Origin of the sequence: Zobellella endophytica, assembly GCF_003012775.1 — a bacterium.
Lineage (GTDB): Bacteria > Pseudomonadota > Gammaproteobacteria > Enterobacterales > Aeromonadaceae > Oceanimonas > Oceanimonas endophytica.
The window spans coordinates 453,913-510,206 of sequence record NZ_PXYG01000001.1; the positions used below are offsets into that span (position 1 = coordinate 453,913).

The 56,294-nt window shown below is 63.4% G+C and carries 55 protein-coding genes and 1 pseudogene (1 of these 56 running past the window's edge); 51 read left to right on the top strand and 5 right to left on the bottom strand.

What is annotated here, in order from left to right; translation table 11 throughout:
- The 4 genes from hrpA to C7H85_RS02025 form a co-directional block, all read left to right on the top strand.
- A protein-coding gene (gene hrpA, locus C7H85_RS02010) for an ATP-dependent RNA helicase HrpA (protein ID WP_106728599.1) crosses the window boundary here: on the top strand, window positions 1–263 show its 3' end. Its footprint begins 3,613 nt before the window's first position; 263 of the gene's 3,876 nt are visible here — the last part of the coding sequence; the start codon falls outside the window, past its left edge; the stop codon is at window positions 261–263.
- Window positions 264–473: 210 nt separating this feature from the next.
- Complete coding sequence (gene rplY / locus C7H85_RS02015) at window positions 474–761, top strand: 50S ribosomal protein L25 (RefSeq protein ID WP_106728045.1); 288 nt, start codon at window positions 474–476, stop codon at window positions 759–761.
- 272 nt (window positions 762–1,033) lie between these two features.
- The gene (locus C7H85_RS02020) at window positions 1,034–1,345 is read left to right on the top strand and encodes a cupin domain-containing protein (RefSeq protein ID WP_106728046.1); all 312 of its coding nucleotides are present in this window, start codon (window positions 1,034–1,036) and stop codon (window positions 1,343–1,345) included.
- A 157-nt stretch (window positions 1,346–1,502) separates the two neighbouring features.
- A complete protein-coding gene (locus C7H85_RS02025) occupies window positions 1,503–1,877 on the top strand; it encodes an MmcQ/YjbR family DNA-binding protein (RefSeq protein WP_106728047.1) in 375 nt (124 codons plus the stop codon).
- 200 nt (window positions 1,878–2,077) lie between these two features.
- Here the strand turns inward: C7H85_RS02025 and yegD are convergent, their stop codons facing one another.
- The gene (yegD, locus tag C7H85_RS02030) at window positions 2,078–3,436 is read right to left on the bottom strand and encodes a molecular chaperone (protein ID WP_106728600.1); all 1,359 of its coding nucleotides are present in this window, start codon (window positions 3,434–3,436) and stop codon (window positions 2,078–2,080) included.
- Between the two features lie 255 nt (window positions 3,437–3,691).
- Between yegD and C7H85_RS02035 the strand changes: the two genes are divergently transcribed.
- From C7H85_RS02035 to C7H85_RS02090, 12 genes are all read left to right on the top strand, one after another.
- Window positions 3,692–4,804 carry an ISAs1 family transposase gene (locus C7H85_RS02035; protein ID WP_106728048.1) on the top strand — a complete coding sequence of 371 codons (1,113 nt, stop codon included), beginning with the start codon at window positions 3,692–3,694 and terminating at the stop codon, window positions 4,802–4,804.
- A 199-nt stretch (window positions 4,805–5,003) separates the two neighbouring features.
- Window positions 5,004–5,432 (top strand): YybH family protein, encoded by a 429-nt coding sequence (locus C7H85_RS02040; RefSeq protein WP_106728049.1) that lies wholly within the window; start codon window positions 5,004–5,006, stop codon window positions 5,430–5,432.
- A 334-nt stretch (window positions 5,433–5,766) separates the two neighbouring features.
- Window positions 5,767–6,153: a DUF6152 family protein gene (locus C7H85_RS02045; protein ID WP_106728050.1), complete on the top strand. Its 387-nt coding sequence runs from the start codon at window positions 5,767–5,769 to the stop codon at window positions 6,151–6,153.
- Between the two features lie 21 nt (window positions 6,154–6,174).
- Window positions 6,175–6,660 carry a hypothetical protein gene (locus tag C7H85_RS02050; RefSeq protein ID WP_106728051.1) on the top strand — a complete coding sequence of 162 codons (486 nt, stop codon included), beginning with the start codon at window positions 6,175–6,177 and terminating at the stop codon, window positions 6,658–6,660.
- A 145-nt stretch (window positions 6,661–6,805) separates the two neighbouring features.
- The gene (locus tag C7H85_RS02055; protein WP_106728052.1) at window positions 6,806–7,300 is read left to right on the top strand and encodes a GNAT family N-acetyltransferase; all 495 of its coding nucleotides are present in this window, start codon (window positions 6,806–6,808) and stop codon (window positions 7,298–7,300) included.
- A gap of 6 nt (window positions 7,301–7,306) precedes the next feature.
- Window positions 7,307–8,176: a DMT family transporter gene (locus C7H85_RS02060; RefSeq protein ID WP_106728053.1), complete on the top strand. Its 870-nt coding sequence runs from the start codon at window positions 7,307–7,309 to the stop codon at window positions 8,174–8,176.
- A gap of 34 nt (window positions 8,177–8,210) precedes the next feature.
- The gene (locus C7H85_RS02065; RefSeq protein WP_106728054.1) at window positions 8,211–8,783 is read left to right on the top strand and encodes an O-methyltransferase; all 573 of its coding nucleotides are present in this window, start codon (window positions 8,211–8,213) and stop codon (window positions 8,781–8,783) included.
- Window positions 8,784–8,858: 75 nt separating this feature from the next.
- The gene (locus C7H85_RS02070) at window positions 8,859–9,590 is read left to right on the top strand and encodes an SDR family oxidoreductase (RefSeq protein WP_106728055.1); all 732 of its coding nucleotides are present in this window, start codon (window positions 8,859–8,861) and stop codon (window positions 9,588–9,590) included.
- Window positions 9,591–9,747: 157 nt separating this feature from the next.
- The gene (locus C7H85_RS02075; protein ID WP_106728056.1) at window positions 9,748–10,053 is read left to right on the top strand and encodes an NIPSNAP family protein; all 306 of its coding nucleotides are present in this window, start codon (window positions 9,748–9,750) and stop codon (window positions 10,051–10,053) included.
- A gap of 91 nt (window positions 10,054–10,144) precedes the next feature.
- The gene (locus tag C7H85_RS02080; RefSeq protein WP_106728057.1) at window positions 10,145–10,651 is read left to right on the top strand and encodes a DUF3087 domain-containing protein; all 507 of its coding nucleotides are present in this window, start codon (window positions 10,145–10,147) and stop codon (window positions 10,649–10,651) included.
- A 17-nt stretch (window positions 10,652–10,668) separates the two neighbouring features.
- Window positions 10,669–10,899, top strand: a complete 231-nt coding sequence (locus C7H85_RS02085; protein ID WP_106728058.1) for a DUF3565 domain-containing protein — start codon at window positions 10,669–10,671, stop codon at window positions 10,897–10,899.
- Window positions 10,900–11,105: 206 nt separating this feature from the next.
- Complete coding sequence (locus tag C7H85_RS02090) at window positions 11,106–11,657, top strand: GNAT family N-acetyltransferase (RefSeq protein ID WP_106728059.1); 552 nt, start codon at window positions 11,106–11,108, stop codon at window positions 11,655–11,657.
- 119 nt (window positions 11,658–11,776) lie between these two features.
- On the opposite strand, the gene C7H85_RS20290 is transcribed toward C7H85_RS02090, so the two are convergent.
- On the bottom strand, window positions 11,777–12,154 hold the full coding sequence (locus tag C7H85_RS20290) for a tyrosine-type recombinase/integrase (protein WP_158260051.1): 378 nt from the start codon (window positions 12,152–12,154) through the stop codon (window positions 11,777–11,779).
- 221 nt (window positions 12,155–12,375) lie between these two features.
- Window positions 12,376–12,735, bottom strand: a pseudogene (locus tag C7H85_RS20295) (site-specific integrase); the annotation flags it as partial.
- Between the two features lie 168 nt (window positions 12,736–12,903).
- On the opposite strand from C7H85_RS20295, the gene C7H85_RS02100 reads away from it, so the two are divergent.
- The 7 genes from C7H85_RS02100 (at window position 12,904) to C7H85_RS02130 (ending at window position 18,812) form a co-directional block, all read left to right on the top strand.
- Entirely contained in the window at window positions 12,904–13,995 is a 1,092-nt protein-coding gene (locus C7H85_RS02100; RefSeq protein WP_106728060.1) for a hypothetical protein, read from the top strand.
- 89 nt (window positions 13,996–14,084) lie between these two features.
- Complete coding sequence (locus tag C7H85_RS02105) at window positions 14,085–14,684, top strand: hypothetical protein (RefSeq protein ID WP_106728061.1); 600 nt, start codon at window positions 14,085–14,087, stop codon at window positions 14,682–14,684.
- 113 nt (window positions 14,685–14,797) lie between these two features.
- Window positions 14,798–16,153 carry a hypothetical protein gene (locus tag C7H85_RS02110; RefSeq protein ID WP_210433535.1) on the top strand — a complete coding sequence of 452 codons (1,356 nt, stop codon included), beginning with the start codon at window positions 14,798–14,800 and terminating at the stop codon, window positions 16,151–16,153.
- Window positions 16,154–16,272: 119 nt separating this feature from the next.
- Window positions 16,273–16,590: a hypothetical protein gene (locus C7H85_RS02115; protein ID WP_106728063.1), complete on the top strand. Its 318-nt coding sequence runs from the start codon at window positions 16,273–16,275 to the stop codon at window positions 16,588–16,590.
- A gap of 130 nt (window positions 16,591–16,720) precedes the next feature.
- Window positions 16,721–17,398, top strand: a complete 678-nt coding sequence (locus tag C7H85_RS02120; protein WP_106728064.1) for a class I SAM-dependent methyltransferase — start codon at window positions 16,721–16,723, stop codon at window positions 17,396–17,398.
- A 79-nt stretch (window positions 17,399–17,477) separates the two neighbouring features.
- The gene (locus C7H85_RS02125; protein ID WP_106728065.1) at window positions 17,478–18,146 is read left to right on the top strand and encodes a dihydrofolate reductase family protein; all 669 of its coding nucleotides are present in this window, start codon (window positions 17,478–17,480) and stop codon (window positions 18,144–18,146) included.
- 27 nt (window positions 18,147–18,173) lie between these two features.
- A complete protein-coding gene (locus C7H85_RS02130; protein ID WP_106728066.1) occupies window positions 18,174–18,812 on the top strand; it encodes a class I SAM-dependent methyltransferase in 639 nt (212 codons plus the stop codon).
- On the opposite strand, the gene C7H85_RS02135 is transcribed toward C7H85_RS02130, so the two are convergent.
- A complete protein-coding gene (locus C7H85_RS02135) occupies window positions 18,800–19,291 on the bottom strand; it encodes a DUF2938 domain-containing protein (RefSeq protein WP_106728067.1) in 492 nt (163 codons plus the stop codon). The two genes, C7H85_RS02130 and C7H85_RS02135, sit on opposite strands and share 13 nt — an antisense overlap.
- A gap of 76 nt (window positions 19,292–19,367) precedes the next feature.
- On the opposite strand from C7H85_RS02135, the gene C7H85_RS02140 reads away from it, so the two are divergent.
- The 28 genes from C7H85_RS02140 to C7H85_RS02270 all read left to right on the top strand — a co-directional run bounded on the left by C7H85_RS02140 (window position 19,368) and on the right by C7H85_RS02270 (window position 53,599).
- Window positions 19,368–19,814 (top strand): helix-turn-helix domain-containing protein, encoded by a 447-nt coding sequence (locus tag C7H85_RS02140; RefSeq protein ID WP_106728068.1) that lies wholly within the window; start codon window positions 19,368–19,370, stop codon window positions 19,812–19,814.
- Between the two features lie 39 nt (window positions 19,815–19,853).
- Window positions 19,854–20,009 carry a hypothetical protein gene (locus C7H85_RS19690; protein ID WP_158260052.1) on the top strand — a complete coding sequence of 52 codons (156 nt, stop codon included), beginning with the start codon at window positions 19,854–19,856 and terminating at the stop codon, window positions 20,007–20,009.
- 132 nt (window positions 20,010–20,141) lie between these two features.
- Window positions 20,142–21,272, top strand: coding sequence for an ISAs1 family transposase (locus tag C7H85_RS02145; RefSeq protein WP_106728602.1), 1,131 nt, complete (start codon window positions 20,142–20,144; stop codon window positions 21,270–21,272).
- A gap of 19 nt (window positions 21,273–21,291) precedes the next feature.
- On the top strand, window positions 21,292–23,091 hold the full coding sequence (locus C7H85_RS02150; RefSeq protein ID WP_281257553.1) for a cation:proton antiporter domain-containing protein: 1,800 nt from the start codon (window positions 21,292–21,294) through the stop codon (window positions 23,089–23,091).
- A 42-nt stretch (window positions 23,092–23,133) separates the two neighbouring features.
- Window positions 23,134–23,529, top strand: coding sequence for a DoxX family protein (locus C7H85_RS02155; protein WP_106728070.1), 396 nt, complete (start codon window positions 23,134–23,136; stop codon window positions 23,527–23,529).
- A gap of 64 nt (window positions 23,530–23,593) precedes the next feature.
- Window positions 23,594–24,121 carry a GrpB family protein gene (locus C7H85_RS02160; protein WP_106728071.1) on the top strand — a complete coding sequence of 176 codons (528 nt, stop codon included), beginning with the start codon at window positions 23,594–23,596 and terminating at the stop codon, window positions 24,119–24,121.
- 43 nt (window positions 24,122–24,164) lie between these two features.
- Complete coding sequence (locus tag C7H85_RS02165; RefSeq protein WP_106728072.1) at window positions 24,165–24,653, top strand: GNAT family N-acetyltransferase; 489 nt, start codon at window positions 24,165–24,167, stop codon at window positions 24,651–24,653.
- A gap of 115 nt (window positions 24,654–24,768) precedes the next feature.
- The gene (locus tag C7H85_RS02170) at window positions 24,769–25,485 is read left to right on the top strand and encodes a methyl-accepting chemotaxis protein (protein ID WP_106728073.1); all 717 of its coding nucleotides are present in this window, start codon (window positions 24,769–24,771) and stop codon (window positions 25,483–25,485) included.
- A 76-nt stretch (window positions 25,486–25,561) separates the two neighbouring features.
- On the top strand, window positions 25,562–26,350 hold the full coding sequence (locus C7H85_RS02175) for a hypothetical protein (protein ID WP_146140399.1): 789 nt from the start codon (window positions 25,562–25,564) through the stop codon (window positions 26,348–26,350).
- A 74-nt stretch (window positions 26,351–26,424) separates the two neighbouring features.
- On the top strand, window positions 26,425–27,276 hold the full coding sequence (locus C7H85_RS02180; RefSeq protein WP_106728075.1) for a GNAT family N-acetyltransferase: 852 nt from the start codon (window positions 26,425–26,427) through the stop codon (window positions 27,274–27,276).
- A gap of 8 nt (window positions 27,277–27,284) precedes the next feature.
- Window positions 27,285–27,668, top strand: coding sequence for a VOC family protein (locus C7H85_RS02185; protein ID WP_106728076.1), 384 nt, complete (start codon window positions 27,285–27,287; stop codon window positions 27,666–27,668).
- Window positions 27,669–27,869: 201 nt separating this feature from the next.
- Window positions 27,870–29,642 carry a PAS domain-containing methyl-accepting chemotaxis protein gene (locus C7H85_RS20205; RefSeq protein ID WP_106728077.1) on the top strand — a complete coding sequence of 591 codons (1,773 nt, stop codon included), beginning with the start codon at window positions 27,870–27,872 and terminating at the stop codon, window positions 29,640–29,642.
- A 65-nt stretch (window positions 29,643–29,707) separates the two neighbouring features.
- Window positions 29,708–30,124, top strand: coding sequence for a GFA family protein (locus tag C7H85_RS02195; RefSeq protein ID WP_106728078.1), 417 nt, complete (start codon window positions 29,708–29,710; stop codon window positions 30,122–30,124).
- A 61-nt stretch (window positions 30,125–30,185) separates the two neighbouring features.
- Complete coding sequence (locus C7H85_RS02200; RefSeq protein ID WP_106728079.1) at window positions 30,186–31,175, top strand: hypothetical protein; 990 nt, start codon at window positions 30,186–30,188, stop codon at window positions 31,173–31,175.
- Window positions 31,176–31,184: 9 nt separating this feature from the next.
- A complete protein-coding gene (locus C7H85_RS02205) occupies window positions 31,185–32,003 on the top strand; it encodes a mechanosensitive ion channel family protein (protein WP_106728080.1) in 819 nt (272 codons plus the stop codon).
- A gap of 240 nt (window positions 32,004–32,243) precedes the next feature.
- A complete protein-coding gene (locus C7H85_RS02210) occupies window positions 32,244–33,584 on the top strand; it encodes a metal-dependent hydrolase family protein (protein ID WP_106728081.1) in 1,341 nt (446 codons plus the stop codon).
- 370 nt (window positions 33,585–33,954) lie between these two features.
- Window positions 33,955–34,425, top strand: coding sequence for a GNAT family N-acetyltransferase (locus C7H85_RS02215; protein WP_245879535.1), 471 nt, complete (start codon window positions 33,955–33,957; stop codon window positions 34,423–34,425).
- A 144-nt stretch (window positions 34,426–34,569) separates the two neighbouring features.
- Entirely contained in the window at window positions 34,570–35,706 is a 1,137-nt protein-coding gene (locus C7H85_RS02220) for an efflux RND transporter periplasmic adaptor subunit (RefSeq protein ID WP_106728082.1), read from the top strand.
- 10 nt (window positions 35,707–35,716) lie between these two features.
- Window positions 35,717–38,818 carry an efflux RND transporter permease subunit gene (locus C7H85_RS02225; protein ID WP_106728083.1) on the top strand — a complete coding sequence of 1,034 codons (3,102 nt, stop codon included), beginning with the start codon at window positions 35,717–35,719 and terminating at the stop codon, window positions 38,816–38,818.
- Between the two features lie 213 nt (window positions 38,819–39,031).
- A complete protein-coding gene (locus tag C7H85_RS02230) occupies window positions 39,032–39,406 on the top strand; it encodes a VOC family protein (protein WP_106728084.1) in 375 nt (124 codons plus the stop codon).
- 25 nt (window positions 39,407–39,431) lie between these two features.
- A complete protein-coding gene (locus tag C7H85_RS02235) occupies window positions 39,432–39,842 on the top strand; it encodes a VOC family protein (RefSeq protein WP_106728085.1) in 411 nt (136 codons plus the stop codon).
- A 334-nt stretch (window positions 39,843–40,176) separates the two neighbouring features.
- Window positions 40,177–43,590: an exodeoxyribonuclease V subunit gamma gene (gene recC / locus C7H85_RS02240; protein WP_106728086.1), complete on the top strand. Its 3,414-nt coding sequence runs from the start codon at window positions 40,177–40,179 to the stop codon at window positions 43,588–43,590.
- Window positions 43,587–47,222, top strand: a complete 3,636-nt coding sequence (recB, locus tag C7H85_RS02245; RefSeq protein WP_106728087.1) for an exodeoxyribonuclease V subunit beta — start codon at window positions 43,587–43,589, stop codon at window positions 47,220–47,222. Before recC ends, recB begins: the two co-directional genes overlap by 4 nt.
- Entirely contained in the window at window positions 47,219–49,249 is a 2,031-nt protein-coding gene (recD, locus tag C7H85_RS02250) for an exodeoxyribonuclease V subunit alpha (RefSeq protein WP_106728088.1), read from the top strand. The genes recB and recD overlap by 4 nt, the downstream gene beginning before the upstream one ends.
- Window positions 49,250–49,784: 535 nt before the next feature.
- On the top strand, window positions 49,785–51,440 hold the full coding sequence (locus C7H85_RS02255) for a VRR-NUC domain-containing protein (protein WP_106728089.1): 1,656 nt from the start codon (window positions 49,785–49,787) through the stop codon (window positions 51,438–51,440).
- Between the two features lie 269 nt (window positions 51,441–51,709).
- Window positions 51,710–52,240, top strand: a complete 531-nt coding sequence (locus C7H85_RS02260; RefSeq protein ID WP_106728090.1) for a DUF3455 domain-containing protein — start codon at window positions 51,710–51,712, stop codon at window positions 52,238–52,240.
- A 91-nt stretch (window positions 52,241–52,331) separates the two neighbouring features.
- Window positions 52,332–52,898 (top strand): sigma-70 family RNA polymerase sigma factor, encoded by a 567-nt coding sequence (locus tag C7H85_RS02265; protein ID WP_106728091.1) that lies wholly within the window; start codon window positions 52,332–52,334, stop codon window positions 52,896–52,898.
- The gene (locus tag C7H85_RS02270; protein WP_106728092.1) at window positions 52,895–53,599 is read left to right on the top strand and encodes an anti-sigma factor; all 705 of its coding nucleotides are present in this window, start codon (window positions 52,895–52,897) and stop codon (window positions 53,597–53,599) included. The genes C7H85_RS02265 and C7H85_RS02270 overlap by 4 nt, the downstream gene beginning before the upstream one ends.
- Here C7H85_RS02270 and C7H85_RS02275 read toward each other — a convergent pair.
- On the bottom strand, window positions 53,596–56,190 hold the full coding sequence (locus tag C7H85_RS02275; RefSeq protein WP_210433536.1) for an EAL domain-containing protein: 2,595 nt from the start codon (window positions 56,188–56,190) through the stop codon (window positions 53,596–53,598). The two genes, C7H85_RS02270 and C7H85_RS02275, sit on opposite strands and share 4 nt — an antisense overlap.
- Window positions 56,191–56,294 lie beyond the last annotated feature (104 nt).

The following is a 56,294-nucleotide window of genomic DNA, read 5'->3' on the forward strand; positions in this document are numbered from 1 at the left end:
ACCTGGAGGCGCTAAGCCGCCGGCTGGACAAGCTGGGCATAGATCCGCACCGGGACCGGGCCCACCTGCTGAAGATCCAGCAGGTGCAGACCGCCTACCAGGCGCTGCTGAACAAGCAGCCCAAGGGCAAGCCCCTGGCCCCCGAGGTAAAGGAGGTGCGCTGGATGATAGAGGAGCTGCGGGTGTCCTACTTCGCCCAGACCCTGGGCACCCCCTACCCGGTATCGGACAAGCGGGTACTGCAACAAATAGAGGCGTTGTGAGCCGGTGAGGCGTGAAGGGAGAGGCGTGAGGGGAGGGAGGAGTCCATACATCGCGAAGGCGGGGGACCAGGGGCAGGTAACGCGGGAGAGAGCAAGGGAAGCGACAGCCCTGCTTTCCTTGCCCCCACCCCCCGTGCGTGTTACCATCCGCGCGCTTTTTACAGGCGAAGGCCGGTCGCAGCTTTCGCCACTAACCTTAGAGAGAAAATTATGTCATTCGTATTTGAAACCGAAGTTCGTTCAGACCTGGGGAAAGGTGCGAGCCGCCGCCTGCGTCATGAAGACAAAGTTCCCGCCATCGTTTACGGCGGCGACCAGGAGCCGGTAGCCATCGCCCTGGACCACAAAAAAGCCATCATCGCCCAGCAAAACGACGCTTTCTACAGCGACGTGCTGACCCTGGTGATCAACGGTCAGGAAGTAAAAGTGAAGCTGCAAGACGTTCAGCGTCACCCCTACAAGCCCAAGCTGGCTCACCTGGACTTCGTTCGCGTTTAATCGCAACGAGCCCGAAAAAACCGCCGCAAGGCGGTTTTTTTATGCCTGCAATCCAAGTGGTTCAAATAACCGCCGCCTGGCGCGTTTTGCATTCCCATTTCACCTTTTTGCCATTGCCTCCGCTCGCCAGCCCGTCCAGAATGGTTGCATATGGAAACCGTGGTGGCAGGAATGGCGGCCTGTAACGCCCGGGCGGTAGCGTGCCTGCTGCCGATGCGGCCCTTTATTGTGGCTTTATACTGGTATGCACTTATCTCTATTGGAGCGGATTTATGGAAGTAGTAAGAAGTAAAGAGTTTAAGGCTGAGCGCGCCTGGGGTGCGAAGGATATTGCTAATATGAATGGCATAACGACGCGTCTGCATTGGACAGATCAGCCGTACAAGTGGCATGTTAATGATGGCGCAGAAGTGTTCGTTGTTTTGGATGGACAAGTTGAGATGTATTATCGGTTGAGCGGTAAAGAAGAATCGGTTGTATTGAATGCAGGTGATATTTTTTTCGCTGCAATTGGTACCGAGCATGTTGCTCATCCCATAGGGGAAGCAAGGGTGCTGGTGGTGGAATGTGAAGGTAGTGTATAAATTCGATTTACGCTGCGCTTCAAGCTCTCTCTGAATCGGGCGTTATGGTGGTGAGCTGCCAATAAGTCTGCACGTATCCACAAACACTTGCCGTTGCCCAAGGGACAGCCCTGCGACAACACGGATGACAATGCCATGAGAACGGAAGGAGACAAGCTTGAATTATAATGAATTCAACCAGTTTTGTGGCTCTATGCTTGCAACCACCCATGTTGTTCAATGGGGTAACGCTCACGTTTGGAAAGTCGGTGGCAAAGTATTCGCCATCGGTGGTTGGGACAAGCAGGAACAACCGGCATTCACTTTTAAAACATCAGACCTGAATTTTGAATTTCTCAGTGGCCATGAAGGTTATCGACCTGCACCCTATTTCGCCAGCCGTGGCATGAAATGGATACAGCAGACTGACACTTCCGGTGCCTTGGACGAGGAGTTGAAGTACTATTTAGCCGAATCATATCGGATAGTGTCACTCGGCCTCAGCAAGCGAAAGCAACAAGAGCTGGGTATAAACCCGGTGCAAAAAACCTGAGCCGGTCTCGTGACAAGGTGTTCAATAGCAATTTTCAATATCTGGCGGTTTTATTTCACCGTTAAGTTTGGATGGTATTAGAGCGATAACAGTTTACACTTGGCTGTATGGTTTTTTAAGTTTATAAAATTCACGGACTTAAGGCGATTAAAGATTAGGAATGGTAAAGTTTAATCGCTTTGAGATATGGCTGTTTTTTCCTATGAGTAAATAGTTCTGGCCCAACGTGTCAGGCCGGCGGTAACACTGCCGAAATGGTCACCTATGACAATAGGGGTATGCTGAAACTGTTGTTTTAAAAACTGATTTAATACGGGAGATTTAGCTGTGCCTCCGGTAACAAATACCACATCAGGCTGACAGTTGGCCTGAGTAATGGCATCTGCCATTAGTGCGGCTATGGCATTCAGTTCACGCTTGCATGCCTTGGCAAAGCCATCCCTATCCAGGTTGACGGTCAGTCCGTCATCGATGTCGGATAAATCTACTTGCTGTTGCATTTGATCCGTTAAGGCAATTTTGCTCTGCTCTGCGGCGTTGACTACACGGTAGCTCAATTTTTGTTGTTGCACGGTTAACAAGCGTCTTAATAACCGGGGATGTTCCGCATCACGGATCAGCTGCTGTAAAAAACGGCCATTGGCGGCACTATAGAATTCGGTTTGATGAGTAATGTTGTTAATTGCCACAGCTTGCCAGTAGCTGTTGGTTGGCATGGACTTGCCCGTTTTCAACATAGTATCCATGCCAAAACTTGGCATAATACCTTTAAGCGCAAAGGCAATGTCAAAGTCATTACCGCCAATACGCTCGCCACTGTGGCTTAATAGGTCACCGGTTCTATCTTGTGAAGCGGCTTGTTTGGGGCCCATTAACAACATTGAGCAATCCGTGGTGCCGCCGCCAATATCCACTACTAGAACCCTGGTTTCCTTATCCAGGCTGGCTTCATACTCAAAGCCCGCGGCAACTGGCTCAAATTGAAATTCAACATTTTTAAAGCCGATGCGCTTTGCGGCATTGGTCAATATTGTCAGTGCTTGCTGGTTACTTTCTTCACCACGTAAACCTTGAAAGTTAACAGGGCGGCCGATAACCGTTTGGCTAACATTTCTTCCTAGTGCTGTTTCGGTGAGCATTTTTATATTGCTCATCATGGCCGCAACAATGTCTTCAAACAAGTCAATTTGCTGTGGCATTAAACCGCTGGCGCCAAGGAATGATTTTGGTGACTTTATGTAGTAACCTTCATCGGGCTCTTGCAAGTAGTTGTTTAATGCTTGCTGGCCAAACGACAATTCAGTTGGACAGCCATCCAATGTAAGCTCTCTTAAAACGGCTTGCCCTTTTTGCAATAACCTCTGGCGTTGCTGCTGAAAGTTTTTTTGCTCTGCCAATGGCAAGTGTTTGCACAGCCAGTTGACAATGACATCACGACTCGGAGCATACAACGTTGACGATATATATCGACCATGATCACCTAAAGGTAAAATTTTGGGGTTATTTCCTTCCATAACACCGACAGCACAGTTTGATGTACCGTAGTCAAATCCGATCATGTTGATGTCCAAAAGCAAAAAAGGTCGCGTAGAATACAGGGATATTCATCACCAGACAAGGTGTTCGGGAATTCATATAACAAGTGCAACACGCATGATTGAAGGGGTGGCCGAGCAGGTCCGTTGCCTTCCGCCAACCACGCCGGCGCGCCGGCATAACAGGGAAGGATCGCTTTGATGATCAATATCAGCGTGATCCTATGCTGTCTTTTCAACGACAGATGATCGCCATGAACGGAGAACGGACTCGGCCTCTTGCAGCACCTCTCCATCATCAGTGACCCGCGCCAGCAATGGAAAGTGGAGCACCAGCTCCCGGACATCCTCTTTCTCACCATCGTGGCGGTGATTGGCGGTGCCGAAGGATGGGAGGAAATCGAGGATTTCGGCGTCGATCATCTCGACTGGCTGCGCCAGTACGGTGACTTCGAGAACGGGGTGCCGGTGCACGATACCATCGCCCGGGTGATGGGCATGCTCTCGGCCAAACAGCTGCAAAAGAGCTTTGCCGCCTGGATGAAAGACTGCCATGTGGCCACCGAAGGAGAAGTGGTCGCCATCGACGGCAAAACCCTGCGAGGCAGCTACGACAAGGGCCGGCGGCAAGGGGCCATCCACATGGTATCGGCGTTCAGCGCCGCCAATCAGGTGGTGCTGGGCCAGGTCAAAACCGATGATAAATCGAATGAGATCACCGCGATTCCCGAACTGTTGGAGCTGCTGAGCATTCGTGGCTGCCTGGTGACCATCGACGTCATGGGCTGCCAGCGGGCCATCGCCCAGAAGGTGATCAACAAGGGCGCGGACTACCTGCTGGCGGTGAAAGGCAACCAGCCCAAGCAGGAAGAGGCTTTCAATCATTACTTTCGCATGGAGATGTTTCAGCATCCCGATAGTGACAGCTACAGCACGCAGGAAAGTGGCCATGGCCGCCAGGAAACCCGGATGAGCCTGGCGGTGGACGACTTGTCCATCCTGGGGGACCTGGTGTTTGACTGGCCGGAGTTAAAAACCTTAGGCGTAGTGGCGGCGATACGGGAAGTGGGCGGTCAACCGGCCAAGGACATCAAGGTACGCTACTACATCAGCTCGGCCAAGCTGTCGGCCAAGGAGCTGCTGGAAGCCAGCCGCTCCCACTGGTCGATAGAATCCCAGCTGCACTGGCAACTCGATGCAGGCATGCGGGAAGACGACTGTCGCATTCGGCGAGAGCAGGCCGGCGAAAACATGGCCACCATCCGGCATATCGCCTTCAATGCGTTGAAGGAAGACACCAGCTTCAAAGTCGGCATGAAGCGCAAACAAAAGCGGGCAAGCCGAAACAACGCCTACCTGTCGCAAGTCTTGGCAGGACTGGGGGTTTCATAATCTTGCCCTGGGTTCCGACCGGCGGCCCTCGTGGCGGATGGAGTGCAGATAAGCAATGATGCCGGTGTGCTTGTTGCCCCGGTTCGACAACGACGGCGCCGGAGCGGCACCCGGTAGTCATCTCCACGATGGCCTGTCGATCTACACTCTTACTGTTCGACTATGAGATGGTGCTGCCAAATCACCCAGGAGGAACATTATGAGTTCGACAACGGATAGGGCCGAGATCGAATCGGTCCTCCAGCGACTGACGAAAGCACATGCGGACCACGATGCGGACACGATCGCCGACGCCTACGCGCCGGATGCCGTGATCTACGACCTGGCGCCACCGCTGGGGCGTCGGGGAATTGATCGTGACTACATCGACGCCTGGCTCGCGGGGTGGGAGGGGCCAATCCAGCTCGATTCGCGCGACATCGATCTTGCCATCGAGGGCACCCTGGCGTTCGTATCGGCACTCAACAGAATGCAGGGCCGTCAAGGCGGCGCAGAGCAGGACATGTGGTATCGCACGACGTTATGTCTGCGCAAGGCCGACGGGCGATGGCGCATCGTCTGTGATCACACCTCCGTGCCGTTCTACATGGACGGCAGTGACCGGGCCGCAGTCGATCTGAAGCCATGAGGAATGAGAGCGATGACCCCCAGCAGCACATCGCGCGCAGTCGCGGAAGTTCGCCACCTGATCTTCCCGTCGACACTTCAGGGACAACCCGGCGGATAATAACGGCACGCAACGGACGTTATGGCTCATATGACCCAATAGATGTTCAAATGGGCCGCAATCCAAAGTGGAATGTTCAAGGGGCAGCAATGAATATGACCCCTGTCAGTGGGCGTAGCCAACAAGGCCGGGCGACCTGCCTGCATCGATGGTCGGTTGCCGCCCTGCACCTTGCATGGACGTTACCGGCCCAAGGCTCCAAGATTAAACTGATCATCGACACGGAGGATTGGCAATGTATTCGCTTTTTGAACGACGGAGAGTGCTCGTGCTGCTTGCGCTGGTGGTGGGCGCTTTGCTGGCGCAAGGCGCATGGGCGCACCATGGCTGGGGCTGGGCGACCGACGAGCAGTTCGAGCTGACGGGCACCATTATCGAGGTGCGGCTGGGCAACCCCCACGGCGAGGTAACGCTGGAGGTGGACGGTGAAAGGTGGGTGGTTGAAGTGGGGCAGCCGTGGCGGAATGAACGAGCGGGACTCACAGCGGAGCTGCTCACTCCGGGGCAGGTTATCACCGCCCATGGCCATCGCTCTGCCAGGGAGGGCGAGCGCCTGATGAAGGCCGAGCGTGTGGTCATCAATGGCGAGAGCTACGCCCTGTACCCGGGCCGTGCGACCTGAGCCGCTGCCGGAGGCACCGAGATGAGCGGGGAGTGGCTGGTGGCGCTGGAAGCGACGGCGCTCGCCGGGGCGCTGCGCAGCTCGGTCTGGGTATATCCGCTGGTCAATGCGGCGCACATCCTCGGTGTGGCACTGTTGGTCGGGGCCATTATCCCGCTCGACCTCCGGCTGCTCGGAGCCTGGCGGTCGGTACCGCTGGCCCCGCTCTGGCGGGTGCTGACACGCACCGCCGGGGCCGGCCTTGCCCTGGCCATTGTCTTCGGGAGCCTGCTGTTCATCACCGGTGCCACCGAGTATGCCGCCTCCGGCCTGTTCCTCTCCAAGATGGCTGTGGTGGCCATGGGAACGGCGAATGCGCTGGCCTTGCGGCTGGCCCTGCCCGCCGAACTCTTGCACATGCCACCGCCGACCGGTAAATCGCCGGGACGGCTCCGGCTCGCCGGGGGCATTTCGCTGGCCGCCTGGCTGACGGCCCTGACCCTGGGGCGTTTCGTCGGCTACTTTTAAGGTTCCCGAGTGCCTTGATTATGGAACACGGAGCCCCCATCCAAGTGGAAATTCATAGGCGAAATAAGCCCTGAACACCGGCTGCCGCAACAGCCTGGTTCGAACGGCCACTGGCCATCCTCTGTAAGACGACCAAGGACCTATTTTGAACATTACCATCCGGCATTGCGACCCATCGGATAACGCCGATCTGTTCGAGATCTACCGCCATACCTCGGTAACCGAAAACTCCTCCCAGTTGCCTTATCTCGGCCGCGAACAGGTGGCCGGACTGTTTCACCAGGCCAGCCATTACACCCTGGTGGCGGAGACGGAAGACCGGGTGGTGGGGCACGTGACCCTGTTCCTCAGCCAAAAGCCGCGGGACAGGCACGGCGCCATGCTGGCCATTGCGGTACATCCCGACATGCAGGGGCAGGGGGTGGGCAAGCGGCTGATGCGGGCGGCCATCGAGCAGGCAGACCACTGGCTGAACCTGGTGCGCCTAGAGCTGGAAGTGCAGGCGGACAACGCCCCCGCCCAGGCACTGTATCGAAGCTTGGGGTTCGAGCAGGAAGGGGTGAAACGGCTGGCCACCTTCAAGGCCGGGCGTTATCACGATTTGGTGTTGATGGCGCGTATTCGCCCCGAACTGGCGTAATGACCCATGCTCTACAGCGTGCTCTGCGCCACCTTGTGGGCCTCCACCGGCCTGTTCGTCAAACTCTTCCAGGGGCTGGGCATGTCCCAGGTGATCTGGGGGCGCTTCCTGGTGGCGCTCGCCTGCGGCTGGCTGTTTGTGGTGCTCACCCGCCGGGCCCGGCCCGCGCGCCTGCCATTGGGGCGCCGCTACGGCCTGGCCGCCGCCATGACCGCTTATTACGTGCTGGCGACCTATGCCTTCTACTACGCGCCGGTGGGGGTGGCGGCCCTGCTCATTGCCCTGGCGCCGCTCTTTACCTTTTTGCTCAAGCTCATTGCCACCCGTCGCTACCAGGCCAACGAAGCGGCGGGCTTTGCGCTGTCGTTTGCCGGGCTGCTGCTGTATTTCGGCAGCCAGAACGGTGGGGCGGGCGAGGTGCCGGCCACCCTGTGGTTGGGGGGCCTGTGCGGGCTGGGCGCGGCCATGCTGCGCGCGCTGTTCACCTATGTGGCCTGGAAAAATGCCCGGCAGGGCAAACCGATGGACAGCTTTCACACCAGCAACGACATCTTCGTGCTCGGCCTGGTGCTGTTGCTGCCGGTGGTGCTGGCGCAACCGCTCAGCGCGCAAAGCCTGAGCCCGGCCAACCTGGCCTGCCTGCTGGGGTTGGGGGTGGTCGCCACCTTTCTGCCCAACATTTTCAACAACCTGGCGTCGCTCAGGCTGGATCCGACCCTGCACAACATCATCGGTATGTCCACGCCCATCAGTGCCAGCCTGATGGCCTGGATCTGGCTGGACGAGGCCCAGAGCACCGGCGCCCTGCTCGGCATGGCTATTACCCTGGCGGGCATAGGGGGGTCGATATGGCGACCCCGCCGTCGGCCATCCTGAACGGTGCCACCATCCATTTCATTGAGGAGAGACCATGCTCAATACCCTTTTGACCGAACTGGAACGCAAGGGCGAACAAAACGACCGCCAGCAGTCCAGCAAGGAGCAACGCTATCTCAACATCACCCGCGATACCGGCGAGTTCCTGCGGGTGCTGGTCAAGGCCACCGGGGCCCGCCGGGTGCTGGAAGTCGGCACCTCCAACGGCTATTCCGCGCTGTGGCTGGCGTCGTCCCTGCCGCCCGGCGGCCAGCTCACCACCATTGAGCTGCTGCCCGCCAAGGCGGAAGAGGCGCAACGGCATTTTGAACGGGCGGGGCTGGCCGGGTGCATTACCCTGCTGCAGGGGGAGGCCGGCGCCCTGCTGGCCGCCTTGCCGGCCGGCTTCGACCTGATTTTTCTCGATGCGGATCGCGCCCGTTATGTGGCCATGCTGGACGAGCTGTTGCGCCTGCTCCGGCCCGGCGGCCTGCTGGTATGCGACAACGCCGTGTCTCACCGGCAGGAGCTGGAAGCCTTTGTGGCCGCGCTTAACGCCAGGGACGGGTTGTCGTTGTCGCTGGTGCCGGTGGGCAAGGGCGAGCTGCTGGTGCATAAAGGGGAATAAGCGATCGGGGCGCCCTGATCTGCCGCCCTTCAGATGGCCGCGCGGCGGCCGTGACTCAATCACCAAGGAGATCTTATGAACAAGGTCGTTATCGTCACCGGCGGCAGCCGGGGCATAGGGGCCGCCACCTCCAGGCTGCTGGCGGAGCAGGGCTATGGGGTGTGCGTTAATTACCGCGCCCGCTCGGCCGAGGCTGAGGCGCTGGTGGCCGACATCGCCGCCAGGGGCGGGCGCGCCTTTGCCCACGCCGCCGATGTATCGCAGGAAGGCGAGGTGATCGCCCTGTTCAACGCCGCCGAGCAGGCGCTGGGCCCGGTTACCCACCTGGTGAACAACGCCGGCATGCTCGCCACCCAGGCGCGGCTGGCGGAGATGGAACTGGCGCGCTTTGCCCGGGTGCTCAACGTGAATGTGCTCGGCTGCTTCCTGTGTTGCCGCGAGGCGGCCCGGCGCCTGGGGCAGGGGGGCGCCATCGTCAATGTGTCGTCGGTGGCGGCGCGTACCGGCTCGCCCAACGAGTATATCGACTACGCCGCAGCCAAGGGCGCGATAGACACCCTCACCAAGGGGCTGTCGCTGGAGCTGGCCGCCGCCGGCATCCGGGTGAACGGGGTGCGCCCGGGCTTTATCCACACCGAGATGCATGCCGACGGCGGCGAGCCCGAGCGGGTGGCGCGGCTCAGCCCGCAGATCCCGCTGCAGCGCGGCGGCCGGCCGGAAGAGGTGGCCGCCGCCATCGCCTGGCTGCTGTCCGATGCCGCCTCCTACGTGACCGGCTCCTTTATCGATATTGCCGGCGGCCGCTGAGGCCCCGATATTTCGCTGACGACGCTTCGGTTTCATGCTCGTCATCTCCGCGCAGGCGGAGATCCATGATAGCTTGCACCGGGCTCCCGCCTTCGCGGGAGTGATCGCAGAGTCATTTTTCGCCTGCCAAGGCCCGTTCAACCCCCAAGGAGACACCATGGTTACCTGTTATCTGCGCTATATTATCGACCCCTACAAGCTGGAGGAATTCGAATTCTACGGCAAAATGTGGATCCCCCTGGTCGAGAAATTCGGCGGCCAACATCACGGCTACTTTATGCCGTCGGAAGGGGCCAACAACGTCGCCCTGGCGCTGTTTACCTTCCCCAGCCTGGCGCTGTATGAACAATACCGGGCCGCTTCCCTGGAGGATCCGGCCTGCCAGGCGGCGTTCAAATACGCGGAAGACACCCGCTGTATCCTCAGCTACGAGCGCAGCTTCTTCCGGCCGCTGTTCGAATAACGGCGGGTAGCGACGAACGCGGCCCCGCCTTTGGCGAGGGACGCGTTCGTGCGTATAATGCGGCCACTTTTACACTCTTTTTCAGGCAGTTATGAAACTCACCCCGATAGACAAAACCCGTTATCGCCGCCACCTCAATGCCGTGTTTATCGGCTGTGCGCTGGTGCTGGCAGCCGCCAGCCTGGCGGTGGCCCAGCTGCTGATTGCGCTGTTTCCCAGCCCCGACGACAGCCACTTTCACTGGAACCTGCTGGGGGTGGTGTTAAGCGCGCTGGCCATCGGCTGGGGGCTGGACAAATTCCGCCATCATCCCTTCCTGGCCGAGGTGGTCTATGTGTGGGAGCTGAAACAGCGGCTCAACAAGATCAGCCGCAAGCTGCGCAGCATTGAGGCCGCCGCCCGCCGGGGCGACAAAAACGCCATGCTGGCGCTGCAGTTCAGCTACGCCGGCTCGCGCCAGCTGTGGCAGCTGGACGACAACACCCTGGTGATGGACGAGCTGGCGGTAAAACAGGCCGAGCTCGACCGGCTGGCCGAACAGCATGGGCTGGTGCTGGATCCGGAGGATTACCATGAACAGATGCTGGCCCCTTTCTGAGCCCGGGTGAGGAGAGCATGCAACAGCCCATTGTCGGCTATCACCGGGATGAAGAAGGCGAGTGGGTGGCACAACTGCGCTGTGGCCATTTCCAGCATGTGCGCCACCAGCCGCCCTTTATCAACCGGCCCTGGGTGACCACCGCCGCCGGGCGGCAGGCCATGCTGGGGGTGATGCTGAACTGCAAAAAATGCGACCGGGATGAGCCGGCGGACCGCCTTGCCCCGGACAACCCTTCGCCCGAATAAGCCTGAAGCCCGCGCCGGGGCGGCATCTGCGCGCCCTCTGCTGGCAGCCGTTGCCGGGCTCGCCCCTGCGCGAGCACTGCCTTTATCGCCTGTCGGCGGCATCCTGGCAGGCCCGTTAGCCCGCCGGCACCGGCGGCCGTTATACTCAAGGGGTTGACCCGGCCGCCCTGAAAGATTGCGGCGCACCTTATCCACCCGGAGCCGACATGACTTCTCGCTACCGTATCGAACTGGCCCGGCCCGAGCACCTGGCCCTGCTGCCCGCCATAGAGCGGGCCGCCGCCACCCTGTTTCCGGACTCGGTGATCCCGCTCGCACTGCGGGACGGAGTGGTGTCGCCGGCCCGGCTGGCAGAAGCCCTGGCGGAGCGGCGGTTGTGGGTGGCGCTGTCGCCCCGGGGTGAGCCGGTGGGCTTTACCCTGGCCGAGCCGGGAACGAACGACGCCTTTCTGGTGGAGCTGGACGTGCACCCGGACCACCAGCGCCGGGGCCTGGGGCGGCGGCTGATTGAGGTGGCCATCGACTGGGCCCGGGCCCGCGGGCACCGCCGGCTGACCCTGACCACCTTCGGGAGCCTGCCCTGGAACGCCCCCTTCTACGCGCGGCTTGGCTTTCAACTGCTGGATGACACTGGGCTGGACCCACGGCTGGCCCGGCAACTGGCCGGCGAGCGGCGCCTGGGGCTAAGGGACAGGGTGGCCATGGCCCTGGCGCTCCCGCCGGCGGTTTTGCCCCCCTCCTGCCATTCGTTCAAATAATCGCCATTCGGCGTGTTCTGCGTTCCCGCTTCGCCTTTTTGCCATTGCCAGCCCCCGTCACCCCGTCCAGAATAGTTGCATATGGAAACCGTGTTGGCAGGAAAGGATGGCCTGGAACATCAGGGCGGTAGCGTGTCCAGCGGGCTCAAGGTGCCCGCATAGTGCTGGCCAAGCACATGGGTGTAGATTTGCGTGGTGCGGACATCGTTATGCCCAAGCAGCTCCTGCACTGTGCGGATATCCGTGCCCTGCTCCAACAGGTGAGTGGCAAAGGAATGGCGAAAGGTATGGCAACTGACCGGCTTTCCGATACCGGCAGCCACAACGGCTTGTTTAAGCGTCTTGCGGATGGCACTGTCGTGGAGATGATGCCTGCACCAATAACCATGAAAGGGATGGCGGCAGATGCCGGAGGAAGGGAAGATAAACATCCAGCCCGGCTGGCGGTAGGCATTGGGGTATTTTTTGTGCAAAGCCCCGGGCAACGACGGCCCCATGCCTCGGGAGTTATCTTCTCGCTGATCCGCAGCCCACAGCCGTAAAGCAGCTGAATGATCAACGCAGTTTTACCCTGCACATGTTGAAGGACTCGTTGAACTTCCTCCCTGGTCAGAACCGTGGGTAGATAACGCTGACGTGAGGTACGGACAAAATCCAGTTCACCCAGCGGCTTATGCAGAATCTGTTGATATAGGAACACCAAAGCGCAGAGCGCTTGCTTCTGGGTGTTAACGGCAACATGGCGATCATTGGCCAACCATGACAGAAAGCTTTTGACTTCTTCCACTCCCATGTTGTCGGGATGCTGTTTGCGATGGAAAAGTATGTAGCCCTTTATCCAGTAGAGGTAGCTTTTCTCGGTACGGAGGCTGTATTGCCGCAATCTGAGTTCTTGACGGATCTGCTCAATAAAAGGAGACTGTGCCATATGAACCTCTATACTGTATACATATACAGTTATAATAGACAGCAACGGCTGTTCTGGCATATATTCACTCATCGGATCTCTCGGTTGGCAGTAAAAGCAGGGATATGATTTTTTATTATTCAATAAGTTACGAACAACACTCAAAAACATCCGTGCCTGAAGTAGGCGGTTATCGAGAATGCGTGTTTTACACTTTCAAGAAAAACGTGATTTTTGTAAAATTTCAGCAAAATTAGAATGTTATCATCGCTTTTTGATCTGTGTGAGTGCAGGTTATCAAGCTAGGTCAATATACAATTGTTATGTTTAAGGACGAATATGAGTATCTCCGTACACACAATTGACGCCCGCGGGCATATCTTACTTGAAACAATGCGCGACTATTTTGGGGCAACACCGGAAGTAATGTTTCGAGAAATACAGAGCATGGTGAATACAACTGTTGAAGTTCTTAAAGATAAAGGCATAAATTATCAAGATCTTAGAACGGCACTGGTTCCGAGAACTGACAGGTTTGAAGCAGGATTTATTTTTGACACGCAGGATATCGAGTCAAGCTGGTATGGGCTTGATGTAATGAAAGAGCTATTACCACTTCTAGATATCAAATCAAACCATAGCGTGCAATGCGGGGATCTTATTGGAGATAATCAAGAGCTAATATTTTCTATTCTTCAAGAGTCACTGGTACTTTCGAGAAATTTAGATTTTGTACACGGAAGCGCCTTGTACTGTGTCTATATAAATAATTTAACTGAGTCTGGTTTAGAGCGTATAAGTAAGGCACTTTCAAATTTTAAAGCATATGTTGGTTATATTCCGTGTACCTTTTCCTCAAGGGCTAGGATTTACCTATCTACAATACTCGCTAATAGCTTCTTAAAGCATGGCAGCAAGGTAATTATGGGACATGAGGATGATAGACCAAATGAAGAAAATATTAATATGGTAGGTTATCCGTTCGAAGAATATGGGATGAAAGTCTATAGCCTTCAATCAATGTATTTCGGCGTGCTGCTAAGCTACAAGATCGAAAGACCTGTGTTTAAAGGTTTTGAGTCAGATACCGAGCTGTCTTTGAATGCAATATCTTCTCAAATATTACCAATTGAAGGGTTTGGCGTTGAGATCGAGGAGGCAAAGCATGGGTATTTGAAATCAGACAAATGTGGCAAGCTTGAAAAAGCTGGAGTTGAGGCTTTAAGTAAAGATGAACTTGCCGACCTTATTCGCTCAAAGGTATCCGAAAGCTATATCTATAATTTGTCTTATCTGCCCGAGCATGACGTATCAAAGTTTAACGTAATGCTTGAAATCCCAAGAGTGGACGGAGGATATCCAACAAGAGTGGTAGCAGCTCTTGAATATAAACCAAAAGAAAAACTGTTGCGCGTAATTACGATGCACTAAAAACATAACAAGCGCATGTTGTCGGACTGGTTTTCCGCTGCGCTCCAAACCAGCCGCAAATTCGAGCGTTAGCCATATGAAGGTGAACAATGAAAAATAAGCTTTCCATTGCCTTTGGCTTTTTGCTGATAGCCATAGCGGGTTACATTATCTACGAAATATTTTCATGGCTAGGCGAGGCCGTTAAAGACGTAAATCCTAGTGTTGGTGCTGCGTTAGTCGCCGGCACCGCTACGGTAATATCATCTGTATTTATTGCTTCTTATAACTCCCGCAAGGCGAAAGAAAAAACTGCCTTTGAAGCTCATCGAGAAAAGAAAGCAGAAACGTACAATGAATTTATGGACGTTGTTATTCAGCTTATGCGCAATACCAAGCAGGGCAAAGAGGGTGATGATGTCCTTCCTGAAAACATCGAAGAGTTTTTTTATAACTTTACTTCAAAAATAATGGTCTACGGCGGTCCTGGCGTTGTTAAGGCCTACTCAAATTGGAGAGCAGCATCTGCAAGTGATGAAAGTGCTACGCAAAGCCTCTTGCTGGTTGACTCTCTGTTCCGAGAGATGCGGTTAGATTTGGGCGAAAGCAACAAAGGGATAGAAGCCAACGAGCTACTTGGGCTTTTCATTATTGGCGGAAAAACCGAAATCGCTGCAATGGCTAACAAGGCCATCAAGGCGGACTCGTAAACTCGCCGCTTATGGCGGCGTTAGAGCTAATCGAAGTCTGAGGAAATAAATTGACTTACGCATTGATTGACAACTCCACGTTAACTGCAGTCCAGAGGCTGACAGGTCAAGCCTTGACTAAATCGAAGGACTCTGTCGATACAGATATTGTGGCGTTTGAGAATTATATCCAAGCCATTCTTTTTTATGACAGGTTGGTTGCAGTGGATGACTATATTCCTGCACACCGTGATGCAAGGATCGCTTCTTTCCCGGATATTACCTTTTTAAATACAACTGAATACAATTTAGATGAAATAGAAGCGACTGCTACCGAGAGGGCAAATCAATTAAGGCCAAAACTTCAGGGCGGTGAATTTGTAAATGATGATTTCAGAAAGCTGATTGAACTCCTTCAAACACATATTGTTTGTACTTGGGATATTAGCTCAAGTGTTTATCATTTGACGCTAAAGAATCTATCGGATAATCAACAAGATTTCGAAAAGTATGGGAATATCGCCGCTTCCATATTCGCAGAGCTGGGCGATGCTAGTGATGCTGGAAGAAGAACAAGTGGAAATGTAGAGCTGCTAGATCGCTATGGAAATCCAATAGTTAAAGGTTATAAAGTTCCCGGGGCTAAGTGGGGAAATGGTGAGTCTAGTGGTGAGGCATCAGGTGCTATTAAGGCATTTGTTGCTTCTTTGGTTTGGCTTGCTAACCGTTCAATTTTTTACTCGCTAACTGCGAAATATTTGCAAGCAGATACCTTTCTATATCCAATTCGCCAAGCATATCAACAAAGCTATATCAGTCAGACATGCCATTACGGATTTGATTATGCAAAGCACATAGTGGAGCATTTTTCGACATCGCTAAGCACCGACTTGATAGATATTCACAATGGTGGATTAACGGCCTCCACCTCAACATCTCTCCCTGTATTTTCGGCTTGGCTTGCAAAGGAAACTGGCGATCCGGCGCATATTGTGCAAGCGGCATACAATATTAGAAATAATTCAGAATTCGTTGAGGCTAGGGAAAAAATGAGGGAAGTACGCCGGCTTTTTGATGAACATGATATTGCTGATGCAAATAGAGCTGTTTCAGCCATCATTCAAGATATCGGGAAAGCGTCCAATGATATCCGGATTAAGTATGGCCTCCAGACTAGGCAAGGAGTTCCCGTTACTAAACTGGTGCATGTATACAACACCTATGCAGCCCTAAATAGTCTACCTAAAGTCCCCGGATATAACTTTAAAGTTAAAGTTCCGGAATTCTTTTACAACTTGAAACAGCCTAGAGGATTTCGTTCGGTCTACAGGAATCTTACCCATGATTTATCTACTGTTTGGTCGTTGGGAGAGGCTAGAGATATTTTGGGTAGCCGAATTTTAGAAGATAAAAGGGCAAGGGCATACAGTCCAAAGCAAGAGGAACCTAGGCACAGGAATGCGCATTCGCCATTTAAAAGCCCTATGTAATTGCTCTAACAAAGCGCTGCTGTCGGACAAATTTTCCGCTGCGCTCCAAATTTGCCGCAGAGCGCGGCGTTATGGCCCCATTGCCTAGCTTCATGCAATATAATTTAAAGGCTTGTCTTATGAAAGAATTTTTAGGGAAATGGAAAATAGTAGAAATGGAACAATGGGACCAAGAGTATATTGATCTTGTTGAACCGGGGTATATTCGATTTGACAAGGATGATTTAGGCAATTTTGTTTTTGGTACAGTTCGCGGAGAGATTGACTGCAGATACACGGAGAAGCCACAGCCCAAATTGGAGTTTTCGTGGGAAGGCAATAGTGAATGTGATCCCGCTAGTGGGCGTGGCTGGGCAATAATTGAAAAGAAAAATGAAATTTACGGTATGCTCTACATTCACTTAGGCGACGAGTCGTGGTTCAAAGCCAGCAAGTAGTAAGCATGCCATAACAAGGCGCACCAGCTGACATTTTTTCCATCGCTCTTTTGTGTGGTGTGTACCACACAAAGGCTCTTCCAAAAATGCAGCTGTGCTTAGCGTTACACATAATTAAGGAGACTCAGCAGTGAAGCTGGATAGCGTAGTGCCGTGGGGACGTTCGTTCCAGGAATACAGATCCATTTTTTCCTTGTCTGAAGGCGATCTACAAAAAAAGTTGCTTGGTTGTGGTGATGGTCCGGCGTGTTTCAATGCGGAAGTCACTCTACGTGGCGGCAATGTGGTGTCTGTTGATCCCGTCTATCAATTCTCAGGTGACCAGATCCGCTCTCGTATCGATGAGGTTTATCCTCAGATCATGAGCCAGATGGAACAAAATGCAGAGAGCTATATCTGGGAAAGCATAAAGGATGTTGCGGAGTTGGGTAAGGTGCGCATGGATGCTATGCAGCAGTTTTTGTCTGACTACGATGCAGGCTTGGAAGCTGGTCGGTACACATGTGCTTCGCTTCCTTATCTCCCCTTTGATGATCAGCAGTTCGAGTTGGCGCTGTGCTCGCACTTTCTGTTCCTGTATAGCGAGCACTTCGATCTAGAGCAGCACATTCAGGGCATGAGAGAGCTATGTCGGGTTGCCACCGAGGTTCGGGTTTACCCTTTGCTTTCATTGGACGGAAAGCAGTCAAAGCATTTGTCAGCGGTCATCGAAGCGTTGGCTGGTGACGGAGTTAGGACTTCGCTTCAACCTGTCGATTATCAATTTCAAAAAGGGGCCACGGAGATGTTGGTGGCAAATCCCGTGTAACAATCGTAGGCAGCAGGACGGTCGCTCCCGCCTCTGCTGCAAGCGTTAGCCACCGATATATGAAGATAGGAGTGTTGCCATGAGAAGGCTTGTCGCCTCTACCTTTGTGTCGCTGGACGGCATTATGCAGGCCCCCGGCGGGCCGGAGGAGGATCCGACCGGCGGCTTTGCCCTCGGCGGCTGGATGTTCAACTACTGGGATGAGGCCATGGATCTCTCGGCGGCGGGGTTCACCGGCCAGGATCGGGAGCTGGTGCTCGGCCGCAAAACCTACGAGATCTTCGAGGCCTACTGGCCGTACCAGCCCGGCGAGGATCCGGTGGCGAACACGCTCAATGCCGCCAAAAAGCATGTCGCGTCGCGTACCTTGACGGCGCTCCACTGGCACAACTCGGCCCTGCTCCGTGGCGATGTCGTCGCGGCCATCAGGGCGCTCAAGGCCCGGCCGGGCCCCAGCCTGCAGGTCATCGGCAGCGGCAATCTGCTGCACACGCTGCAGGCCGCCGCCCTGATAGACGAATACCATGTCTGGACCTTTCCGCTGCTGCTCGGGCGGGGCAAGCGCCTTTTCGGCGAGGCGGCCAGGCCCTGCGCGCTGCGGCTCGTCCGCTCCCGGATGTCGGCCAGCGGCGTTGTGATGAGCACCTATGTGCCCGCTGGCGAAATCCGGCCCGGCACATTCGCCGCTGCCGAGCCGAGCGACAAGGAGCTGGCGCGGCGCCGCAGGATGGCGAAGGGGAGCTGGTGATGTGCCTAAAAAACCGGAGGCAGAGCATTGAAGGACGCAAAAACATTTTGGGATAAAAGCGCGCCCCGTTACGCCAAGAGCCGGATCCGGGACGAGCAGGCCTACCAAAGGAAGCTGGCGATCACCCAGGGGTATTTCCGGCCGGACTGGTCGGTGCTGGAGTTCGGCTGCGGCACCGGCGGCACCGCCATTATCCATGCGCCCCACGTCGGGCATATCCTCGCGACCGATATCTCGGACACCATGCTGGACATCGCCGGGCAGAGGGCGAGGGAGGCCGGGGTGGACAATATCAGCTTCCAACAGGGCACCCTGGAAAGCCTCGAACTGGCCGCGGCAAGCTTCGACGCCGTCCTGGGGCTCAACGTGTTGCACCTGCTCGACGATCTGGATGCGGCCCTGGCCAGGGTGCACCGGCTGTTGAAACCGGGCGGTATTTTCGTTTCCAGTACCGCGCTGGTCGGTGACATCGCGGTCTTCTGGCGGTTATTGATACCCCTGATGCAGCGCCTGGGCCTGGCCCCCTACGTAAACCGCCTGGGCCGGCAGCAGTTGGTGGCCGGGCTGACCAAGGCCGGCTTTCGCATCGAGCACCAGTGGCAGCCGGGCAGGGGCTCGGTGTTTATCGTTGCCAGCAAGGGCACGGCAGGGCTTCACACCGGGTAAAACAGCCGCATGGCCCAGGCTGCGGCGTACAGGCCGAGCCCGAAGATCGCGTGGGTGATCAGGCTCTGCAGGCGGGCGGTGCCGGGGCGCGGCATGCGGGAGGCGGCAACGCCCAGCCCCATGCAGGGTTGCATCAGCAGGAACGGGGCCGCCAGGGTGCCGATGCCCACGATAAGCGCGGGGCCCAGGGTGGGCTGCTGCAGCCAGGCCGGCCCCCAGATGCCGGTCAGCACCGCCGCAAAGCCGATGCCGGTGAGGTAGTGAACCGCCCAGCCCAGCGGCTGTTCGCCCGGCACCGGCGCCGCTTGCGCGATGGCGTCATGGCGAAAGCGGCCCCGCGCCATATGGGCGACCCAGCGCCCCACCATCCCGTAGTTGGCGGGCGGCACGCCGAACAGCGGCCGGCGCAGCAGTCCCCACAAATCCATGACCATGGTGGCGCCAATGCCGATGCACAGGGTGAAGAAAAGATGAGTCATAAGAGTCTCCTGGTGTTTGTAGTGATGATGGTGGTAGCGTACAACTTGAAGTCGACTTGAGGTCAAGGGGAGAGTGATGGACATTTCCGAGGTGGCGCGGCGCGCCGGCGTTCCGGCGTCCACGCTGCGCTTCTACGAGCAAAAGGGGCTGATTGTTTCCACCGGCCGGCGGGGCTTGCGCCGCCAGTTCGCGCCCGGGGTGCTGGAGCAGCTGGCCCTGATCGCGCTGGGGCGCTCGGTGGGGTTTTCGCTGGACGAGATAGCCCTGATGTTCGGCGCCGACGGCCAGCCCCGGATCGACCGGCAGTTGCTGGCGAACAAGGCGGAGGAGCTGGACCAGGCCATCCGCCGGTTAACCGCCATGCGCGACGGGCTGCGCCACGCGGCCGCCTGCCCGGCGCCGAGCCATATGGAATGCCCCAGCTTCCGCCGACTGCTGGGGCTGGCCGCCGGCAGGCCCGGGAGCGGCCGGGGCCGGAAAACCCCCGCCCGCAAAGGGCGCCCGGCGCCGAAACGGCCCTGAGCGGCCGCACCCGGTTCACACCAGGAAGGAGCAACAGCCATGACCCTATATTTTATCCAGGCCTTTATCTACCTGCTGGCGGCGGTGGTGGCGGTGCCGCTGGCCAAGCGCTTCGGGCTCGGCTCGGTGCTCGGCTACCTGGCAGGGCAAGATCATGAAAAAGCCTTATGGGAAAAGGCTTTCAGCGAGGTTTGATTTTGAATATAGCAGCCACTTTGTACACCGGAACGCACCTTTTTTGAAGAAAAATCTCGATATTAAAGGATCGCTTTGACGATCAATTCTAGCTGTGATCATATGCTGTCTTTTCAACGACAGATGATCGCCATGAACGGAATCGGCCTCTTGCAGCACCTATCCATCATCAGTGACCCGCGCCAGCAATGGAAAGTGGAGCACAAGCTCTCGGACATCCTCTTTCTCACCATCGTGGCCGTGATTGGCGGCGCCGAAGGATGGGAGGAAATAGAGGATTTCGGCGTCGATCATCTCGACTGGCTGCGCCAGTACGGTGACTTCGAGAACGGCGTGCCGGTGCACGATACCATCGCCCGGGTGATGGGCATGCTCTCGGCCAAACAGCTGCAAAAGCGCTTTGCCGCCTGGATGAAAGACTGCCATGTGGCCACCGAAGGAGAAGTGGTCGCCATCGACGGCAAAACCCTGCGAGGCAGCTACGACAAGGGCCGGCGGCAAGGCGCCATCCACATGGTATCGGCGTTCAGCGCCGCCAATCAGGTGGTGCTGGGCCAGGTCAAAACCGATGATAAATCGAATGAGATCACCGCCATTCCCGAACTGCTGGAGCTGCTGAGCATTCGTGGCTGCCTGGTGACCATCGACGCCATGGGCTGCCAGCGGGCCATCGCCCAGAAGGTGATCAACAAGGGCGCGGACTACCTGCTGGCGGTGAAAGGCAATCAGCCCAAGCTGGAAGAAGCCTTCAATCATTACTTCCGGATGGAGATGTTTCAGCATCCCGATAGTGACAGCTACAGCACGCAGGAAAGCGGCCATGGCCGCAAGGAAACCAGGCTGAGTCTGGCGGTGGACGACCTATCCATTCTGGGAGATTTGGTGTTTGACTGGCCGGAGTTAAAAACCTTAGGCGTAGTGGCGGCGATACGGGAAGTGAGCGGTCAACCGGCCAAGGACATCAAGGTGCGCTACTACATCAGCTCAGCCAAACTGTCGGCCAAGGAGCTGCTGGAAGCCAGCCGCTCCCACTGGTCGATAGAATCCCAGCTGCACTGGCAACTCGATGTAGGCATGCGGGAAGACGACTGCCGCATTCGGCGAGAGCAGGCCGGCGAAAACATGGCCACCATCCGGCATATCGCCTTCAATGCGTTGAAGGGAGACACCAGCTTCAAGGCCGGAATGAAACGCAAACAAAAGCGGGCAAGCCGAAACAACGCCTACCTGTCGCAAGTCTTGTCAGGACTGGGGGTTTCATAATCTTGCCCTGGGCTACCTGGTGGCCGGCGTGGTCATCGGCCCGGTCACCGGGCTGGTGGGCCAGGAGGCCGCCATCATCCAGCATTTCGCCGAATTCGGCGTGGTGATGATGCTGTTCCTGGTGGGCATGGAGCTGGATCCCAAATCCTTGTGGGCCATGCGGCTCCAGTTGCTGGGGCTGGGCGGGCTGCAGGTGGTGCTGACTTCCGCCGCCGGCATGGCCATCGCCGGGTGGCTGGGGCTGCCGTGGCAAACCGCGCTGGCGGTGGGGCTGATCTTTTCCCTGTCGTCCACCGCCATCGTCCTGCAAACGCTCAACGAGAAGGGGCTGACCAAAACCCGGGGCGGCCGCGGTGCCTTTTCGGTGCTGCTGTTCCAGGACATCGCGGTCATTCCCATGCTGGCCCTGATCCCCTTGCTGGCGCTGTCCGGGGCGGGCGCGACCGGGCCGGAGGCGGGGCATCACGGCGGCCTCAGCCTGGTGGCCGACCTGCCCGACTGGGCCCACGCGCTGGTGGTGGTGGGCGCGGTGGCGGCGGTGATCGTCGGCGGCCACTACCTGAGCCGGCCGCTGTTTCGCTATGTGGTGCGTTCCGGCATGCGGGAGGTGTTTACCGCCACCGCCCTGATGCTGGTGATCGGCATCGCCGCGCTGATGAGCGTGGTGAACCTGTCGCCCGCCCTCGGCGCCTTCCTGGCGGGGGTGGTGCTGGCCAACAGCGAGTTCCGCCATGAGCTGGAGGCCAACATAGAGCCGTTCAAGGGCCTGTTGCTGGGACTGTTTTTCATCACGGTGGGGGCCGGCATCAACTTCGAAGTGCTGGCGGCCCAGGGCGGCAAGGTGCTGGCCCTGGGGCTGGCGGTCATGGCGGTGAAGGCGGCGGTGCTGCTGGGGCTGGCGCTGTTGTTCGGCCTGCGGGGGCGGGACGGCTGGCTGTTCGTGCTGGGCCTGGCCCAGGCCGGCGAGTTCGGCTTTGTGCTGCTCACCTACAGCATGCAGAGCCGGGTCATGCCGGCGGATCTGGCCCAGTTGCTGTCGCTGGTGGTGGCGCTGTCGATGTTCCTCACGCCGCTGCTGTTCATCGCCTACGATCGGCTGATCCTGCCGCGATACCGGGAGGACCGCAACGCCCCGCGGGAGGGGGATGCCATCGGGGAGCAGGCACCGGTGATCGTGGCCGGTGTCGGGCGTTTCGGCCAGATCGTGTGCCGGCTGCTGCGGGCCAACAACATTCCCATCGTGGCGCTGGACCTGGCCCTGGATCAAATCGAGAACCTGCGCCGCATCCACATCAAGAGTTACTTCGGCGACGCCAGCCGCCTGGATCTGCTGGACACCGCCGGCATCGCCCAGGCCCGCCTGCTGGTGGTGGCCATCGACGACCGGGAGCGGGCGGTGGCCCTGGTGCACCTCGTCAAGCGGCACTACCCGGGGCTCTGGGTGCTGGCGCGGGCCTTCGACCGGGGCCACGGCTACGAGCTGCGGCGGGCGGGGGCCGACGAGGTGGTGAGCGAAACCTACCACTCCGCCCTGGAGCTGGGCGGCCAGGCGCTGACCGCCTTCGGCGTGCACCCGCTGCGCGCCCGGCGGATGACCTGGGCCTTTATCAACAACGAGAAGGAACACGAAGACGAGCTGTTCGAGGCCTGGAAGGAGATAGAGGAGGGCATCCGCTTCAGCCCCCGCTACGGCGAGCTGTTCATGAAGCTGGAAGAAACCCTCAGCCAGGTGATGCGGCAAGACTGGCAGCCGCCCAGCCGGGACGAGGTGCCGCCGTGGCGGCCGCCGGAAAGCGGCGTTGCGCCCGGCGGCGACTGACCTACATTCAATATTGATAACAACACAACACGGAGAATAAAAATGGAAAAGTTCCTTAATGCATGGCGCCCCCGGGTGCTGAGTGTGGTGCGCATGGTGTCCGCCTTTCTGTTTATGCAGCACGGCGGGCAAAAACTGTTCGGCTTTCCCGCCGCCCAGCGGGGCGAGTTCGATCTGTTCACGCTTTCCGGCACGGCCGGTGTGCTCGAGCTGTTCGGTGGCGCCCTGCTGCTGCTCGGCCTGTTCACCCGGCCGGTGGCCTTCGTGCTCTCGGGGCTGATGGCCTTCGCCTACTTTATCGTCCATGCCCCGCAGGATTTCTGGCCGTTGAACAACGGCGGCGAGCTGGCCATCATGTTCTGCTTTACCTTCTTCTACTTTGTATTCGCCGGCGGCGGCTGCTGGAGCCTGGACTGCCTGCGTTCTGGCCGGCGCTGATCCGGATTTTGCCACGGCGGCGCCCGCGGGCGCCGCCGTGGTGCAACATCAACAGCGAGTCGACATGAGCTTAAGAGAAATTGTGGTGCGGCCCTATTGCGCGTGCTGGCCAGGGATTTTTATACAGGAAAAGGCGGCCATCGAACACGCCCTCGGCGACGTCGGGCTGGCGGTGCATCATATCGGCAGCACGGCGGTGCCCGGGCTGATGGCCAAGCCGATCATCGATATCCTGCTGGTGGTCGATTCCCTGGCCAGGCTGGACCGGGCGTCGCCCCGGCTGGAGGCGCAGGGATACGAGGCGAAAGGGGAATTCGGCATGCCCGGGCGGCGCTATTTTCCCAAGGGCGGGCTCGACCGCACGCATCAGATCCACGCCTTCGAGCAGGGCTCCGGGCATATCGAGCGGCACCTGGCGTTTCGGGATTACCTGATCGCCTTTCCCGATATTGCGGCCCAATACCAGGCGTTGAAGCAGCGGGTGGCGGCCTCCTGCGGGAACGATCTGGCCCGTTACTGCCAGGGCAAGGACGACTTCATCAAAACCCACGAGGCGCTCGCCCTGGCCTGGCGTGCCCGGGCCGGCACCTGAGGCGCCTTTTTCATTATCCACATCCCCATTGAAGACAACCGCCATGAATATCAGAGCAGCAACCCAAGACGACTTCGAGCAGATCTGGCCCATTTTCCGCGACATCGCCGCCGCCGGCGACACCTACGCCTATCCGCGGGATATTAACCGCGAGCAGGCCCGCCAGCTGTGGCTGGAGCTGCCGCGTAAGACCTTCGTGGCCGAGGAGGAAGGCCGCATCCTCGGCACCTACTACATCAAGACCAACCAGGCCGGCCCCGGCAGCCACGTGTGCAACTGCGGCTACATGGTGTCGGCGGCGGCGCGCGGGCGGGGCCTGGCCAGTGCCATGTGCGAACATTCCCAGCAGGTGGCGCTGGCGCTCGGCTACCGGGCCATGCAGTTCAACTTTGTGGCCTCGACCAACGAGGGCGCGGTGCGGCTGTGGAGCCGGCTCGGCTTCGCCACCGTGGGCCGGCTGCCCAGGGCCTTCCATCACCCCCGCCAGGGCGATGTGGACGCCCTGGTGATGTACAAATGGCTGGCGGAGTGAGGCCGTCGGGTCCCCTGCCGGGTCGGCTTTATGTCCGGATTTTTGTGCCACCGGCTCAAGGCCGTTTGCGCCCGGCCGGGACGAAATCGCCCGGGCCGCCCAGGCCCTGGAAACCATGCGGGGTAACCTGCTGGAGATGGTATCGAGCATCAGCGCCGCCGCCGAGCGGTTGGCTACCGCTTCTTCGGCCCTGCTGGAGGTGTCCGGCGAAACCGGCCACAGCGTGCGCCGGCAACAGTCGGAAATTACCCAGGTGGCCACCGCCATGCATGAAATGGCCGCCACGGCCCAGCATGTGGCCGACAATATCGGCCGGACTTCCTCGGCTGCCGCCAGCGCCAGCCGGGAGAGTGCGTCCGGCACCGGCATCGTGGCGGCCGCGGTAACGGGCATCCAGCAACTGGCCGGCCAGGTGGAAGAGACCGCCGGCCTGATCCATCGGCTCGATCAGGACAGTGCCGAAATATCACAGATTCTCGATGTGATCACCGGCATTGCCGAGCAGATCAACCTGCTGGCGCTGAACGCGGCCATTGAAGCGGCCCGGGCCGGAGAGCAGGGGCGAGGCTTCGCGGTGGCGGCGGATGAGGTGCGCACCCTGACCGGGCGTACCCAGCAGGCCACCGAGCAGATCAAGGGGACCATCGGCAAGTTGCAGCAGGGATCGCGCAGCGCGGTGGAGGCCATGGAGAAAAGCCGTCAACAGGCCACCCATGTCGTCGAGCAGGCATCGCGCTCAGCTGCAGCAGGCGGTGGTCCGCTTCCAGCTGTAACCGGACCGACGGCGGCCGATCCGGGTGGCGCCGGGCCGCCGGCGCTACAACACTGGTAGTGGGTATCTTGTTCGGCCTCGTCAGGCCGGAGTGTGGTGAGCCGGGCGGGTCCCGGCGATGTTGCGGGGGACGGCCATGCAGACCATCGGTGATTTCGTGACCTGGATGGCCGGCGAGCAGGAGCATATCGCCAACCTGATCGCCCTCGTCGCCGTCATCATTTCCTTTTACTCCTTGTATCGCTCCAGCAGGATCCAGCAAGAACAATTACGGCTGGAAAAATTCACCGCCGAACTGGCACGGCAGCAAACGATACAGCTGAAACGGCTTCAGAACGAAACGCCGGCGCTGTTTCTGGTGGAGCTGGCCGGTCACCTGGCCACCCTGGTGCGCACGCTCGATGGCATCAACCCCCTCTGGATGCATCGGGCCCGGCCGGGCATCTTCGAGCGGGCGGACATTTCCCACGCCGGGCTGCATGTGATCTGCTACGAAAGCTATGTGAAAGACCTTCAGGATCTCGATACCCGGATCCGGCTCGACAACTACTACAAGGAGGTGCTGGCTTTCAACGCGCGGGGGGCGGCGTTGCAGGCCGGCACCGGGGACGAGCTGACGGTCAACTATTTTGTTCGTGGCGCCACCACGTTGATCCGGACCGCCATGGATCTGTGCCAGGTCCTGATGAAGATGATGGATGACGAGGTGCTGAGCGGGGATCAGCTCGGCTGTGCGATAGACAACCTGGCGCAGCAGCGGGGCTATTACGTGACGGTCTGCAACGCCAGCGAGCTGGATTCCGCCAGCCTGGCCGGCCTGTGCCGCCGGCTGGAACAGGGTGAGCGGAACGAAGACATCGAGCGAAAATACCCCCTGCCGGGCTATCTCCTGGGGCTGAGCCAGGCGGCCGGCCAACTCGGCTAGGCGAGGGTTGGCCCGAGCGGCGGGATGGCCAGCTATGCTGTAATCAACAACCGTTTACCAAGCAGGGTATCGAGATGGCCGAACCGCGTTATCAAATTCGCCCCATGAGCCGGCAGGAAGCCGGGCTGGCGGTGGAGTGGGCGGCCCGGGAAGGGTGGAATCCGGGCCTGCACGACATGGATTCCTTCTACCAGGCCGATCCGGAGGGGTTTTTGCTCGGCCTGCTCGATGGGCAGCCCATCGCCTGCATTTCGGTGGTGAAATACGGCGATGACTTCGGCTTTCTCGGTTTTTATATCGTCACACCACCGTTTCGCGGCCAGGGCCATGGCCTGCGCCTGTGGCAGGCGGGCATGGCCCGGCTGGCCGGGCGCAATGTGGGCCTGGACGGGGTGGTGGCGCAGCAGGACAACTACCGCAAGTCCGGTTTTGTCCTGGCCTGCCAGAATGCGCGCTACGAGGGCCGGGTGGCCGGCGGCCTGAGCGAGCCGGAGGGCCTGGTGGCGTTTCCGGCCATGCCCTTCGAGGCGTTCGCCGACTACGATCGGGACTGCTTTCCGGCCGAGCGGGCACGTTTTCTCCGCGGCTGGCTCGCCCAGACCGGCTCGGTGACGCTGGGGGTCCGTCAGGGCTCCCGGCTGGCGGGCTATGGCGTTATCCGGCCCTGCCGCTCCGGCTACAAGGTCGGCCCGCTGTTCGCCGACGACGAGTCCCAGGCGGAGCTGTTGCTGCAGGCCCTGCTGAACCGGGCCACGCCGGGCGCCCCCTTCTACCTGGATGTGCCCTCGGTCAATGCCGCCGCCGTGGCCCTGGCCGAACGGCGGGGCATGCAGGTGGTGTTCAACACCGCCCGCATGTATACCGGCCGACCGCCCGAGCTGGCGGTGGGGCGGATGTTCGGGATCACCAGCTTCGAGCTGGGCTAGGGGCGGTCATGGGAGCGGAGCTGAACCACACCATCGTCTGGTGTCGCGACAAGCAGCACTCGGCGCGTTTTCTGGCCGGGCTGCTCGGCCTGCCCGAGCCGGTGCTGTTCGGCCCCATGCTGGTGGTGCGGCTCGATAACGGGGTATCGCTCGACTTCTACCAGCGGGAGGGGCGCATCGCCGCCCAGCACTACGCCTTTCTGCTCGACGACGACACCTTCGATCGGGCCTTCGCCCGCCTGCGTGAGCAGGGGCTGGACTACTGGGCCGATCCCGGCCGCCAGCGGGCCGGCGAGCTGTACCGGCAGCACGGCGGGCGCGGCTGCTATTTCGACGATCCCGACGGCCACCTGCTCGAGATCATGACCCGGCCCTACGCGATGGGCGGCTGAGCCGGCCCTGGCGCTCGCCCCGGCTTTTTTACGACTCGTCCGGTTTTTTTCTCAAGTTGGCGGCGAACCGTGCCGACTTGTTTATAAGAGCGGTTCCGTTTGAGCTAATCTAACAGACTCCGGGCTGGGGGAGGCACCGGCCATCGGGGGCCGGCCGTTCGGTGCTCGGGGGCATCCATCGTGGGCAAGGGAGTGCAGGTCATGTTCGGCATCAAATCCGGTTCAGACGCTATTATCAGTGCCATCAACGAAACCCAGGCGGTTATCCAGTTTTCCCTGGACGGCGTTATCCAGTCCGCCAATGACAACTTTCTTGCGCTGATGGGCTACCGGCTGGAGGAAGTGGTGGGCAAGCACCATTGCCTCTTTGTCGAGCCGGACACGGCGAACAGCCAGGCCTACCAGGATTTCTGGGACGGCCTGCGCGGCGGTCATCCGCAAACGGCGGAATTCAAGCGCATCGGCAAGAACGGCAGGGAGGTCTGGATCCAGGCGTCCTATACCCCCATCATCCACAAGGGAAAAGTCCGGAAGATCATCAAGTTTGCCTCCGACGTGACCGAGCAGGTGCTGGCCAAGGCCAATATCGAGTCGCAATTGACCGCCATCCACCGGGCCCAGGCGGTGATCGAATTCGATCTGGAGGGCCACATCCTCTTCGCCAATGACAATTTTCTTGCGCTGATGGGCTACCGGCTGGAGGAGGTGGTGGGCCGGCATCACCGCCTCTTCGTCGATCCGGAAGAGGCCGGCGGCGAGGGCTACCGGCAATTCTGGCGGCGGCTGCACGCCGGCGAATACCAGACGGCGGAATACAGGCGCATCGCCAAGGGCGGGCGGGCCGTCTGGATCCATGCCACCTACAACCCCATCAAGAGCCCCGACGGCCGGGTGATCAAAATCGTCAAGTTCGCCAGCGACATCACGGCGGAGGTGGAGCAACGGCAGGAATTCCGACTGCTCTCCATGGTGGCCAACGAAACCGACAACGCGGTGGTCATCACCAATGCCGACCGCAGGATCCAGTATGTCAACCAGGGGTTCAGCCGCCTGACCGGCTTTTGCCAGGACGAGGTGCGGGACCATTCGCCCCAGGATTTCCTGGTGGGGCCCAAGACGGATCCGGATACCCGGGAGCGCATCAGCGCCGAGCTGGATGCCCCCAACGCCTTTTACGACGAGATCGAAATCCACCGCAAGGACGGCAGCTCGCTGTGGGTCTCCGTGACCAGCAACCCGGTGTACGACAACGCCGGCGCGCACCAGGGGTTTATCGCCATCCTCGCCGACATCACCAGGGTGAAATCCACCGCCATGGAATTCCAGACCCGCTTCCGGGCGATCGGCCAGTCCAACCTGCTGGTGGAGTGGAGCAGGACGGGCGAACTCAACGAAATCAACGATTACCCCCAGCGCCAGTTCGCCATTTCCCCTTCCCAGTTCGGCGCCGCCCTGGCGCACTGGGAGCATTACCTGAGCCCGGAGCAGCACGGCCGGCTGCTGCACGGTGAGAACGTGGTGCGGGAGATCAACATCGCCGCCAACGGCCGGGATATCGGCATCGCCGCCACCTTCTGCGCCATCAATGATCCCTACGGCGAGCTGCAGAAAGTGATCATGTACGGCACCGACATTTCCGAACACCTGGTGGTGATCCGGACCAGCGATACGGTCATGGAAAAGCTGATCAATTCAGGCAAAAACATCAACAAGATGGTGTCCAGCATCAACGGCATTGCCGATCAGACCAACCTGCTGGCGCTGAACGCGGCCATAGAAGCGGCCCGGGCCGGCGAGGCGGGGCGGGGGTTTTCGGTGGTGGCGGACGAGGTGCGGATCCTGGCGTCCAAGGCCAGCGAATCGGCCAGTGAAATCAATGCGGTGGTCAGCCAGAACCAGAGCCTGCTGAACAGCCTGGCCGACACCCTGAGCAAGCTGAACCGAAAAGCCGATGCCGGGGCGCACCCGTCCTGATCCGCGGGCGCCACCGCTGCTATGGTTGAATGTTGATAACCTGTTTTCCGAAGACGGAGGCGAAGATGAGCATGCAGAAGCACGGTAGTTGTTTATGCGGGGCGGTCAGGGTGACGGCGGTGTTCAAGAGCAACAAGGTGGGGGTATGCCACTGCGGCATGTGCCGCAAGTGGGGCGGCGGCCCCCTGATGACCGTGGACTGCGAGCCGGGCGTTGCCTTCGAGGGCCGCGAGCACATCGCCGCCTTCGCCTCGTCGGCGTGGGCCGAGCGGGCCTTCTGCCGGCACTGTGGCAGCCACCTCTATTACCGGCTCAAGGACGGCGACGAGCTGATCCTGTCGCTGGGGTTGTTCGATGAGCTCGACGATCTGGTGCTTGATCACCAGATTTTCATCGACAAAAAGCCCGGGTTCTACAGCTTTGCCAACCGCACCCACACCATGACCGAGGCGGAGGTGTTCGCCAAGTTTGCACCCGAGTGATCGGCGCGCCGCACATGGACAGAACGGGCAGGGCGCCGCCGTCCACCGGCAGGATAGCCGCATGAGCGAGGCGAATCACTGGCAGCTGATCCCGGCGGACGACTTCGTCTGCCCGGTGCCGCCCGCCGTCACCCGTTTCCAGCAGGGCTGGCAGCGGCTGTTGCGTCTGCTCGGCCTGCGCAGCCAGGATCCGGTGGACGACGGCGAGGGAGCCGAACCGCCCGATTACCAGGGCTTCGATCGCGCGCCGGCCGTTGCCGCCCTGACCGGGCACCTGGCCGACTGGATCGCGGCAGGGGAAGGCGGGGTCTGCTTTCTGCTGGATCCGCCGTTCAGCGGCACCGCCGCCATCGCCCGGGACTGGGCCGGCCGGCTGGACTGGCGCCGGCTGACGCCGCCCGACGAGGCGCAGATCCGGGCGGTGGACGTCGAAGCCTGGTGGCGGCAGCAACAGCGCCATGGCCCCTGGCTGATCGACGATCTGGCCCGTTACCTGCTGCGCACCGCCAGCGGCCTGCGTTTTGTGCGGGCGCTGCTGCCGCGCCTGCTGCACGGCGAACTGGGCCAGGGGCTGCTGGTGTGCGACAGCTGGACTTTCGCCTTTATTCAACGGGCCTGGCCGCTCAGGCCGCCCAGGGTCTACTGTTTCGCGCCCGCCGGGCCGGCGCTGCTGCGGCAGCTGGGGATCCGCGCCACGGACAAGCCGCTGAGCCGGCTGGCCGCCCGGGCCCGGGGCAACCCGGGGCTGGCCCTGGCGCTGTGGGCCTGCCGGCTCGATGAGACACAGGCGTTGCCGGAGCTGCCGGTGGAGGCGGATGACACCACCGCCTTCGTGCTGTTCTCGCTGCTGCTGCACCGGGGCCTGGGCGGAGAGGGCCTGCAGCAGGTGCTGCCGGTGGTGGCCCCGGATCAGCTCAATGTGCAACTGCTGCGGCTGGAGCAGTGCGGCATTGTCCTGCGCCAGGACGGCGGCTGGCGGCTGCGGGTTCACGCCTACCTGGCGGTGCGCGACTTTCTCGCCGCCCGGGACTACCTGCTGGATGCCTTTTAGGGAGCGGTCATGGATTCGGAACGGGTCGTCGGTTTATTCAGGAACATCACCACCCATACCCTGATCGAGGCCGCGGCCGTGGTGCTGGCGGCGATGGTGCTGGTCTGGATGAGCCAGAAGCTGCTGCCCTGGCTGGGCGGGCGGCTGCACAGCAGCCGGCGACATTATGTGCTGGCGCTGATCCCCACCATTCGCATCCTGGTGATCCTGGCCGCCGTGGCCTGGATAGTGCCGCTGTTCATCGAGCCCACGGTGCAGAACACGGTGGCCATACTGGGGGCCGCCGGCCTGGCCATCGGCTTCGCGCTCAAGGATTACGTCAGCAGCCTGCTGGCGGGCATAGTGGCGGCCTACGAGCTGCCCTACCGGCCCGGTGACTGGATCGAGGTGGATGGCAGCTACGGCGAGGTCAAGCACATCGGCATGCGGGTGGTGGAAATCGTCACCCCCGACGACACCGTGGTATTCATTCCGCACCACAAGCTGTGGACCGGCCTCATCCACAACGCCAACAACGGCGGCGCCAGCCTGATGTGCGTGGTGAACTTCTACCTGGAGCCGGATCACGACGCCCACGAGGTGCGCCGGGTACTGGAAGACGTGGCCCTGTCCAGCCCCTACCTGAAACTAACCAAGCCGGTGCTGGTGGTGCTGGACGAACAGCCCTGGGGCACCCGCTATCGCATCAAGGCCTACCCCATGGATCCGCGCCAGCAGTTCCAGTTCATCTCCGATCTCACCGCCCGGGGCAAGGCCTGCCTGCGCGACATGCCGGTACGCTTTGTCCGTTTCGTGCCGGAGCAGACGAACGGGCCGGACTCGCATTGACCCGAAGGAGACCATAATGGGACGCCGGCAAGTGCCTGATAACGAAATTCGTTACCTGTTTTTTCGCCGGATATTTCCCTTTATCACCGTTGTTTGGCCGTGCTCATCTCCGCGAAGGCGGGGATCCATGACCGTTTGCTCTGGGCTTCCGCCTGCGCGGGAGTGACCACAGAAAAATCCGAAGGCTGGTCCGCCGTCTGTTTTCCTGACGGGGCCACCAGACCCTACCGAGGAGAGCCTATGTACACGCGTTTTTTCGTCCTGCTGGCGCTGGCCGCCCTGCAACCGGCCCTGGCCGGCAGCGTACTGATTGAAAATGTCCACCTGTTCGACGGCAAGTCGGGCGAACGCTCGGCGCAGACCATGCGGGTGCTGGTGGTGGACAATGTCATCCAGGCCGTTTCCGCCGGGCCGATCACCCCGCCGGATGGGGAAGATCCCCTGCGCCTGGACGGCGGTGGCCGCACCCTGATGCCGGGGCTGATCGATGCCCACTGGCACTCGGCCCTGGTGGGACCGGGGCTGATGGATGCCCTCACCGCCGACATCGGCTACCTCAACCTGCTGGCCGGCAAGGTGGCACAAGCCACCCTGATGCGCGGTTTCACCTCGGTGCGCGACATGGGCGGCCCGGTGTTCGGCCTGCGCCGGGCCATAGAGGAGGGGCTGGTGGCGGGGCCGCGCATTTTTCCCTCCGGGGCCATGATCTCCCAGACCGGCGGACACGGCGATTTTCGCCTGCCCCATGAGGTGCCCCGGGCGATGGGGGCGCCACTGAGCCACAGCGAGCAGATGGGGGCGGCGGCCATTGCCGACGGCGTGGACGACGTGCTGCGCCGTGCCCGGGAGCAGCTGATGCTGGGTGCCACCCAGCTCAAGCTGATGGCCGGGGGCGGGGTATCCTCGGTGTACGATCCGCTGGACGTGGTCCAGTACAGCCCCGAGGAGATCCGCGCCGCCGTGGGCGCCGCCGAGAACTGGGGCACCTACGTCACGGTGCACGCCTACACCTCCCGGGCGGTGCGCATGGCGGTGGAGGCCGGGGTGAAGTGCGTGGAGCATGCCCAGCTTATCGACGAGGACACCGCCCGGCTGATGGCGGCGCAGGGGGTGTGGTGGAGCCTGCAGCCCTTCCTGGACGATGATCGCGCCAATCCCCAGCAGGGGGCGGCGCGGCTCAAGCAGCTGATGGTGTCCCGCGGCACCGAGCGGGCCTACCAGTTGGCTAAAAAACACGGCATCCGGGTGGCCTTCGGTACCGATATCCTGTTCAGCGGCGGCATGGGTAGCAACCAAACCCCCAGCCTGACGGCCCTGACCCGCTGGTATGAGCCCGGCGAGATCCTCAAGATGGCCACCGGCGACAACGGCGAGCTGCTGGCCCTGTCCGGCCCGCGCTATCCCTATGTCGGCCCCTTGGGTGTGATAGAGGAGGGCGCCCTGGCGGATCTGCTGCTGGTGGACGGCGATCCCAGCGCGGATCTGGGCCTGCTGGAGCGCCCCGAGACCGGCCTGCTGCTGATCATGAAGAACGGCCAAATCCACAAGAACCTGTTGCCACCGCCAGGAGCGGCTCGGTGATCATCCGGCCCTTCGACCCCGCTACCGATCTGCCCGGGCTGCGGGCCTGCGTGCGCGAATTGCAGGAGGTGGAGCGGGCGCTGGTTGCGCATCGGGGGGCTGGCCGCTAACTGCCCGGCCCTGGCTATCTACCGCGCTGCCGGTTTCAAGGCGCATCTGGTGGCGCTGGAAAAAGACCTGGACGATAGTTCGGATTTCACAACTGTTTGACTGTTGTCATTGCGAAGGTGGAGAAGCATGGCCGTTTTCACTGGACTCCCGACTTCGCGAGTGACAAGGAAGACAGCAGGAGTGATGGCAGAGCACGCCGAAGGTTTGTTATCCGTCTGTCGTTCCTGAGGGGAAGACGCAGCCCAAAGAGGAGAACAGGATGGACATCATCATCAGGCCCATGACCCGGGCGGATCTGGACGGTGCCGCCCGGGTGCACCAGATGGCCTTTCCCCGCCAGCGCCGGTCCCGCTTGTGGCTGGAGTGCAACCTGAACGGCTTCCCGCGCATGCTGCCCTATGTGGCGGTGGCAGATTTCTGCCTGGGCTATGTGCTCTGGGTACAGAAAAGCGGTTTCCGCCCCGAAGCGGTGTTGGAGCTCGATCAACTGGCGGTGTTGCCCGAGGCCCGGAGCCGGGGCATCGGTCGGCGGCTGCTCGAGGAATCCCTGGCCGGGGTCAGGCTGGTGCTGGCGGAGCAGCAGTCGGTGCTCAAGTCGGTGCTGGTGAGCACCCGGGCCGACAACGACGCCCAGCGGCTCTACCAGGCGGCGCTGGGGGCCCGGGTCGAGGCGGTGATAAGCGGTCTCTACTCCGCCGACGAGGTACTGATGGTGGCGCGCACCCCCTGAGGTCGGGCTCGCCGCCCTGCTCCCGCTCGGCTCAGCCGGCGTCGACTAAACTTCTCCTATTGGCGTGTCCGGGGGTGGTCCGGGGCGCGGGGAGGAGAGCATGAAAGCGGGAACAGTGGCTCCGGGCAAGGGCAGAGGCAGGCGATGAACAAGCTGCTGTGGGCAGGGCTCGGTATCCTGCTGGCGCTGCCCGTCGTCGGCGGCCTGGTGCTGATCAAGGCGTTGCAATTCGGCGCCATGGGGGCGGCGGCGGCCCAGATGCAGGTGCCGCCGGAGCCGGTCAACACCGCCCAGGTACGGGAGCAGGAATGGCAGTTCCGGGTGGCTGCGGTCGGCTCGGTGGTGGCGGTGCAGGGCGCGGTGCTGCGCACCGAGGCGGAAGGGCAGGTGCGGGAGATCCGCTTCGAAGCCGGGGCCATGGTCAAGGCCGGCGACGAACTGGTGCTACTGGATGCGGAGGTGGAGCGGGCCCAGCGGCGCGAGGCCGAATCCGCCGCCGCCCTGGCGCGACTGTCGTACCGGCGAGCCCGGGAGCTGGCCCGCAGCCGCAACATCTCCCGGGGCGAGCTCGATGCCGCCGCCGCCAACCTGCAGCAGGCCAACGCCCGGCTCGCGCTGAGCGAGGCCCTGATCGACAGGAAAACCCTGCGCGCGCCCTTCGACGGACGGCTCGGTATCCGCCGTATCAGCATCGGCCAGTTTCTCGACAAAGGCAGCCCGGTGGTGTCGCTGCAGTCCCTCGACCCCGTCTATGTCGAATTTTCCCTGCCCCAGCAGCGGTTGTCCGTGTTGGCGACGGCGCTGCCGGTGCTGGTGTCGTCCGACGCTTACCCAGGCCGGTCGTTCGCGGGGCGGGTGTCTGCCTTCAACCCGGATGTGGACGCCCAGACCCGCAGCGTGCGGGTGCAGGCGACCCTGGCCAACCCCGGCGGCCAGCTGCGCCCGGGCATGTTCGTCTCGGTGGAGATGGTGCTCGAACGCACCGAGCGGGTACTGTTGATCCCGGCCACCGCGGTGCAGTACGGCCCCTACGGCGAGGCGGTGTTCGTGCTTGAAGAAGAAGCCGGCGAGGAGGATGACGAGCCGTCGCTGCGGGTCCGGCAACAGCCGGTGCGACTCGGCGAGCACCGGGGCGACTTCGTGGTGGTGACCGAGGGCCTGGCGGCGGGGGAACGGGTGGTATCGACCGGGGTGTTCAAGCTGCGTACCGGCATGGCGGTGGTGGTCGACAACCGGCTGGCCCCCGAGTTCCGGCTCGATCCCGACCCCGGCAACAGCTGAGCGCGCCGCCATGAAGTCCTTCACCGATCTGTTCATCCATCGTCCGGTGTTGGCACTGGTGGTCAGCATCGTGATCATCATCGCCGGGCTGCAGGCCTGGTGGTCGCTCAGCGTGCGCCAGTATCCCCAGAGCGAGAACGCCTCCGTTATCGTCGCCACCCCCTATGTGGGTGCCAGCGCCGAGGTGGTGCGCGGCTTCGTCACCACCGCCATCGAAGGGGCCATCGCCTCCGCCGATGGCATCGACTACGTGGAGTCGAAGAGCCTGCTCGGGCTGTCGCTGGTCACCGCCCGGCTCAAGCTCAACTACGAGCCGACCCGGGCGCTGGCGGACATCACCGCCAAGGTCAACCAGGTACGCAACGAGCTGCCGGCGGAGGCGGAGCTGCCTTCCATCAGCGTGCAGTCGGCGGACTCGGAGTTCGCCGCCGCCTACCTGAGCTTTTCCTCGTCCAGCCTGTCCCAGAGCGACATCACCGACTACCTGGTGCGGGTGGTGCAGCCCCGGCTGGCGGCCTTGGCGGGGGTGCAGCGGGCCGAGATCTTCGGCGCCCGCACCTTCGCCATGCGGGTCTGGCTCAAGCCGGAGCGGATGGCGGCGCTCAACGTCAGCCCGGCCCAGGTGCGCGCCGCCCTGGCGGCCAACAACTTCATCTCGGCGGTGGGCAGCACCAAGGGCGCCTATGTGCAGGTCTACCTCACCGCCAACACCGATCTGCACCGGGTGGAGGAGTTCCGCCAGCTGGTGATCCGCCGGGAGAACGACACCATAGTGCGGCTGCGGGATCTGGCCGAGGTGGAGCTGGGCGCCGAGGACTACGACACCGAGGTCAGCTTCAACGGCGAGACGGCGGTGTTCATGGGCATCTTTCCCCTGCCCAATACCAACACCATCGAGGTGATCCAGGGGGTACGGGTCGATCTGGCGGCGCTTGAGCCGGACCTGCCGGCGGGGCTGGAGGCGCGGCTGGCCTACGATGCCTCGGAATACATCAGCAGTGCCATCCGTGAGGTGGTGAGCACCCTGACCGACACCCTCACCATAGTGGTGATCGTCATCTTCCTGTTCCTGGGCTCGGTGCGCTCGGTGCTGGTGCCGGTGGTGGCCATTCCGGTGTCGCTGATCGGCGCCATTTTCCTGATGCAGGCGTTCGGCTTCACCCTCAACCTGCTCACCCTACTGGCCATCGTGCTGTCGGTGGGCCTGGTGGTGGACGACGCCATCGTGGTGGTGGAGAACGTCGAACGCCACCTGCGCGAGGGGCGCACCCCGCAGGAAGCGGCCCTGGTGGGAGCGCGGGAGCTGATTGGTCCTATTATCGCCATGACCATCACCCTGGCGGCGGTCTACACCCCCATCGGCCTGCAGGGGGGGCTGACCGGCGCCCTGTTCCGCGAGTTTGCGCTCACCCTGGCCGGCGCCGTCGCCATTTCCGGCATCGTCGCCCTGACCCTGTCGCCGATGATGAGCGCCCGGCTGCTGCGCAGCGCCGAGCGGGAAGAGCGCGGCTTCACCGGCTGGGTCAACCACCGTTTTGACCGGCTGCGCCGGCGCTACGGCCGGGGGCTCGGCCGGCTGCTGGACCGGCGGCCGGCGGTGTATGCCCTGTGGGCGCTGCTCAGCCTGGCGGTGGTGCCCATGTACCTGTTTTCGCCCAAGGAGCTGGCGCCGCTCGAGGATCAGGGCTTCATGTTCGCCATCATCAACAACGCCGCCAACGCCTCGGCGGATCAGAAAACCCATTTCGGCCGGGCGGCGGAGCAGGTGTTCCTGAACGCGCCGGAGCGGGAACTGACCTTCCAGATCCTGCTGTCGCCCTCGGATCCCTTCGCCGCCGCCCTGGGTGTGGGCGGCTTCGGCGGCATGGTGGTCAGGCCCTGGGAGCAGCGGAAGCGGGCCATCTCCGACATCGTGCCCGAGATGCAGGCCGGGCTCTCGGCCATTCCCGGCCTGCAGATCTTCGCCAGCCAGCCGCCGGCCCTGCCCGGGGGCAGCAACTTCCCGGTGGAGTTCATCATCGCCTCCACCGCCGAGCCGGGGCAGATGCTGGCCTATGCCGAGCGGCTGCAGCAGGCGGCGATGGCGAGCGGCCTGTTCTACTTTCCGCCCGAGATCGATCTCAAGATTGACCAGCCGCAGGCGGAAATCGTGCTCGATCACCAGAAGCTGGCGGCCCTGGGGCTGACCCACCAGCAGGTGGGCGCCGATCTGGGGGCCGCCCTGGGGGGCAACTACGTCAACCGTTTCAACATCCAGGGCCGGGCCTACAAGGTGATCCCCCAGCTGGTGCGGGCCGAGCGGCTCAACCCGGAGCAGTTGCAGGATATTTACCTCGGCGCGCCGGACGGCGCCCTGGTACCGCTCAGCGCCATCGCCACCCTGCGCCACGACACGGTGCCGCGCTCCCTCAACCGTTTCCAGCAGCTCAACGCCATCAAGCTGTCGGGCCTGACCGCCCGGCTGGACGAGGGCCTGCGGGTGCTGGAGCAGGCGGCGCGGGACATACTGCCGGCGGACTACAGCGTCAACTACACCGGCGAGTCGCGCCAGCTGCGCACCGAGGGCGGCAAGTTCCTGCCCGCCCTGGGGCTGGCCATCCTGATGATCTTCCTGGTGCTGGCGGTGCAGTTCAATTCCTTCCGCGATCCCCTGGTCATCCTGCTGGGCTCGGTGCCCCTGGCCATGTTCGGCGCCCTGATCTTCACCCTGCTGAAGATGCCCAACCCGGACCTGCCCTACTGGACCGATGGCTGGACCACCACCATGAACATCTACGCCCAGGTGGGGCTGGTGACCCTGGTGGGGCTTATCGCCAAGAACGGCATCCTGATCGTGGAGTTCGCCAACAAGCTGCAGGAGCGGGGGCACGCCAAGCGGGCGGCTATCGAGGAGGCGGCCATGACCCGGCTGCGCCCGGTGCTGATGACCTCGGTGGCCACGGTGGCGGGGCACTTCCCGCTGATCCTGGTGGACGGCCCGGGGGCGGCGGCGCGCAACGCCATCGGCCTGGTGCTGGTGGGCGGCATGACCATCGGCACCCTCTTCACCCTGTTCGTGGTGCCCTCGCTCTATATGCTGCTGGCCCGCCAGCACGGTGGCGAGCCCCGCTAGGGTCGAATTTACGCGACCAGGTTTGGTGGTCGATTGAAATCGACCCTTACGGCAAGATCGGTGGAACCCGGTATCGCCCGTGGGACTTGTAGATCGACTTCAGTCGACCAAACTACGGCACTGTTGATGGGAGGTCCACTGAAGTGGACCCGGTAAACCAGGTGCCCTCCTATACTGAAGGGACCTATCCTCAACCGGACCCCGGGAGGCCCCATGACCCAGCCACTCCGTTTCAGCGGCGGGCGCAATATTGCACTCAAGGTACCGCCCCACCAGTTCGAGGCCACGGTGGCGTTTTACCGCGACGTGCTGGCGCTGCGCCAGGTCGACAAACAGCTGCCGTCGGTGGCCTTCGAGTTCGGTGCCTGCCAGCTGTGGATCGACAAGGTGCCCGGGCTCAGCCAGGCCGAAACCTGGCTGGAGGTGGTGACCAACGATCTCGAGGCCGCCGCCGGGCACATGCAGGCCGCCGGCATGGCGCGCCGGGACGAGATAGAGCCGCTGCCGGAAGGCTTTGCGGCGTTCTGGATCTCGAATCCGGCGCAGATTATCCATCTGATCTGTCAGGACGAAGCAACGGTGGGCTGATGCCCGCCCTGCTAAAGAGGTGGTTATGCCCCAAGCCATTTACGTCAACCTGCCGGTGGCGGATCTGTCCCGCACCATGCGCTTCTTCGAGGCGTTGGGTTTTGCGTTCAATCCCCGCTTCACCAACGAGCAGGCCGCCGCCCTGGTGATTTCCGACACCATCTTCGCCATGCTGCACACCCCGGACAGCTTCCGGCGCTTTACCCGCAAGCCGATCGCCGACGCCGCCAGCACCACCGAGGTGCTGCTGGCGCTGCAGCTGGAAAGCCGCGCCCGGGTCGACGAGCTGATGGCCAAGGTGCTGGCCGCCGGCGGCCGGGAAGCGCGGGAGCCGGAAGAGTACGACTTTATGTACGGCCGCGCCTTCGAAGACCCGGACGGCCATATCTGGGAGCTGTTCTGGATGGACGCCGCCGAAGAGGCAGAGTCGCCCTGAGGCGGTGCCTTGCCGGTGAAAAGGTCCGTTGAAACGGACCTACGACACCCCCGCCGTCTCCCGTAGGGTCGAATTTATTCGACCGAACCCGGCGCCGGAACTGTCCTTGGAGCGCGGGCGGCCCGCCCGCATGAGCCCGGCGCCGGCGGTGGGGGGGCCACTGAAGTGGACCCTGCGGCAGATCCGCCGCCTTCGCGCCGCCCTTTCCCGTTGTGCCCGGCCTTGCTACCATCCCGGCCTTGTCTCCCGCTTTTTTCCGTTTGCCGTTCGGGCTGCCCGGTGCGTCCTTCAGGCGCTATCATGGGCCCCGGACGGAACGGTATAAGGAACCCAGATGCAGCATGACGAGGGCTTGACGCCGGGGCTGATGGTGGTGCACGGCAACCACCTGGAGGAATTGCGCGAGCTGGCGGTGGCCTGGATGCGGCGCTATCCGCTGGCCCCGCTCGAAAACGAGGTGATCCTGGTGCAGAGCAACGGCATCGCCCAGTGGCTCAAGCTGGCCCTGGCCGAGCACCGCAGCGGCGGCATCGCCGCGGCGGTGCAGGTGGAGCTGCCTGCGCGCTTCTTGTGGCAGACTTACCGCGCCGTGCTCGGCAGCCACAGCATTCCGCTGCAGTCGCCGCTCGACAAGGCGCCGCTCACCTGGCGGCTGATGCGGCTGCTGCCCGATCTGCTGGCGGACCCGGTGTTCGCCCCGCTGCACCGCTTCCTGCGGGACGACGCGGACGCGCGCAAGCGCTACCAGCTGGCCGAGCGGCTGGCGGATCTGTTCGACCAGTACCAGGTGTACCGGGCCGACTGGCTGGCGGCCTGGGCCGAAGGGCGGGATGAGATCATCAATATGCGCCAGGGCGCCCAGCCCCTGGACGAGGCCGTGCGCTGGCAACCGGCCCTGTGGCGCGCCCTGCTGGCCGACGTGGGCCGGGATGAACTGGCCGGCAGCCGGGCCGGGGTGCATCCGCGCTTCGTGGCCGAGCTGCGCGAACGGGACTGTGCCCCCGCCGGGTTGCCGCGGCGGGTGATGGTGTTCGGCATCTCCTCGCTGCCGGCCCAGACCCTGGAAGCCCTGGCGGCCCTGGCGCGGTTCAGCCAGGTGCTGCTGTGCGTGCACAACCCCTGCCAGCACCACTGGGGCGACATAGTGCCGGATCAGGACCTGCTCAGGCACCAGTATCGCCGCCACCGGCGCAAGCCCGGCCAGCCTCCGGCGCTGAGCGACGACGATCTGCACCAGCACGCCCATCCGCTGCTGGCGGCCTGGGGCAAGCAGGGGCGGGACTACATCAACCTGCTCGACAGCTACGACGATCCCGACCACTACCGGGCCCGTTTCGACGCCATCGGCAGCCGCATCGATCTGTTCGGCGAGGGGCAGACCCATCACCTGCTCGGCCAGTTGCAGGACGACATCCTCAACCTGCGCCCGCTGGCGGAAACCCGTGCCCAGTGGCCGCCGCTGGCCGAAGCCGCCGCCTCCATCCGTTTCCATCTGGCCCACAGCGCCCAGCGCGAGGTGGAGATACTGCACGATCAACTGCTGGCGCATTTTGCCGCCGACGACAGCCTCAAGCCCCGGGAAATCATCGTGATGGTGCCGGACGTCAACGCCTACGCGCCCCATATCGAGGCGGTGTTCGGCCAGTACGGCCGGGACGATCCCCGCTACATTCCCTTTACCCTGGCGGATCAGGGCAGCCGCGGCACCGAGCCGCTGCTGATCGCCCTCGAACACCTGCTGCGGCTGCCGGAAAACCGGCTCACGGTGAGCGAGGTGCTGGATCTGCTGGATGTGCCGGCCCTGCGCGATGTGTTCGGCATCGAGGAGCAGGACTTGCCCACCCTGCACCGCTGGATCGAGGGTGCGGGCATCCGCTGGGGGCTGGACGCCCGCCGCCGGGCCGAGCTGGGCCTGCCCGCGGAGTTGGAGCAGAACACCTGGCGCTTCGGCCTGCGCCGCATGCTGCTCGGCTATGCGGTGGGGGCGGGGGAGGCCTGCCAGGGCATCGAGCCCTACGATGAAATCGGCGGCCTGGACGCGGCGCTGATCGGCCCCCTGGTGCGGCTGCTGGATGCCCTGGACCGGTTGCACGGGCAACTGGCGCGGCCGCTGCCGGTCGCCGATTGGGGCGCGGTGCTGCACGGCCTGCTGAGTGATTTCTTCCTGCCCCGCCAGGAGCGGGACCAGGCATTGCTGGCGGGGCTGACCGAGGCGCTGGATCAGTGGCAGGAGCTGTGCGCCGGGGTGGCGCTGACCGAGCCGCTGCCGCTCAACGTGGTGCGTGAGGCCTGGCTGGGGGCCCTGGACCAGGGCCGGCTCAGCCAGCGTTTCCTGGCCGGGGCGGTCAACTTCTGTACCCTGATGCCGATGCGCGCCATTCCCTTTCGCATGGTGTGCCTGCTCGGCATGAACGACGGCGACTACCCGCGCAGCCAGACCCCGCTCGACTTCGACCTGATGGCCGGGGACTACCGCCCCGGCGATCGCTCCCGGCGGGAAGACGACCGCTACCTGCTGCTGGAGGCGCTGCTGGCCGCCCGCGAGCAGCTCTACATCAGCTGGGTGGGGCGCAGTATCCGCGACAACAGCGAGCGGCCGGCCTCGGTACTGGTGGGCCAGCTGCGCGATCACCTGACCAACGGCTGGGCCATGGCCGACGACCGCCCCCTGCTGGCGGCGCTGACCACCGAGCACCCGCTGCAGCCGTTCAGCCGGGACTATTTCGGCACCGGCCCCCTGTTCAGCTATGCCCGGGAATGGGCCGAGCTGCACCGCCCCCGGGCCCCGGGCGAGGCCCAGGCCCTGCCGCCGCCGGTGATCGAGGAGACCCAGCCGCTGGAGCGGTTGCAGCACTTCCTGCGCGATCCGGTGGGCCATTTCTTCACCCAGCGGCTCAAGGTATACCTCGACGAGGAAGCCCCGGCCCAGCTGGATGAAGAGCCGTTCCGGCTGGACGGCCTGCAGCAGTACCAGCTGAAACAGCACCTGCTGGAACAGGCCAGCCTGGCGGCGGAGCCCCTGCCGGCCCTGGCGCAGGCCGCCCGCCGGCTGCAGGGCAACGGGGTGCTGCCCCTGGCCGGCTTCGGCGAGCGCCTGGGCCAGCAGCTGCTCGCGCCCCTGCCCGAACAGCTGCAGCGGTTCCAGGACCTGTGCCGGCGCTGGCCCGAGCGGCTGGACTCGCCGCTGCCGGTGCAACTGGCCCACGCCGGGATCGAGCTGGAGGGCTGGCTCGGCGGCCTGTACCGGGCCGGCGAGCGGCTGGCGCGCATCGAGCTGCAACCGGGCACCCTGCTGCGTAAAACCGAGCCCAAGTGGCACCGGATATTGCGCCCCTTCGTGGCCCAGGTGGCGGCGGCCGCCGCCGGCATCGAGCTGACCACCTTGCTGGTGGGGGAGGACGAAACCCTGCATTTCGCCCCCCTGGCGCGGGACGAGGCCGAGGCCATCATGCGGGGCTGGCTGGAGGCCTGGCGCGCCGGGCAGGCGGCGCCGCTGCCGGTGGCACTCAACACCGCCATGGCCTGGCTGGGCCAGCAGGACGAGGCCAAAGCCGAGGCCGCCGCCCGCCTGGCCTATGAAGGCGACGGCTACCACGGCCCGGGCGAATGTGGCCAGCATGCCGCCCTGGCGCGGCAGTTTCCCGACTTTGCCGCGCTTGGCGCCGACGGCGGCTTTGCCGCCTGGAGCCGGATGCTGTACCAACCCTTGCTGGACCACCAACCCGAACCGCTGGAGGCCGACGCATGAGCCCCTTACCCACCCGCCCGCTGGCGCTGCGCTTCGTGCTGCACGGCAGCCGCCTGATCGAGGCCAGCGCCGGCACCGGCAAAACCTTTACCATTTCCGCCCTCTATCTGCGGCTGGTGCTGGGCCACGGCGGCGACGCCGGCTTCGCCCGCGAGCTGCTGCCACCGGAGATCCTGGTGGTGACCTTTACCGACGCCGCCACCCGCGAGCTGCGCGATCGCATCCGCGCCCGGCTGGTGGAGGCGGCGGCGGTGTTCCGCGCGGAGCTGGCCGGCGATCCGCTGCTGCGGACGCTGCGCGACGACGTCTCCCCCGAGCGCTGGCCGGCCTGCGCCCGCCGGCTCGATATCGCCGCCCAGTGGATGGACGAGGCGGCGGTGTCCACCATCCACGGCTGGTGCCAGCGCATGCTGCGTGAGCACGCCTTCGACAGCGGCAGCCTCTTTACCCAGACCCTGGAAACCGATCACGGCGAACTGCTGGCCGAGGTGGTGCGCGACTACTGGCGGCGCCAGTGCTACCCGCTGGCGGGCGAGGCGCTCGACTGGGTGATGGCGCACTGGCAGGCGCCGGATGTGCTGCTGGGCGAGGTCCGTCCGCTGCTGGGCGAGCAGGATGCCGTCGGCGGCGAGCTGGACCAACTGCTGGCGCGATCGCTCAGGGAGCAGGCCGAGGCGCTGGCGGCGCTCAAGGCGCCCTGGAGCCTCTGGCTGGAAGAAATTGATGGCATATTGCAACCGGCGATAGCGGCAAAACAGGTACACGGCAAATGGTTGCAGGCCAAGCGGACCGACGGTTGGCTGGCCGCCATACGCGATTGGCTCGAGAGTGACGAGGTTGGGCTTTCGCTCAGCGAGGCGGCTATTTATCGTCTGACGCCCGAAGGAATAGCGGAAGCCTGGAAAGTCGGGGAGGCACCGTCACACCCCGCCTTTACCGCCATGCAGACGCTGCCCGGGGAGCTTGCTGCCCTTGCCGCGCCTCTCGAGGCACCCCGCCGGCACGCCGCCGCCTGGATCCGCCGCCGCTTCGACGAGGAAAAGCGCCGCCGGGCCGAAATGGGCTTCGACGACATGTTGTCCCGGCTGGACGAGGCGCTGCAGGGGGAGAACGGCGATCGCCTGGCCGAGGTGATCCGCCGCCAGTTTCCGGTGGCCCTGATCGACGAATTCCAGGACACGGATCCGCTGCAGTACCGCATTTTCGACCGCATCTACCGGCTGGAGGAAAACGACCCCGCGTGCGGCCTGTTCCTGATCGGCGACCCCAAGCAGGCGATCTACGCCTTTCGCGGCGCCGATATCCATACCTACCTGGCGGCGCGCCGGGCCACCGACGGCCGCCACGACAGCCTGGACACCAACTTCCGCTCCGCCGCCGCCATGGTCGACGCGATCAACCGGGTGTTCGAGCTGGCGGAGCGACGGGAGCGGGGGCAGGGCGCCTTCCTGTTCCGTACCGCCGGCGACAACCCGCTGCCCTTCCTGCCGGTGCGGGCCCAGGGCCGCCAGGAGTGCTGGCAGCTCGACGGCGAGCCCGGGCCGGCGCTGACCTGCTGGCAACTGGAGCAGGACGAGCCGCTGTCGGGCACCGCCTACCGTGGCGAGATGGCGGCCCGGGCGGCGAGCGAGATTACCCGCCTGCTGAGCCTGGGCCGGGAGGGACGCGCCGGTTTTGCCGGGGAGGAGGTCTTCACCCCGCTGCGGCCGAGCGACATCGCCGTGCTGGTGCGGGATTTCAAGGAAGCCGAGGCCATTCGCGGCGAGCTGGCCACCCGGGGCGTGCGCAGCGTCTACCTGTCCGACAAGGATTCCATCTTCGACAGCCGGGAGGCGCGGGATCTGCTGCTGTGGCTGCGCGCCTGCGCCGAGCCGGAGCAGGATCGCCGGTTGCGGGCGGCCCTGGCCAGCCGCAGCCTGGGCCTGGAATTGCACGAGCTGGAGCAGCTCAACCAGGATGAACGCCACTGGGAACGACGGGTGATGCAGTTTCGCGGCTACCGGCAGCGCTGGCAGCGCCAGGGCGTGCTGCCCATGGTGCACCAGCTGCTGCACGACTTCGCCCTGCCGGGGCGGCTGATGCTCCGGGCCGACGGTGAGCGGGCCCTGACCAACCTGCTGCACCTGGCCGAGCTGATGCAGCAGGCCGCCGCCGGCCTGGACGGCGAGCAGGCGCTGATCCGCCACCTGGCGGAGCTTGTCGGCGGCCAGGGCCAGGCGGCGGACGAGCAGGTGCTGCGGCTGGAGAGCGACGCCGCCCTGGTGCGGGTGGTGACCATCCACAAGTCCAAGGGGCTGGAATACCCGCTGGTGTTCCTGCCCTTTATCTGTTCCTTCCGCGAGGCCGGCAAGGGGCGGCCGGTGCAGCTGCACGACGGCACCCGCCGCCGCCTGGTGCTGACCCCGGACGAGGACGAACTGGCCCTGGCCGACCGCGAACGGCTGGGGGAGGATCTGCGGCTGCTGTACGTGGCGCTGACCCGTGCCCGCCACGCCTGCTGGTTGGGGCTGGCCGACCTCAAGGTGGGCAACGCCAGGGCCTCGCGGCTGCACCGGTCGGCGCTCGGCTATCTGCTCGGGGGCGGGGCCGAGCTGCCCGCCAGCGCCGCCCTGGGCGACTGGCTGCGCCCGCTGGCGACGGCAGGCGATACGGTGGTGGTGCCGGCCCCGGCGAGCAGCGGACAGATGCTGCCGGCCGCGACCGGCGCGGCACAGGAACTGTGCTGGCGCACGCCCGGGCGCGCCGCCGCCGAGCACTGGTGGATTGCCTCCTACAGTGCCCTGCGCACCGGCGAACAGGGCGGGGCGGTACCGGCCCGGCGCTTCGAGGACGCGGCGCCGGAAAGCCCGGCGGCGGCCAAGGTGACGGACGACGAACGGGAGGCGGTGTTCGTGCCGCTGCGCCCGGGTGAAACGCCGACCCTGCACCGCTTTCCGCGCGGGCCCAACCCGGGCACCTTCCTGCACGGCCTGCTGGAGCTGGCCGGGCGCGAGGGCTTTTCCGGCGATCCGGCCGGGCTGCGCGAGCAGCTTGCCCGGCGCTGCCAGCTGCGCGGCCTCACCGAGTGGATAACCCCCCTCGGCGACTGGCTGCAGCGCCTGCTGCAGGCGCCCCTGACCGAGGACGGCGCCACCCTGGCCGGGCTGTCGGCCTGGCAGCCGGAGCTGGAGTTCTGGCTGGAGGTCAGCCGGGTGGACGTGCGCCGCATCGACGAGCTGGCGCAGGCGGCGGTGCTGCCCGGCCAGCCCCGGCCGGCGCTGTTGCCGGACCGGCTCAACGGCATGCTCAAGGGCTTTATCGACCTGGTGTTCGAACACGACGGCCGCTATTTCGTGGTGGACTACAAGTCCAACTGGCTGGGCGCCGGGGAAGACGCCTACACCCCGGAGGCGATGCAGGCCCAGGTGCTGAAACACCGCTACGATCTGCAGTACCTGCTCTACCTGCTGGCGTTGCACCGCCAGCTCCGGCTGCGCCTGCCTGACTACGACTACGACCGCCACCTGGGCGGCGCCCTCTACCTGTTCGTGCGCAGCCCCGGTGCCGTTTATCGCCACAAGCCGCCGCGCGAACTGATCGAATCCCTCGACGCCCTGTTCCGGGGCGAAGACCCGCAGGAGACCGCCGCATGACCCCGTCCGAGATGATCACCGAGCCGGCCCTGCAGCGGCGGGACGACATGCTGGCCCTGCTCGATGCCTGGGTGGCGCGGGGCTGGCTGCGGGCCCTGGACCGGGCCCTGGCCGGCTTTTTCCTCGAGCTGGATCCGGATGCCTCGCCCCTGCTGCTGCTGGCGGCGGCCCTGGCCAGCCACCAGCTCGGCCACGGTCACGTCTGCCTGGATCTGGCCGCCACCCTCGACAATCCCGACTTCGCCCTGTCGCTACCGCCGGAAGGGGAAGCGGCGGACGCCGGCCGGCTGCCCTCCCAGTTGCTGGCCGGGGTGAGCCTGGCCGCCTGGCAGGCGGCACTGGCCCCCAGCTCCCTGGTGGCCGACGCCCGGGGCGACGCCGCGACGCCGCTGGTACTCGACGGCGAGCGGCTCTACCTGCGCCGCTACTGGCGTTACGAACAGTCGGTGGCCTCGGCCCTGGCGGCGCGGCTGCGCCGGGAGCCGCCGTTGCCGGAGGCGCTGGCAGAGCGGCTGGACCGGCTCTTTCCCGAGCCGCTGGTGGTGGCGGGGGAACGGCTGGCCGACTGGCAGAAGCTGGCCTGCGCCCTGGCGGTGAGGGGCAATTTCGCGCTGATCACCGGCGGCCCCGGCACCGGCAAGACCACGACCGTGGTGCGGCTGCTGGCCCTGTTGCAGGAGTCGGCCGGCGAGCGGCCGCTGCGCATCCGGCTGGCGGCCCCCACCGGCAAGGCGGCGGCCCGGCTGACCGAGTCCATCGGCGGCCAGGTGGCGTCGCTGCCGGTGAGCGAGGCGGTGCGCGCCCAGATCCCGAGCGAGGTGACCACCCTGCACCGGCTGCTCGGCAGCCTGCCGGCCAGCCGCCATTTCCGCCACCACGCCGGCAACCCGCTGCCGCTGGACGTGCTGGTGGTGGACGAGGCCTCGATGATCGATCTGGAGATGATGGCCTGCCTGCTGGCGGCGCTGCCGCCCCATGCCCGCCTGATCCTGCTGGGCGACAAGGACCAGCTCGCCTCGGTGGAGGCCGGCGCCCTGCTCGGCGACCTGTGCCGGGACGCGGAGCGCGGTCGCTACGATCCGGCGCTGGTCGACTGGCTGGAGCAGGTCAGCGGCGAGTCCGTGCGCGATCCGGCGCTGGTGCCGGGCCACGCCGACCGGCAGCCGCTGGCCCAGCGTACCCTGATGCTGCGTTATTCCCGCCGCTTCGGCGCCGGCTCCGGCATCGGCCGCCTGGCCCGGGCGGTGAACGAGCAGGACGCGGCGACGGCCCGGGCCATACTGGCCGAGGCCGGTGAGGATCTGCACCTGCGGCGGCTGCGCGGCGAGCAGGACCCGGGATTGGACCGCCTGTTGCAGCGTGGCTGGGGCGATGCCCGGGGCTACGGCCATTACCTGGGGGTGATGACGGAGGCGCGCCCGGGCACCGACTGCCCGCCGGAGGATCCGGCCTGGGAGCGCTGGGCCGCCGCGGTGCTCGCCGCCTTCGACCAGTTCCGCCTGCTGTGCGCGGTGCGCAAGGGCCCCTGGGGGGTGGAAGGGCTCAACCTGCGCATTGCGGCGCTGTTGCACCGGCAGGGCCTGCTGGAAGGGGAGCAGGGCTGGTACGAGGGGAGGCCGGTGCTGGTGACCCGCAACGACTACAGCCTGGGGCTGATGAACGGCGATATCGGCATCGCCCTGCGCCTGCCCGACGAGCCCGGCCGCCCGGTGCTGCGGGTGGCCTTTCCCCGCAACGACGGCTCCGGCGGCCTGAAGTTCATCCTGCCCAGCCGGCTGGGCGCGGTGGAGACGGTGTTCGCCATGACGGTGCACAAGTCCCAAGGCTCTGAGTTCGCTCACACCGCCCTGATCCTGCCGGAAACCCTCAACCCGGTGCTGACCAAGGAGCTGCTCTACACCGGCATCACCCGGGCCCGCCACTGGTTCAGCCTGCTGGAAAGCCGGCCTTCGGTATTCGACGAGGCGGTGAAACGCCGGGTGGAGCGGCGCAGCGGCCTGCTGGCCGGCCTGCAGGGCGAGGCGTGAGAGCAACAGTGGTCGATGGGCGGGATGCGGATGGTCGAATTAATTCGACCCACAAATGAACGCCGGGCTGGCCGTAGGTCCATTTCAATGGACCACCCGGCCACGGCGCCGTGGTCGGTCGAATAAATTCGACCCTACAAATGGACGCCGGGTTGGCCGTAGGGTCCATTTCAATGGACCTCCCGGCCACGGTGCCGGGGTTTGGTCGAATAAATTCGACCCTACAAATGGACGCCGGGTTGGCCGTAGGTCCATTTCAATGGACCACCCGGCCACGGTGCCGGGGTTTGGTCGAATAAATTCGACCCTACAAATGGACGCCGGGTTGGCCGTAGGGCCCATTTCAATGGACCTCCCGGCCACGGTGCCGGGGTTTGGTCGAATAAATTCGACCCTACGGGACAGCTGTCGCCCCCACGAAAGCGGGGGCCATAAGGGCGCAATGGGTATGGAGCCTGTTCTCCGGGGAGCTGGCCAGAATAAAAAGGAAGGAGTGAGATGCAACTGCAACCGGCAACGTTGATGGTGCGGCCCCATGGCGACGGTTAAACGACCGGCCCCGGCTTCGCTGGCGGATCCCTTCTACTACCTGGCCAATGCCCGCACCCTGGTGGACTGGGTGCGGGATCACCACGGCGATCTGCTGCTGGACGGGGAAAAGGCGCAGCTGGGCGCCTGGCTCGGCGCCGGACACGAAGCCCGGGCGCTGCTGGTGCGCATGGTGATGCGCCAGGGCGAGCATTTTCGCCTGAGCCGGCTGCGCTACCGGGAGATTGGGGATCCGGCCCCGGTCGCAGATGAACTGCTGGCGCTGGGGCTGGTGCAGAGCCGGACGCCGATCCCGGTGCAAGAGCTGGCCGACCTGCTCACCCTGATCGAGCTGAACCGCTGTTTTGCCGGTGCCTTCGCCGAGGCCGGGCTGGCCCGCGCCGCCAAGGGCATAAAGCGGGACTGGCTGCGGGCCCGGCCCGAGTACGCCACGCCTCGGCCCTTTGACGACTGGTGGCCCGTCAGCCAAGATCGCCTGCTGAGCCTTGCCTGCATGCCCCTGTTCGAACGGCTGCGACTGATGTTCTTCGGCAACCTGCATCAGGACGGGTCCGAATTCGTGCTCACCGAGCTGGGCAACCAACGCTACGAAACCGTGGCCTTCACGCCCGAGTCCCGTGCCTTCCATCACCGCGCCGAGGTGGATCATTACCTGGCCCTGCACCATCTGCGCCGGCGACTGGAACAGGGCGAAGCGCCGGCCAGCTTACTGGAAGCCTTGCCGGCCCCGCTCGATAACGACTGGCTGGCGGCGCGTCGGGCCAAACTGATGTACCAGCTGGCCCGGGCGGCGGAAAAGGCCGGCGACGACGACACCGCCCTCCGGGCCTACCGCCACAGCGATGATCACGAGGCCCGGGTGCGCCAGGCCCGGCTGCTCGAACGCCGGGGCGACCATGGCGGTGCCTTTGCCCTGGCCCAGGCGGGGCTGGCGCAGCCCCGGGACGAGGCCGAGCTGCAAGGCCTGCAGCGGTTGTATCGCCGGCTTTACAAAAAGATGGGTGCCCCGGCGCCGACGCCCGTCACCGAGGCTGACATCCTTACCCGTACCCTGACGCTGCCGCCATCAAAAGAGCGGGTCGAACGGTTGGCGGCCGGGGCCCTGGCCGGGCCGGTGTATTACGTGGAGAACCACCTGTTCAACGGCCTGCTGGCGCTGCTGTGCTGGGAAGCCCTGTACGCGCCCCTGCCCGGGGCCTTCTTCCATCCCTTCCACGCCGGGCCGGCGGACCTGTACCGGCCCGGCTTCGCCGAGCGGCGCAGTGAACTGCTCGCCGCCTGCCTGGCCCGGCTGGAGGATGGCAGTTACCGGGCCGCCATCATGGCGCGCTACCGGCAGAAGCAGGGCATCAGTTGCCCGCTGCTGGCCTGGCCGGCGCTGTCCGAGCCCCTGCTGGAGCGGGCACTGAGTTGCATACCGCCGGCGCATCTCAGCGCCGTCTTTACCCGCCTGCTGTCGGATCTGCGCGGCCACGGCAGCGGCCTGCCGGATCTGATCCGCTTCCTGCCGGGCGGGGGCTATGAGCTGATCGAGGTCAAGGGCCCGGGGGATCGGCTGCAGGACAACCAGCGCCGCTGGCTGGCGTTTTTCCACCAACAGGGCATTGCCGCCTCGGTCTGCCAGGTGCGCTGGTTGCCTTAGCCAGCGCCCCTTTCACCTATGCTGAAAGCAGTCATTACCAGTAGGCGGCATGAACAGGATGGAACAACTGGCGCGGCTTAACGCCGGAATGGAGGACGACGGCCCGGGCTTCCCAGGCCGAACTCAGGGCGGCCCGTGAGGGCGGTGATCCCTGACCCATCAAAAATACGAAAAGTGTATTTTTCCTGCATCCGTTTGTTCTCCTGGCGGGTAGTACAAGGGTGGCACCTGTTGCCGCGCTCGATATTACCGTCATAAGGAGACATGACATGCAAAAGCTTCATCTCAAGATGATCCCGGTGTTGGCCCCGGCCCTGCTGCTCGGCCTCGCCTCCGCCGCCCAGGCCGTGGTGCCCGACAACATCCAGGTGCCGGACGGCAACAAGGTCGCCTGGGAAACCGTGGGCGTGGGGCAGATCACCTACGAATGCCGCGAAAAGCCGGATGCGCCGGGAGAGCTCGGCTGGGTGTTCATGGGTCCTGACGCCAGGTTGAATGATCGCGGCGGCAAGCAGGTGGGCCGCTATTTCGGGCCACCGGCCACCTGGGAGGCGATGGACGGCTCCAGCGTCACCGGCACCCAGCTGGCCACGGCACCGGCCGGAGAAGGCAATATTCCCTACCAGCTGGTACAGGCCAACCCCGCCATGGGGGAAGGGGCCATGACCGGCATCACCTATATCCAGCGGCTGGACACCAGGGGCGGGGTGGCGCCGGCCATGGCCTGCGGCGAGGCCAACCAGGGCGAGCGGCAGGTGGTGCAGTACCAGGCCGATTATATTTTCTGGAAGGCCGGCTGACGCGAAGAGCGCCATCCACCGGGGTATGGTCTAATCTTGAGACTGAGATAAACAGGTTCCGGTTGGCTACCTATTGGATGGCGTTTCGCTTATGACAGAACCCGGTCAGCATTTTGACTACCAGGCCGCGTTGGCGGCCTGTGCCCGCAATGATCGCCATGGCCTTCACGCCTTGTATGAGCAGGAGGGAGGCCGATTGCTGGGGGTGGTGGTGCGCATCGTGCGCGACCATGCCCTGGCGGAAGACATAGTGCACGACGCCCTGATCAACATCTGGCTGCGTGCCGACAGTTTCGACCCGGCCCGGGGCTCCGCCCGGGGCTGGATTTACAGCGTGGCCCGCCACCTGGCGCTGAATGCGGTGCGCAACCGGGGGCGGGAGCTTGGGCTGGATCAGCACGGCGCCGCGGCCCTGGATGCCCTCCAGTCCTATGAACACTGGCAGCAGAGCCGGGACGGGGGATCCTGGAATGACCATGGCAAACGGGTTGAACATTGCCTGGAGCAGCTCGAGCCCGAGCGGCGCAGCTGTATCCTGCATGCCTACGTGGACGGTTGTACCCATCATGAAATTGCCGACCGGATGGGCGCGCCGCTGGGTACGGTCAAGGCCTGGATCCGGCGTAGCCTGGCAGCCCTGAGGGAGTGCATGGCATGAGCGCTTTACATCGGCAGGATCCCGAACTGTACGCCCTGGCCGGTGAATATGTGCTGGGGACCCTGCCCGCCGACGAACGGCGGCGGCTGGAACTGCGGCTGGCGCAGGATGAGCCGTTGCGGGCGGCGGTGACGGAGTGGGAAGAGCGATTGCACCCGCTGACCGGGCTGGTGGCGCTACAAACGCCTTCTCCCCGGCTGTGGCCCCGGGTCGAACGCAGCCTGGATGCCCTGTCTCGGACTCGCACGGCCGCCGGGCCCGTCCGCTGGTGGCAGCGGCTGGGACTATGGCGGGGGCTGACCGCGGCCAGCCTGGCCATGACCCTGCTGCTGGCGGCGGTGCTGCTCTATCGGCCGCTGCCCGAGCCCCGCTATGTGGTGGTGCTGGTAGCACCCGACGACCGGGCGCCGGGCTGGCTGATCCAGGCGTCCGACCCCCGGGAGATCCAGCTGGTGCCGCTCGGCACCACCGAGGTACCGGCGGACATGGCGCTGGAATTCTGGACCAAGGCCGACGACTGGAGCCGACCGGTGTCGCTCGGCCTGGTCGAGCCGGGCAAGACCCTGCGCATACCGCTGGATGCCCTGCCGCCGCTCGAGTCCAACCAGCTGTTCGAGCTGACCCTGGAGCAGGCCAGCGGCTCGCCCACCGGCCTGCCCACCGGGCCCATCCAGTTCATCGGCCGGGCGGTAAAAATCTAGCCCCGGGCAACGCCGTCCGACTGCGCCAGCCATTGCCGCCAGTGGTCGGCGCTGGCCGGCTTGCCGAACCAGTAGCCCTGGAAGGCGGTGCAGCCCAACTGGCGCAACCGCTCGGCCTGCTCGGCGGTTTCCACCCCCTCGGCGATGACCCGCAGATCCAGGCTGCGCCCGAGGGCGATGATGGCGCCGACGATGGCCTCGTCGTTGGGGTCGGTGAGCAAGTCTTGGACGAAGGACTGATCAATTTTCAGCTGGTTCAGGGGCAGCCGTTTCAGATAGCCGAGCGAGGCATAGCCGGTGCCGAAATCGTCCAGTGAAAAACGCAGCCCCAACTGCTGCAGCTGCGCCATGCGGGCGATGGTCTGTTCGATGTCGTCGATCAGCAGGCTTTCGGTGATTTCCAGCTCCAGCCGGGTAGGATCGGCACCGCTGTGTTGCAGGCTCTGCCGCAGCCGACCCACGAAATCCGGATGTCGGAATTGCCGCGGGCTGATGTTCACCGCCAGGCTGAGCCGGGCCATGGCCGGGTCGCCGGCCCAGTCGGCCAGCAGTCGGCAGGCCTGGCGCAACACCCAGTCACCCAGCAGGACGATAAGATCGCTGGACTCGGCGAGGGGAATGAAGTCGGCGGGGGAGAGCCGGCCCAGCTCCGGATGCTGCCAGCGCAGCAGGGCTTCCATCCCGGTGACGCAGGCCTGGCTGTCGACCAGCGGCTGGACGTGCAGCTCCAGCTGATCGTGGTCGATGGCCTGGCGCAGCGCCGCCTCCACCCGGCTGCGCTGGTTGACCTCGTTCTGCATGGCCTTGTTGAAAAAATGCAGGGTATTGCGGCCATCGGCCTTGGCGGCGAACATCGCCAGATCAGCGGCCTTGAGCAGTTCCTCGACGTGGCCCTGCACATCCGAAAACATGGCGATGCCGATGCTGGCAGAGCAGGTGTAGTGCCTGCCGCCGAGCTCATAGGGCCTGGCCAGCTGTTCGAGCAGGTGCCCGGCCCGGTCGCGGGCCTGCATCACCGCCTCCGTGGCGTGGGGGTTGAGATCCTCGAGGATCAGCACGAATTCGTCCGAGCCCAGCCGGCCGGCGGTGTCGGTGCTGGCCAGGCTCTGGCGCAGCCGTTCGGCGGTCTGCAGCAGCAGTTGATCGCCCTGGTCGTGGCCCAGGGTGTCGTTGATGTTCTTGAAGTTGTCGAGATCGACCAGCACCAGTGCCCCCTGGTAGCCGGTATTGTGGCTGCTGGCCAGGGCATGGTGCAGGTGGTCGAGCAGCAGCCGGCGGTTGGCCAGCCGGGTGAGGGGATCGTAAAAGGCCAGATGGTGCAGGTCGTCCTGCAGCTGGCGGTAGGCGGTGATGTCGGTGGAGATGCCGCACAGGGCATAGATGCGGCCGTCCGGGTGGCGCAGCGGCAGCTTGACCGTGAGGTAGGTGCGCGGCTCGCCGTTGTCGCTCAGGTAATTGACCTCTTCGTGGGCCACCCGCTCGCCCTGTTGCAATACCCGCAGATCGTTCTGCCGCAGCCGGGCGCAGGTATCGGCATCGAAAAAGCGGGTATCGCGCTGGCCGATGATCTGCGCCTGGGACAGGCCGAACAGCTCGCATACCTTTCGGTTGGCGTACTGATACCTGAGCTCTTCGTCCTTGATGTAGATGTAGGCCTCCACGCTGTCGAGGATGGTGTTCAACCGGGCTTCGCTGGCCTGCAGGCCCAAGGTCTTTTCGGCGACCCTGCGCCGCAGCAGCAGGTTGAAGCCCAGCGCCAGCAGCAGGGCCGACACCAAAGCGGCCAGGCCCCACCACAGGACGGGAGGGGGCTGCCAGTCGGTTTGCCGGGCGCTCCAGCGCGCCAGTATGCCAAAGTAGCGGGAGCCTTCATCCGCCTGCCAGGCATCGAGGTGGCGGTCGATGGCGGCCAGCACCGCCGGGTGCCGGCCGAGGGGGGTGGCGAAATAGAGCTTGCTGGGCTGGAACAGGATGGGGGAGGCCACCAGCTCCCGGCTCAGGGCCTGCTGGTTGCCGATGAAGTGGTTGGCCGCGACGGCGTCCGCCCGCTGCCGGATGACGGCGTCGAAGGCGTCTTCCAGGCTGCCCACCGGCAGCCAGGTCACCACCAGGCCGAAGTTGTCGACCAGTTGGGCCAGGAACTGCTGCTGGATGGAGCCGTCGAGCACCGCCAGCCGCTTGCCGTCCAGCTCCAGCAGGCTGGTCAGTTGCCTGTCCGGGGCGGTGTAGATCTGCGACCAGCTGCGCAATGCCGGTGTGCGGTGAAACGCAAAGCGGGCGGCCCGCTCCTCGCTGAAGGCCACGTCCGGCATCAGGTCGATCCGGCCGCTGGCCAGCCAGTCCAGGCACTGGCTCCACTGGCACTGGACTGGCTCCAGTTGCCAGCCTTCCTCCCGGGCGATCTCGGCCAGCAGCTCGCCGAAGATGCCGCCGGGCCGGCCCTGATCGTCGGCCAGGATCTTGGGCGGATTATGATAGACGCCGACGCGCAGGGGCTGGGCGTCGGCCTGGCCGACCCAGCAGGCCAGCAACCAGGCCGCCCACCAGGACCCGCGCCACCACGCCACCCGGCCATTGGGTTGAGTGCTCAAGAGCTTCCCTGTCCTCGTGCTAAGTACTTGAACTTATGATTATTAGTTATAACAGATCCCGGCGCCTTTTATAGGGTGCCGGCGCCCATCGCGCAATTTCATTC

What these genes read in the sequence shown, in the direction of transcription:
- C7H85_RS02125 (WP_106728065.1), top strand. Translation starts at nt 17,478, where the DNA reads ATGAGAAGGCTTGTCGCCTCTACCTTTGTGTCGCTGGACGGCATTATG.
- C7H85_RS02205 (WP_106728080.1), top strand. Translation starts at nt 31,185, where the DNA reads ATGGATTCGGAACGGGTCGTCGGTTTATTCAGGAACATCACCACCCAT.
- C7H85_RS02185 (WP_106728076.1), top strand. Translation starts at nt 27,285, where the DNA reads ATGGGAGCGGAGCTGAACCACACCATCGTCTGGTGTCGCGACAAGCAG.
- C7H85_RS20290 (WP_158260051.1), bottom strand. Translation starts at nt 12,154, where the DNA reads ATGGGGCCGTCGTTGCCCGGGGCTTTGCACAAAAAATACCCCAATGCC.
- C7H85_RS02195 (WP_106728078.1), top strand. Translation starts at nt 29,708, where the DNA reads ATGAGCATGCAGAAGCACGGTAGTTGTTTATGCGGGGCGGTCAGGGTG.
- C7H85_RS02255 (WP_106728089.1), top strand. Translation starts at nt 49,785, where the DNA reads ATGGCGACGGTTAAACGACCGGCCCCGGCTTCGCTGGCGGATCCCTTC.
- C7H85_RS02090 (WP_106728059.1), top strand. Translation starts at nt 11,106, where the DNA reads ATGACTTCTCGCTACCGTATCGAACTGGCCCGGCCCGAGCACCTGGCC.
- recB (WP_106728087.1), top strand. Translation starts at nt 43,587, where the DNA reads ATGAGCCCCTTACCCACCCGCCCGCTGGCGCTGCGCTTCGTGCTGCAC.
- C7H85_RS02200 (WP_106728079.1), top strand. Translation starts at nt 30,186, where the DNA reads ATGAGCGAGGCGAATCACTGGCAGCTGATCCCGGCGGACGACTTCGTC.
- recC (WP_106728086.1), top strand. Translation starts at nt 40,177, where the DNA reads ATGCAGCATGACGAGGGCTTGACGCCGGGGCTGATGGTGGTGCACGGC.
- C7H85_RS02020 (WP_106728046.1), top strand. Translation starts at nt 1,034, where the DNA reads ATGGAAGTAGTAAGAAGTAAAGAGTTTAAGGCTGAGCGCGCCTGGGGT.
- rplY (WP_106728045.1), top strand. Translation starts at nt 474, where the DNA reads ATGTCATTCGTATTTGAAACCGAAGTTCGTTCAGACCTGGGGAAAGGT.
- recD (WP_106728088.1), top strand. Translation starts at nt 47,219, where the DNA reads ATGACCCCGTCCGAGATGATCACCGAGCCGGCCCTGCAGCGGCGGGAC.
- C7H85_RS02085 (WP_106728058.1), top strand. Translation starts at nt 10,669, where the DNA reads ATGCAACAGCCCATTGTCGGCTATCACCGGGATGAAGAAGGCGAGTGG.
- C7H85_RS02105 (WP_106728061.1), top strand. Translation starts at nt 14,085, where the DNA reads ATGAAAAATAAGCTTTCCATTGCCTTTGGCTTTTTGCTGATAGCCATA.
- C7H85_RS02165 (WP_106728072.1), top strand. Translation starts at nt 24,165, where the DNA reads ATGAATATCAGAGCAGCAACCCAAGACGACTTCGAGCAGATCTGGCCC.
- C7H85_RS02265 (WP_106728091.1), top strand. Translation starts at nt 52,332, where the DNA reads ATGACAGAACCCGGTCAGCATTTTGACTACCAGGCCGCGTTGGCGGCC.
- C7H85_RS02225 (WP_106728083.1), top strand. Translation starts at nt 35,717, where the DNA reads ATGAAGTCCTTCACCGATCTGTTCATCCATCGTCCGGTGTTGGCACTG.
- C7H85_RS02115 (WP_106728063.1), top strand. Translation starts at nt 16,273, where the DNA reads ATGAAAGAATTTTTAGGGAAATGGAAAATAGTAGAAATGGAACAATGG.
- C7H85_RS02215 (WP_245879535.1), top strand. Translation starts at nt 33,955, where the DNA reads ATGGACATCATCATCAGGCCCATGACCCGGGCGGATCTGGACGGTGCC.
- C7H85_RS02260 (WP_106728090.1), top strand. Translation starts at nt 51,710, where the DNA reads ATGCAAAAGCTTCATCTCAAGATGATCCCGGTGTTGGCCCCGGCCCTG.
- C7H85_RS02230 (WP_106728084.1), top strand. Translation starts at nt 39,032, where the DNA reads ATGACCCAGCCACTCCGTTTCAGCGGCGGGCGCAATATTGCACTCAAG.
- C7H85_RS02145 (WP_106728602.1), top strand. Translation starts at nt 20,142, where the DNA reads ATGAACGGAATCGGCCTCTTGCAGCACCTATCCATCATCAGTGACCCG.
- yegD (WP_106728600.1), bottom strand. Translation starts at nt 3,436, where the DNA reads ATGATCGGATTTGACTACGGTACATCAAACTGTGCTGTCGGTGTTATG.
- C7H85_RS02160 (WP_106728071.1), top strand. Translation starts at nt 23,594, where the DNA reads ATGAGCTTAAGAGAAATTGTGGTGCGGCCCTATTGCGCGTGCTGGCCA.
- C7H85_RS02175 (WP_146140399.1), top strand. Translation starts at nt 25,562, where the DNA reads ATGCAGACCATCGGTGATTTCGTGACCTGGATGGCCGGCGAGCAGGAG.
- C7H85_RS02045 (WP_106728050.1), top strand. Translation starts at nt 5,767, where the DNA reads ATGTATTCGCTTTTTGAACGACGGAGAGTGCTCGTGCTGCTTGCGCTG.
- C7H85_RS02080 (WP_106728057.1), top strand. Translation starts at nt 10,145, where the DNA reads ATGAAACTCACCCCGATAGACAAAACCCGTTATCGCCGCCACCTCAAT.
- C7H85_RS02135 (WP_106728067.1), bottom strand. Translation starts at nt 19,291, where the DNA reads ATGACTCATCTTTTCTTCACCCTGTGCATCGGCATTGGCGCCACCATG.
- C7H85_RS02155 (WP_106728070.1), top strand. Translation starts at nt 23,134, where the DNA reads ATGGAAAAGTTCCTTAATGCATGGCGCCCCCGGGTGCTGAGTGTGGTG.
- C7H85_RS02210 (WP_106728081.1), top strand. Translation starts at nt 32,244, where the DNA reads ATGTACACGCGTTTTTTCGTCCTGCTGGCGCTGGCCGCCCTGCAACCG.
- C7H85_RS02170 (WP_106728073.1), top strand. Translation starts at nt 24,769, where the DNA reads ATGCGGGGTAACCTGCTGGAGATGGTATCGAGCATCAGCGCCGCCGCC.
- C7H85_RS02040 (WP_106728049.1), top strand. Translation starts at nt 5,004, where the DNA reads ATGAGTTCGACAACGGATAGGGCCGAGATCGAATCGGTCCTCCAGCGA.
- C7H85_RS02050 (WP_106728051.1), top strand. Translation starts at nt 6,175, where the DNA reads ATGAGCGGGGAGTGGCTGGTGGCGCTGGAAGCGACGGCGCTCGCCGGG.
- C7H85_RS02060 (WP_106728053.1), top strand. Translation starts at nt 7,307, where the DNA reads ATGCTCTACAGCGTGCTCTGCGCCACCTTGTGGGCCTCCACCGGCCTG.
- C7H85_RS02235 (WP_106728085.1), top strand. Translation starts at nt 39,432, where the DNA reads ATGCCCCAAGCCATTTACGTCAACCTGCCGGTGGCGGATCTGTCCCGC.
- C7H85_RS02100 (WP_106728060.1), top strand. Translation starts at nt 12,904, where the DNA reads ATGAGTATCTCCGTACACACAATTGACGCCCGCGGGCATATCTTACTT.
- C7H85_RS02220 (WP_106728082.1), top strand. Translation starts at nt 34,570, where the DNA reads ATGAACAAGCTGCTGTGGGCAGGGCTCGGTATCCTGCTGGCGCTGCCC.
- C7H85_RS02065 (WP_106728054.1), top strand. Translation starts at nt 8,211, where the DNA reads ATGCTCAATACCCTTTTGACCGAACTGGAACGCAAGGGCGAACAAAAC.
- C7H85_RS02140 (WP_106728068.1), top strand. Translation starts at nt 19,368, where the DNA reads ATGGACATTTCCGAGGTGGCGCGGCGCGCCGGCGTTCCGGCGTCCACG.
- C7H85_RS02270 (WP_106728092.1), top strand. Translation starts at nt 52,895, where the DNA reads ATGAGCGCTTTACATCGGCAGGATCCCGAACTGTACGCCCTGGCCGGT.
- C7H85_RS20205 (WP_106728077.1), top strand. Translation starts at nt 27,870, where the DNA reads ATGTTCGGCATCAAATCCGGTTCAGACGCTATTATCAGTGCCATCAAC.
- C7H85_RS02180 (WP_106728075.1), top strand. Translation starts at nt 26,425, where the DNA reads ATGGCCGAACCGCGTTATCAAATTCGCCCCATGAGCCGGCAGGAAGCC.
- C7H85_RS02070 (WP_106728055.1), top strand. Translation starts at nt 8,859, where the DNA reads ATGAACAAGGTCGTTATCGTCACCGGCGGCAGCCGGGGCATAGGGGCC.
- C7H85_RS19690 (WP_158260052.1), top strand. Translation starts at nt 19,854, where the DNA reads ATGACCCTATATTTTATCCAGGCCTTTATCTACCTGCTGGCGGCGGTG.
- C7H85_RS02075 (WP_106728056.1), top strand. Translation starts at nt 9,748, where the DNA reads ATGGTTACCTGTTATCTGCGCTATATTATCGACCCCTACAAGCTGGAG.